The organism is Type-D symbiont of Plautia stali (genome assembly GCF_001485335.1).
Taxonomy (GTDB): Bacteria; Pseudomonadota; Gammaproteobacteria; order Enterobacterales; family Enterobacteriaceae; genus Pantoea; species Pantoea vagans_C.
Window position 1 is genome coordinate 57,672 of the sequence record NZ_BBOC01000004.1, and the last position, 57,671, is coordinate 115,342.

A 57,671-nucleotide genomic window follows, 5' to 3' on the forward strand; every position below is an offset into this window, starting at 1 on the left:
GATCACTGTCACCAGCAACAGCCACCAGAAACCGGGCTGGATGACGCTGGAGAGCAAAATGAGCAGGAATAGAGAGGGCATACCGGACCAGACTTCAATCAGACGCTGCCCCACTAAATCAACGCGGCCGCCGAAGTAACCCTGCACCGCACCGACCACAATGCCAATCACACTGGAAAACAGCGTCAGCAGAATACCGAATAGCAAGGATACGCGTGTACCGTAGAGCAGACGTGCCAGCACATCACCGCCGTTGGCATCGGTGCCGAGCCAGTTCTGTTTCGATGGCGGAGAAGGGAAGGGCACATCGGTGGCGAAATTGATGGTGCTGTCACTAAAGCGAATCGGCGCCCACAGTGCCCAACCCTGGCGGTCAATCCGCTGCTTGAGCCAGGGGTCTTGATAATCTGCGGGCGTCGCAAACTCACCGCCAAAATCACTTTCACTGTAGTTAAACAGCAGTGGCATATACCAGCGCTGCTGATAGTGCACGATCAAAGGTTTGTCGTTGGCCAGTAACTCCGCACCCAGCGACAGCACGAAAATCACCAGAAAAATCCACAACGACCAGTAGCCACGGCGGTTGTGACGAAAGCTCTGCCAGCGCTGTTGGTTAATAAGCGATATGGCCATCAGCGTCCCTCAAAATCGATGCGCGGATCGACCAGCGTGTAAGTCAGATCGCTGAGAATATTCATCAGCAACCCAATCAGCGTAAAGATATACAAGGTGCCAAACATCACCGGATAGTCGCGCTGAATGGTGGCGTCGTAGCCCAGCAGACCTAATCCATTCAGCGAGAACATCACCTCAATCAGCACGGAACTGGTGAAAAACATGCTGATAAAGGTGGCGGGAAAACCAGCAATCACTAACAGCATGGCGTTGCGGAAGACGTGTCCATACAAAATGCGTTTCTCATCCACTCCTTTCGCTCGTGCTGTCACAACATATTGCTTGCGGATCTCATCGAGGAAGGAGTTTTTGGTCAACATGGTCAGCGTGGCAAAGCCACCAATCACCGTTGCCAATACTGGCAGCGTGATGTGCCACAGATAATCACCGACTTTACCGTACCAGGGCAGGGTATCGAATTGGGGTGACGTCAGGCCACGCAGCGGGAACCAGTCTAAATAGCTGCCACCGGCAAACAGCACAATCAGCATGATGCCAAACAGGAAGGCGGGAATGGAGTAGCCAATGATAATGAAGGTGCTGCTCCAGATGTCGAAAGCGCTGCCGTTGCGCACCGCTTTTTTGATGCCAAGCGGGATAGACACCAGATAGATGATCAGTGTGCTCCACAGACCGAGGCTGATGGAAACCGGCAAACTCTCTTTGATCAGTTGCAGCACCGAAGCACTGCGGAACAGGCTGTCGCCGAAATCAAAACGCAGGTAATTCCACAGCATCTCGCCGTAGCGCTGCAGCAGGGGTTTATCAAAGCCGTAGCGATGTTTGATTTCCGCGATCACTTCAGGATCGAGCCCGCGCGCGCCGCGATATTGGCTGTCGCCGGGGTTATCTCGCACTAATGCACCACGCCCGCCGCTGTCGGCACCGCCGGAGGCGGAAAACCCAGTTCTGTGACCAAACTGCGCGTTGGCCAGCGCCTGGTCAACTGGACCGCCTGGCGCAATCTGCACGATAAAAAAGTTCAGGGTGATGATCGCCCATAGCGTGGGGATTATCAGCAGTAACCTGCGTAGGAAATAGGAACCCAAACCGCTCTCCTCAGCGTCTGTCGGCCGGCAACTGTGCGGCTTTGTTCACGTCATACCACCAGTTTTCCAGCCCGGTGGCATAGGCAGGCTTGATTTCAGGACGCGAAAACTTGTCCCAGTATGCCAGCCTCTGCTCGGCGTTGTACCACATTGGGATCATATAAGCATTCCACAGCAAAATGCGATCCAGCGCCTGACCGAGGGGTAACAGGGCTTTTTCATCCCCCTGATGTGCCACAATCTGTTTAATAAAGTGGTCGATCAGCGGATCCTGCACCCGCGCGGTGTTCCATGAGGATTTGATAAAATCGGACTGCCATAAATATTGTAAATCTGTTGAGGGCCACGGCATCGCCTGATAAGCCGACGGGATCATATCGTAATCCCCTTCACGTAAACGGCGCAGAAACTGTGAGCTGTCTACCTGACGCAGTGTCATTTGAATACCAAGGCGTGCGAGGCTGTGCTGGAAAGGCAGAGCCCAGTCATTATTGGGGCCGCTGCGCATCAGCAGTTCAAAGCGGAAGGGCTGACCGGTTTTATCATTCACCAGTTGTTGGTTTTTAATCTGCCATCCCGCTTGTTTCAATAGGTCCACGGCTTTCAGCAGGTTGCCGCGATCAAATCCACTGCCATCCGATTTCGGGGGGGCGTACTCACCGTCAAACACTTCAGGCGGCAACTGGGCTTTGTATGGGGCGAGCAGGATCAGTTGCTCTGCTTTCGGATAGCCTACCGCCGCATACTCGGTGTTTTGGAAGTAACTGCTGGTGCGCTTATAAGCGCCATAAAACAGCGCCTTGTTCATCCATTCAAAATCAAATGCCAGCGTCAGCGCCTGGCGGACGCGGCGATCGGCAAACAACGGCTTCTCATTGTTAAACGCCAGCCAGCGGGTATCCGTGGCGGCTGTATTCGGTGTGGTTGATTTAACAATGGCATGGTTCTCGAAATTACGACCACGATACTGCGTGGCCCATTTTTTTGCCGAACCTTCCTCACGCAGATCGTAGGCACCCGCTTTGAAGGCTTCAAATGCCACATTGTCATCGAGGTAGTAGTCATAGCGTAAAGTATCAAAATTGAAGCGCCCGCGGTTAACCGGCAAATTGGCGGCCCAATAATTCTTCACTCGGCTGTATTCGATGAACTGGCCAGACTTATAGGCAGTGATGCGGTAAGGCCCACTCGCGAGCGGCGGATAGCCAATCGGCTCATTGAATTTTTTATTCTGCCAGAATTTCTCAGGTAACACGGGGAGCGTCAGCCAGTTTAAAATCAGGTCTTTGTCGGGCTTGGCCATATCAATACGCACCGTCAAACGGTTCAGTGCTTTCACCTCTACTCCGCGAAATGCAATGCGGAATTGCGGCACGCCTTCGGTCATAAACTTCTGGAAAGTAAAGGCGACGTCCTGTGCGGTAATCGGACTGCCATCCTGAAAGCGTGCATGCGGATTGATTGAGACTTCCATCCAGTGGTAATCACTGGGATAGCGCGCGGATTCGGCGATCAGGGGGTAGAAGCTGCCCGGTTCATCATCAGCAGTGGTGAACAGCCCATCATACAGCGTGTCGGTACCCGCTCCCGGATTCCCACGTGAGGCGTAGCGGTTGAAGTTATCGTAAGTGCCCACCACGGCCAGCGTCATCTTTCCGCCTTTCGGTGCAGCAGGATTGACGTAATCGTAATGACTGAAATTCACCGCATACTTCGGCTCGCCCAGCTTGGCAAAGGCATAACTCTCATTGATGGTTTCAGCATGCAGTGGCGCAATGGCTATACAAACCAGCAACGCTGTGACAAGACGCAGCAGCATAAGTGGGGCGCTCTCCTCTGGTGTTCCGCACTGTATGGTAGCAGTTTCGTGACGATGGCGTGACGTTAACCCAACGCAGCCTGTTGCTGATAGTAACTGATCAGGTTTTCCGGGCGTAGCGGGCGGCTAAACAGATACCCTTGCAAATGCGTCACCCCGCGATTGACCAGCCACGCGGCTTGATCGCCGGTTTCAACCCCTTCAGCCACGGTTTTCAGATTGAGTTTTTTCGCCAGCAGCAACACCGCATCCAGCACCGGTGATGTCACCGTTTCGGTGCCAATACTTTGCACAAAACCGCGATCGATCTTCAGGTAGTCAAACGGGTATCTTTCCAGATAGATCAATGCGCTGTGGCCGGTACCGAAGTCATCAATGGCTATCTTGATGTCATGCTCATGCAGCCAGGCAAAGATTTCTCCTGCGTTCTTTTCGCCCACCATCGTGCGTTCCGTGATTTCAAACACATACTTGAAGTGGTCAGCGGGCATCTCCGCAATCCACTCCTGTACGTGCTGGCGGAAACTGTCTGAGGCGAGATGCAAAGGGGAAAGGTTTAAACTCAAGCGCGTGCCACGCGGCAACTGTTGGCTTAAAAATCGGGCATCACGCGCGACCAGTTTAAACAGATGCTGGGTGAGGGGAATAATCAGGTTTTGTGCTTCGGCATTACTGATAAAGGCATCGGGTGGGATCATTCCTTCAGTGGGATGTGTCCAGCGCAGCAGCGCTTCGACCCCGTAAGGTTGGCCGTCGTGGGCGGTCACCAGGGGCTGATATTCCACATGAAACTGTCCGCGTTTAATCCCTTGCATAATCTCTTTACCGGGACGCTGATAGAGTGTCAGCAGCATCCAACTGGCACCGATCATAAACAGCGTGGCCAGTAGCCCGGTCAGCAGAATCAGATGATAGTCACGTTGCGCCAGGGTGCTGCCATAGACCACAAAGCGCATGTCATTATTTTTAAATCGCATTTCAGCCAGAGCAGGGGGGAGATCGCTGACGTTCACCACCTGGTTTTTACCGCTGAGCAGCGCTTTGTTGCCAATCACCAGCGCCATTCCGGTGATCTCTGGGTGGTAAGACGCCATAAGTTGATAAGGCGTCAGACTAATATTCATGGTGGCGAGAATGCCAGTTTCCGCTGAACCTGGACTTTTCATCCACAATGCCAGTGCCGGTTTGGTCGGCAGCAATGGCGTGCCTGGCATCAGTTTTATGTCGCGGTCGCGTTCCAGCTCAGAGTCTGGAGAAATATCATTAGCAGGCAGCAGGAAAGCACCAGTGGCAGAGGAGCAATAGGCATTGCTGTCGCGCACCAGCAATATGGCGCGAATGTTGCCGGCAAAAGCAGCACGGGAGGTGAGTTCACGGCTGACGCTGCTGCAGGATAATTGGGTGTACTGTTGTAAGGGATACAGGGTATCGACCAGGGTTGACATCACCTGTTGTAAATCGTCGCGGCTATGAATCAGCAACTGTTCATGTTGTTGTACGCGTTTTTGCCAGGTTAGCGTCAGCAGAACCGTCACAAACAACAAAAAGAACACGCCGCCGATAATCGCACTACTCCAGGCGATACGGCGCGAATAGGTTGCATGACGTTTTAACGTCCCCGACAGTGGCATGGAGTGCATTCCCCTTTGTGGTGCCATTTTTATTATGTACATCGTGCACTACTGCTCGCTGGTGTCTGGCGTTGAGCGCTGCGTATTCACGGCGTTGTGCACCAGGCTGGAACGCAAACTGCTTCGGCCAGTAAGCAAACGAGAATATAACGAGGTCGCGCGAAAAGTCTCGTTATATTTTTGATTCTCAATTACTTTTTATCTATTGGATTTGAGTTAAGAAACTGCAGGCGAAAAAAAACGCTGCCGTGGCAGCGTTTTCTGATTCTCTGGCTGAGAGGATCTTCAAAAGGATACGTTAGCTCGGGTTTTTAGCTAAAACCCGACGTGCTTCGCGATAACGCGTTTTCCAGTAACTGTCGTTTAAACTGGAGATCATCACACCACTGCTGGTGGACGCGTGTACGAAGTTGTCATTGCCGAGATAGATGCCAACATGACGACCCGTCGAACCTGCGCGGAACATGACTAAGTCACCCGGACGCAGTTTGCTGCGTGAAATTTCTTTACCGGTATCCTGCTGCTCGGATGTCGAGCGTGGCAAATCTAAACCAAACTGCTCGCGAAAGGTGCGCTGAACAAAAGCAGAACAATCAATGCCGCGTTTGGTGTCGCCGCCTAAGCGATAACGTACACCTTTCCAGTCACTGTACTGTTCCATGATGCGGGACTTAACGTCCACGTTCTGCACCATTTGTTCAAATTCGTCCTGAGACGCTTGAAGTAAAAAACCATTCTGGTTGTTAACTTCATGATTCTCGTTATTCGCGTTCTGACCGTTATGCGTACTGCTACATGCCGATAAAAGTGTTGCTAATGCTACTGCGGGAAGGATCCGCCTGAGGTATCTCAGTATTGGTTGAGACTTGACCATTATACGTGTGTTCCTTTGATGTCCTTACGACACAATGTCGTCAGCCAGATGACAAAACGGGTTCGAGATTAATAAGTACGACCGCTTAAGACAATTCCTTAATTACTAAAATGTGTTAATGAACACATTTTTGTTTCATAAGGCACCGAATTTTATGCTGCACTCTCACTAATCGGATTTGAGGTTAACCGATTACAGACCGCGTGGCGAGTGCTTTTATATAAATTTTTATAGGTTTTATTGATGTGAAATCAATTCGTAACACAATGGCTACTTTATCATCAACTGGTAGCGAATTAGCGACCAATAAGCGGTGTTATAAGGGGGTAATTCTGGCGCTAAGGCCGATTTTGAGAGGGTTCTGTCTGGACAGCTTAGGAAAAGGGCTATTGTTATCAATTTTTCATCATAATGTTTTCTTTTAATAGAAAAAGCTTAGCGTGCTAATAATGAATTTCAGAATTCGATAAGCGCGGATGATCGACTTTTATGATTATTGTCATCCGCGCTTAACAATTATGTGCGTGGCTTATATTTCCCTGGCAGGGTGCGATTGAGCCAATTCACCAGTTTGTCGCTGGCGGGCGTTAATAACCACCAAGGCAATCCCACCAGAACTACGGACAGTGATCCCACCGCAACATCGGTAAACCAGTGCGCGCCCGCCATGATGCGTGGCAGGCCAAATATCACCACAATCAGCAATGCCACCAGAAAGGCGCGGAAACCAAAATAGCGCCACATAAAGCAGGCGAAAATAATCAGCATCATGCCGTGGTCACCCGGGAAACTGGCGCTTGAGGCATCTTTGGCCGGAATACCGGTCAGTTCGCTCACGCGATGGACATTTTCAAAGAACAGCGTCGGGCTGACATGCTGTACCGGAATCAGGTGACCTAACTGATTCAACACCACCGCCGTCAGTAGCATGGTGATGCCGATGGCCAGCATACGACGCTGACCCTGCGGGGTTTCACGACGCCAGAACCACAGATACAGCAGACCCATGGCCAGCAGCGAAACCGCGTCAAAACCGCGGAAGTTGGTGATCGCCACCAGCAGTGCAAAACCGTGGTGCACCACCATCTGATCGTTGAAGCCAAAGAAGATCGCTTTATCGACACCAAACCAAAATCCGTGGTCTGGCGGCAGATACCAGGAAAAGAACAACATCAAACCCAATGCATTGAGCAGCAGGATGGTGATTAGACGAGATGCGCGCATAAAAAATAGACTCAAAATGAAAAATAACGGGGCAACCTAACGCAGCTATTTTAAACGAATCTTCAACAAAGCGGTTTGCAAAAGGTTCCAGTCAACGGATTGATGATGGATTAACTCAATGCGGCTGTCCGGTGGCGTCGTCGTGCGGGTCTCCATAAAGAAGTCCTCACCCTGGCGATTGATGTTCACCAGACCATCGGCGGTACGCAACACGCCCTTAACCCGATCGACCGGTGCATGCCGCGCCCACTCTAGCGCGGGGATGGTATCGAATACGGTATCAGCATCAAAAATCCAGCCGCAGGCTGCGTATCCTTGGCCTTCATTAAGCGCGCGTCGCCAGCGTGCAGACCCTTCCAGCTTCAGTGCCGCAAGCCCCTGAGGACGAGAAGAGTGCTGGTGATGTACCGCTTCGGGAACCGCACGATCCGCCAATCCAGGCTGGCACAACAGCGCGGGGTCGATATGGCCCCAGGCAGATTCCACTAACTGACGATCACCCAGATTCTGCTGTTGCCATGTGGCTAAACGCTGGCGATCTTCATCGCTCCAGCGATCGCTTTTGTTGGCAATAACGATATCAGCAGCGGTCAGCTGATCGCGGAAATTTTCATTTTCGACCACGCGTTGATCGGCCAACTGGCGCGGGTCAAGCAGAGTGAGGGTTGCATCAACCTGAATCCAGGGTTGATAGACTGCTGCACGTAGCATATCGAGCAACTGTTTGGGATGGCCAAGACCGGTGGGTTCAATAATGAGGCGGTCGGGTTTGGTCTGCTTCAACAGCATATTAAGCCCAACCTGTAACGGCAGACCGTTGACGCAGCACATACATCCGCCGGGGATCTCTTTCAGCGTGGCGCCCCGATCGGCAAGCAGCGCGCCATCAATGCCGATCTCGCCAAACTCGTTAACCAGGATCGCCCAATTTTCGTTGGCTGGTTTGTTGGCAAGTAGATGGAGCAGCGTAGTGGTTTTACCGCTGCCGAGAAATCCGGTTATTACGTTAACGCGCGTCATGACAAACTCCCTATTCAGGCGCGCGGACAACACATCCGGCGCGCACCCCGTTGTTATACTATAACAACCTTCGGCGGCCGGATAAAATCGTGCGGTTAGTCCGCGCGACTCATATAGCGGCGTTCAGCAATATGGATACGAATGCGATCGCCATTGCTCAAATACTCAGGCACCTGAATGGACAATCCGGTGCTCATGCCTGCGGGTTTGGTACGTGCACTGGCAGATGCGCCCTTGATGCCCGGCGAGGTATCGACAATTTCCATATCCACGGTTTGCGGCAGTTCCAGCGCCAGCACCTGACCTTCCATGGTTAATACCTGAATGCCCGGAATGCCGCCTTCTGGAATGAACAGCAGCTCTTCTTCAATCTGCTCTTTCTTGAAGATGTAAGGTGTGTAGTCTTCATCATCCATAAACACATATTCGTCACCGTCTATATAGGAGAAGGTAACGGCGCGACGGCTAAGTTGGATGGCATCGATAATATCGTCGCCTTTAAAACGCTCTTCCACTTTCAGGCCAGTGCGCACATCGGTAAAACGCATCTTATACAGGGTTGCCGCACCGCGTGCGCTGGGGCTCTGCACATCAATGTCTTTCACCAGCAACAGTTTGCCGTTCCAGGTGACAGCCATCCCTTTTTTGATTTCATTTGCCTTTGGCATGGTGTGTGACTCGCTTAATGAAGGTTAATGCGCGCCACGTTACTCGCGCCGTGAAAAACAGGCAAGTGAGGCAGCGTAAAATTGTTGTCTGTGCATAGCATTCCCCGTGCTGGGCTGGTATTGTCGCGGCGAAATCCTTGCAGGAGCGCATGATGTTTTGTCGTGACCAGTGCGGTGCCTGTTGCACAGCCCCTTCCATCTCTTCCCCCATTCCCGGAATGCCGCACGGCAAGCCGGCCAATACCCGTTGCGTTCAGCTTGACGACAATCAACGTTGCAAGATATTTGGCTCTCCGTTGCGCCCAGCAGTCTGTGTCGGATTACAACCCAGCGCTGAAATGTGCGGCAGCAGCCGTGATGCGGCGATGACGTTCCTGCTGAAGCTGGAAGCCGATACCGCTCCCTGAGTCGTTGCTGACGCTTTGCTGAAGAACTGGCCTAAACTGACTGTTGCGTTACAGCAAAAACGTCAGCTTTCAGGGTATGAAAAATCCGAAATCCAAACTGAAGTGTGCGGAACATCAAAAATCTGCTACGCCGATTGCGCATTTTCTTGCCTGCCTGACGTTGCTGTACCATATTCCCTGAAACGTTTCAGCGTTGTCGTCGCGGCTAAGTCCGCAGCGCGCAGCGTATTTTTTCGCCATTAAGCTGAACCGATTCAGTTTCAGCAAGCGAGGAGAAATATGTTCCAGCTCGAAGTTCAGGCCATTCATACCGGTGCGCAGGCACAAAATAAAGAAGAGGCAATCCGCCAGGTTGCAGCTGCGTTAACCGCGGCAGGCAATGTGTCGGAAGGCTACGTTAACGGCATGCTGGCGCGCGAACAGCAGACCACCACGTTTCTGGGCAATGGCATCGCGATCCCCCATGGCACCACCGATACGCGTGATCTGGTGCTGAAAACGGGCGTACAGGTCTACCAATTCCCGCAAGGTGTGGATTGGGGCGACGGCCAGACGGCCTATGTTGCCATTGGTATCGCCGCAAAATCAGATGAACATCTTGCGCTGCTGCGTCAGCTCACCCACGTTTTAAGTGATGACAGCATTGCTGAGCAGTTGAAAACCGCCTCAGCAGAAGATTTGCGTGCATTGCTGATGGGCGAGAAGCAGGCGGCTGAATTCAAATTCGACACTTCGCTGATTGCGGTAGATATCGCAGCCAGTGACCTCATTACCCTACAGGCGCTGAACGCAGGGCGTCTACAGGCCGCAGGCGCGGTAGAAGCATCGTTCGTGGCTGATGTGGTATCCCGTACACCGCTCAGTCTCGGCCAGGGGATTTGGTTAAGCGACAGTACTCACGGCAACCTCAACAGTGCCGTTGCGGTGAGCCGTACGGCCACGCCATTTGTTCATCAGGGTGAGAACGTCGCACTGTTAGTGACGGTTGCCGCCAGCGATGAACGCCCGCTGGAGGTGCTCGGCTACCTGAGCAACCTGCTGCTGAACAACAAAGCTGAACGCCTGCTGAAAGCAGATGCGGCAGGCATTCTGGCACTCCTGACCAGTGAGGTGGACGAGACAGCAGACCTGCTGACTGCCGAATTCACCATTCGTAACGAGCACGGACTGCATGCGCGTCCAGGCACGGCGTTGGTCACCGTTATCAAACAGTTCAACAGCGATATCACCGTCACCAACCTTGATGGCAGCGGCAAACCGGCTAACGGACGCAGCCTGATGAAAGTGGTGGCGCTGGGCGTGAAGAAAGGTCATCGCCTGCGCTTTACCGCCAGCGGTGAAGACGCACAGCAAGCCTTAAACGCCATTGAAGAAGCCATTAATGCAGGCTTGGGCGAGGGGGTTGCATGAGCCGTCGTGTTGCCACAATCACGCTTAACCCAGCCTACGATCTGGTGGGTTACACGCCAGAAATCGAGCGTGGTGAAGTTAACCTGGTGAAAACCACCGGCCTGCATGCTGCAGGTAAAGGCATTAACGTTGCCAAAGTGCTGAAAGATCTCGGTATCGACGTCACGGTTGGTGGATTCCTCGGTAAAGAGAATCAGGATGGTTTCCAGCAATTATTCAGCGAGCTGGGCATCGCCAACCGTTTCCAGGTGGTGCAGGGCCGTACCCGTATCAACGTGAAGCTGACAGAAAAAGACGGTGAAGTCACTGACCTGAATTTCTCTGGCTTTAATGTCACAGCGCAGGACTGGGATCGCTTCACCGCAGATTCACTCACCTGGCTGGGGCAGTTTGACATGGTGTGCGTCAGCGGCAGCTTGCCTGCGGGCGTGGCACCAGAAGCGTTTACTAAATGGATGAGCGACCTGCGCACCCTGTGCCCGTGCATCATCTTTGACAGCAGCCGTGAAGCGTTGGTGGCCGGCCTGAAAGCCGCGCCGTGGTTGGTGAAACCGAACCGCCGTGAGCTGGAAATCTGGGCCGATCGCAAACTGCCAACCCTGCAGGACGTGATCGAAGCTGCTCATGAACTGCGTGAGCAGGGCATTGCCCATGTGGTGATTTCCCTTGGTGCGGAAGGTGCACTATGGGTGAACGCCTCTGGCGAATGGATCGCCAAACCGCCAGCCTGTGAAGTGGTCAGCACCGTAGGCGCGGGTGATTCGATGGTCGGCGGTCTGATTTACGGCCTGCTGATGCGCGAATCCAGCGAGCATACGCTGCGCCTTGCCACCGCCGTGGCCGCGATGGCGGTTAGCCAGAGCAACGTTGGCGTTACCGACCGTACCCAGTTGGCCGCGATGATGGCGCGTGTCGACTTACAACCCGTTAACTAACAGCAGGAGAGCGATAATGAAAACGCTGCTGATAAAAGATTCTTCACTGGGACTGGCATCAGGACATTTGGCTTTAGAACGCCTGCGGGCTGCCGCTGCTCAGGCGGACCTGACCCAGACCGACAACGTGGCCGACGCTGAGCTGGTGCTGGTAGCTGGCCAAAATGTGCCAAATGATGCAGGGCTGGCGGGTAAAACTGTGGCCCTGGTGGATGTCCAGCAGGCGCTGCGTGATCCGCTGGCGGCAATCAATCAGGCCAAGGCGAGCGCGCAGGTATGGCAATCGGCGGCTGTGACAACTGCACCGACAACCGTGCAGAGCAGCGGGCAGAAACGCATCGTTGCTGTTACCGCTTGCCCAACCGGCGTGGCGCATACCTTTATGGCCGCAGAGGCGATTCAGGCCGAAGCCACCAAACGTGGCTGGTGGGTGAAAGTGGAAACCCGCGGTTCTGTCGGTGCAGGCAATGCCATTACACCGGAAGAAGTGGCCGCGGCCGATCTGGTGATCGTAGCAGCCGATATTGACGTTGATCTGGCGAAATTCGCCGGTAAGCCGATGTATCGCACCTCGACCAGCCTGGCATTGAAAAAGACCGCGCAAGAACTGGATAAAGCGCAAGCTGAAGCCAAAACCTATCAGCCGAGCGGCAATCAGGCGGCGAGTACGCAGAGTGACAGCAAAGAGAAAGCCGGTGCCTATCGTCACCTGTTGACGGGCGTGTCTTACATGCTGCCAATGGTCGTCGCGGGCGGCTTGAGCATTGCGCTCTCCTTTGCCTTTGGTATCACGGCGTTTAAAGAGCAGGGCACGTTAGCCGCAGCCTTGATGCAAATCGGTGGCGGCAGCGCGTTTGCGTTGATGGTGCCAGTGCTGGCGGGCTTTATTGCTTTCTCGATTGCGGACCGTCCTGGTCTGACGCCGGGTTTGATTGGCGGTATGATCGCCACCAGCATTAACGCGGGTTTCCTTGGTGGTATTATTGCCGGTTTCATCGCCGGTTATGCTGCGAAGATGCTAAGCAGTAAGGTCAAACTGCCACAGAGTATGGAAGCGCTGAAACCGATCTTGATCATCCCGCTGGTCGCGAGTTTGATCACCGGCTTACTGATGATCTACGTGGTGGGCAAACCGGTTGCGGGTATCATGAGCGGCCTGACCCACTGGCTGGCAAACATGGGCACCGCCAACGCGGTTCTGCTCGGCGCTATTCTCGGTGGCATGATGTGTACCGATATGGGCGGTCCGGTGAACAAAGTGGCTTACGCCTTTGGTGTTGGTCTGCTGAGTTCGCAAACCTATGCACCGATGGCAGCGATTATGGCGGCCGGTATGGTGCCACCGCTGGCGATGGGCCTGGCGACGATTGTTGCACGTCGTAAGTTCAACAAAGGTCAGCAGGAAGGCGGAAAAGCGGCACTGGTACTCGGCTTGTGCTTCATCTCAGAAGGTGCGATTCCGTTTGCCGCCCGTGACCCAATGCGTGTACTGCCGTGCTGCATCGTGGGTGGCGCAGTGACAGGTGCGATTTCCATGGCGATTGGCGCGAAACTGATGGCACCTCACGGTGGTCTGTTCGTGCTGCTGATTCCGGGGGCGATTACGCCGGTGCTGGGTTACCTGATGGCAATCATCATCGGTACCGCCGTGGCGGGCCTCGGCTACGCAGTGCTGAAACGTCCAGAAGAAGAGCTGGCGAAAGCGGCTTAATCTTAAAACCAGGTACATCATTTAGCGGCGCATTTATTGCGCCGCTATCATTTTAACCCTGCTGTTCCGACTTCAACCACGCAATCTCATCTTTCCAGATATCCGGATTAATGGTTTCCAGAATCATCGGAATGCCGTCGAAACGCTTATCCTTCATCAGCCAGCTAAAGACTGTCTTGCCTATGTTGCCTTCACCCAAACTGTGGTGACGGTCGACCCGGCTGCCGAGCGTGCTTTTGGCATCATTCAGGTGCATGCCACGCAGATACTGGAAGCCGACAATGCGCTCAAACTCGGCAAAGGTCGCCACACAATCCTCTTCGGTACGCAGGTCGTAACCCCCGGCGAAGGCATGGCAGGTGTCGATACAGACACCGACACGCGACTTATCTTCTACGTGCTCAATAATGGCGGCGAGATGTTCAAAGCGGAAGCCAAGGTTGCTTCCCTGACCGGCAGTATTCTCGATCACCGCCACCACATTGTTTGTCTTATCCAGCGCGATATTGATCGACTCGGCGATGCGCTTCAGGCAGGCATCTTCTTCAATCTGTTGCAAATGGCTGCCGGGATGGAAATTCAGCAGCGTCAGCCCAAGTTGCTCCGCGCGCTGCATCTCATCCAGGAACGCATCCCGGGATTTCTCCAGCGCATCCATCACCGGATGGCCGAGGTTAATCAGATAGCTGTCATGCGGCAGAATCTGCGCTGAGGTAAAGTGATACTGCTCACAGGCCGTTTTGAAGGCATCGATGACTTCACCTGACAGCGGCGCGGCTTTCCATTGGCGCTGGTTCTTGGTGAACAGCGCAAAGGCTGTGGCTTCGAGTTCATGGGCACGGATAACTGCCTGGTCTACGCCGCCTGATGCACTGACGTGTGCGCCGATATATTTCATGCCGCTCTCCTGGTTGGGCGATTGCTGCTGCAAAGGGAACATCATAGCGGATGCAATAGCGCCGTGACATCTTGCATTGGCCCCTGACAGAAAAACGGCACAATGAAACACCTACCAAAATTGGCAGGTGCAAGATTTTGCAAGTTAACTATAGTTTCACAAATCAGTTTTTTTAACTATAACTATGAAAACAGCCTATAGAAGTACCTTTGATACCGCTTTACAGCATGAAAACCTCAATGTTATCCATAAAATAACTTTAGGTAAGCGCAAAGATATTACCCTCTTTTATAATGGAAACGGCACCGTCGGATTCACCCTGGCCGTTCCCGAAACCGATAACTCACTGGTGCATTTTTACCGCTATGGCGTGAATCACAGTGAGCCGAAAAAGTTATATCGCTCGGAATGCCTCTACTCACGTCGAGAAAACTTCGGCTATCAAGACTGGCTCATCCGTACCATCACCGATGAATTCACCGCCTGCGACACCGCTCTGGAAGAGTTGATTGGCATGAAATCCTAGTCGCCCTGCAATCTGGCTGGTTTAAACGTAAAATTGGTAATATATTTATCACCAACCAGAATAAGTAATAAGGGACGATGGGATGTTCATGCGCTTGCGCCGCTGGGCACGGCTGATCAAACGTGATGTGTTAACACTGTGGTTTGCCTGCCGCGACCCGCGTACGCCATGGTGGTTCAAGCTGATGGCGTTTGGCATTGTGGCGTATGCACTCAGCCCTATCGACCTCATCCCTGATTTCATTCCCATCATCGGTCTACTGGATGACGCCATCATTGTCCCGCTTGGCGTCATTATCCTGCTGCGCTTATTACCACGTGAAATCCGCATTAGCAGTGCGGAGCGAGCGGAGGTGCAGCGCGCGCGCGGCAAGAAAATCGTCAGTTGGGCCGGATTCGGCCTGACGGTGCTGATCTGGCTGGCGGTGGTGGTTTATCTTGTGAAGCGATACGCAATGTGAGGAGGGCGCATGCACATTACACTGCGTCAGATTGAAGTCTTTACAGAAGTGCTGAAAAGCGGTTCGACCACCCAGGCGTCACAGGTATTGTCATTGTCGCAGTCAGCCGTCAGTGCGGCGCTGGCCGATCTTGAAAATCAGCTTGGCGTGCAGCTCTTTGATCGCGTCGGTAAACGATTGGTCCTGAACGAGCATGGCCGTCTGCTTTACCCGCGGGCGGTCGGGTTACTGGAGCAGGCCGGTGAGATCGAGCAACTGTTTAAAGAAGACAATGGCGCGATTCGTTTGTTTGCCAGCAGCACCATCGGCAATTATCTGTTGCCGGGGATGATCGCCGCCTATCGCCGCGATTTTCCCACCTTGCCGCTGGAACTCAGCGTAGGTAACAGCCAGGACGCCATCAATGCCGTAGCGGATTTTCGCGTGGATATCGGCCTGATCGAAGGGCCATGTCACGAGCCGGACATCGTCAGTGAAGCCTGGCTCGAAGATGAACTGGTGGTATTTGCGGCCCCGGATGCCGAGATTCTTCAGCAGCCGATCACTCTGGAAACCCTGGCCGCAGCGCCATGGATCTTGCGTGAACGGGGGTCAGGAACCCGTGAAATTGTTGATTACTTGCTGCTGTCCCATCTGCCACACTTTCAACTCGGTATGGAACTGGGTAACTCTGAGGCGATTAAACATGCGGTGCGTCACGGCATGGGCATCAGTTGTTTATCGCGTCGCGTGATCAGTGATTTGCTGGACGCGGGCACCTTAGTGGAAGTAGTTGTGCCCTTGCCACGCCTGACGCGCACGCTGTATCGCATCCATCATCGGCAGAAACATCTGTCGAAAGCATTGAGTCGTTTTCTCTCATATTGCCGCGAGTGATCGCGGCCTGCTGAACGTGGCTGGCTAATAATTTCGCGACGATTATGAAGGTAACTAATAACCCGACGTGAATGCTATACAGCTTGGGGTTAGCTGCTACAATCGCGCCTTATTTTTATCCAGCATAGCGTTTACACATGCATAATGACTCAAAAACAACACAACAACCTGGATTGCGCCGTGAATTAAAAGCGCGTCATCTCACCATGATCGCCATTGGCGGTTCCATCGGTACCGGCCTGTTTGTCGCCTCGGGTGCCACCATCTCTCAGGCCGGTCCCGGCGGCGCGTTGCTCTCCTACGCGCTCATCGGCCTGATGGTTTACTTCCTGATGACCAGCCTCGGTGAACTGGCGGCGTTTATGCCGGTTTCAGGCTCTTTCGCCACCTACGGCTCTAAATACGTTGAAGAAGGTTTTGGCTTCGCGCTGGGCTGGAACTACTGGTACAACTGGGCAGTGACCATTGCCGTGGATTTGGTGGCCTCGCAGTTAGTGATGAACTACTGGTTCCCGGATACACCCGGCTGGATCTGGAGCGCACTGTTCCTCGGCCTGATGTTCCTGCTTAACTACATCTCAGTTAAAGGCTTCGGCGAAGCGGAATATTGGTTCTCGTTAATCAAAGTCGCGACCGTGATCATCTTTATCGTGGTTGGCGTACTGATGATCGTGGGCATTATGCGCGGTGCAGAAAATGCCGGCTGGCACAACTGGACCGTAGGCGATGCGCCTTTCGCTGGCGGCTTTGCCGCGATGATTGGCGTGGCGATGATCGTCGGTTTCTCGTTCCAGGGAACCGAACTGATTGGTATTGCGGCGGGTGAGTCGCAGGACCCGGCGAAAAATATCCCTCGCGCGGTGCGTCAGGTGTTCTGGCGTATTCTGTTGTTCTATATCTTCGCGATTCTCATCATCAGCCTGATTCTGCCGTATACCGATCCGAAGTTGCTGCATAACGATGTGACTGACATCGCCATCAGCCCGTTTACTTTGGTGTTCCAGAATGCCGGATTGCTGTCAGCTGCGGCAGTGATGAACGCGGTTATTCTGACGGCCGTACTGTCAGCCGGTAACTCCGGGATGTATGCCTCAACGCGCATGCTGTTTAACCTGGCGCAAGAAGGTAAGGCCCCCCGCATCTTTGCCAAACTGTCTAAAGGCGGCGTGCCGCGTAACGCGCTGATTGCGACCACTGTGGTGGCGGGGCTGTGTTTCCTCAGCTCGAAGTTCGGTAATCAGGAAGTCTATTTGTGGTTGCTGAATACCTCGGGTATGACCGGTTTTATCGCCTGGTTAGGGATTGCCATTAGCCACTATCGTTTCCGTCGTGGCTATGTGGCACAGGGGCATAACCTTGCCGATCTGCCGTATCGCTCAGGTTTCTTCCCGCTCGGCCCGATTTTTGCCTTCGTGCTGTGTTTGATCATCACGCTGGGGCAGAACTATCAGGCATTTTTGGCAGATCGTATCGACTGGTACGGCGTGGCAGCCACCTACATCGGCATTCCATTGTTCCTGCTGATTTGGTTGGGTTACAAGCTGGCACGCGGCTCACGTTTCGTGAAGTACAGCGAAATGGAATTCCCAACGTTTAAAGAGTGATGTTTTAAACGCGCGATAAATCGCGCCGCTACTTTCGTGTGCAACCAGCTGTAGCGGCGCGATTCATCGCGCAATCTCACCAGCGCAAATCCTTTTTCGTGTGTAACCAGCTGTAGCGGCGCGATTCATCGCGCATTCTCACCCGCACAAATCCTTTTGGGCTTTGTAACACAGTTATAATTGATAATTATTATCACCTGCACTATTGTGGCTGCCGTTATGATTTCGACAAGAAACAGGTAGAACAATGCAGACCACGGACTCCGCGCTGCTGGCCGATAATGGCCATCAAACCGATACCATGACGCGTTATCGTCAGGTATTGCGACAGCGCCTGATGCTGATTGGTGTACTGGTGCTGGCGATACTGGCTTCAGTCATCCTTGATTTCACCCTTGGCCCGGCCGGGCTCTCCCTTGATACCTTATGGCAAACGCTGACGCACCCCAATGCGGTAGATGCGGGCACGCGCGTCATCGTCTGGGACATTCGCTTGCCGTATGCCTTAATGGCGGTGGTGGTTGGCTTCTCATTGGGCCTGGCGGGCGCAGAGATGCAAACCATCCTGAACAACCCGCTGGCGAGCCCCTTTACCCTTGGCGTCTCTTCTGCAGCGGCCTTCGGCGCGGCGTTGGCAATCATTCTGGGTATCGGTATTCCCGGTGTGCCGGATCAGTGGTTTATCTCCGCCAATGCCTTTGTTTTCGCGCTGTTTGCGGCGTTAATGCTGGATGGCGTGACGCGCTGGACCAAAGTGTCTACTTCGGGCGTGGTGCTGTTTGGTATCGCTCTGGTGTTCACCTTCAATGCGCTGGTTTCCATGATGCAGTTCATCGCCAGTGAAGATACCCTGCAAGGCCTGGTGTTCTGGACCATGGGCAGCCTGGCGCGTGCTTCCTGGGAAAAACTCGGTGTGTTGACCGCTGCGTTTGCCATTTTGATTCCGTTCTCGATGCTCAGCAGTTGGAAACTCACCGCGCTGCGCCTCGGCGAAGATCGCGCGGTCAGTTTTGGTATTGATGTGCGCCGTTTGCGTCTCGCCACCTTACTGCGTATCAGTATCCTTTCTGCTTTAGCCGTGGCTTTTGTCGGACCGATTGGTTTTATCGGTCTGGTGGCGCCGCATATTGCGCGCATGATGTTTGGTGAAGATCACCGCTATTACCTGCCAGCCAGTGCACTGGTCGGGGCATTAGTCTTGTCGCTGGCTTCGGTAGCGTCTAAGAACCTGATCCCAGGCGTGATCATTCCTGTCGGCATCGTCACCTCGCTGGTCGGTGTGCCGTTCTTCCTGAGTATTATTCTGCGTCATCGGGGGACGGTGTAATGGAACAAGGATTACGTCTCAGCCATTTCTACGCCGGTTATCCGAAGCGGAAAGTCATTGAAGACCTCAATGTACCCGAACTGCCGCGCGGCAAAATCACCGTGCTGCTTGGTCCTAATGGTTGTGGTAAGTCGACGCTGTTGCGCGCATTGGCGGGCTTAAGCAAAGGGCAGGGCGAACTGTGGCTAAATGGCGAAGAGTTGATGTCGCAGCCGTTTGCACGTCGTGCACAGCGCGTGGTGTATCTGCCGCAGAGTCTACCAGCCGGCGTGCACCTGCATGTGCTGGAATCGATTATCGTGGCGCAGCGTGCGTCCGGCGGGTTACACAGCGCCTCCAGCGAAGCGGAGATCATGCATCTGCTGGAACAGCTGGGGATCTCGCATCTGGCGATGCGCTATCTCGATCAGCTCTCCGGTGGGCAAAAGCAACTGGTGGGCCTGGCGCAATCGCTGATTCGTCGCCCGGAACTGCTATTGCTAGATGAACCCTTGAGTGCGCTCGATTTAAACTATCAGTTCCACGTCATGGACTTAGTGCGTCGCGAAACGCGCCTGCGCAATATCGTCACTGTAGTGGTGGTGCATGATATTAACATCGCGCTGCGTCATGCCGATCATGCTTTGATGTTGAAAGATGGCGGATTGCTGGCGGACGGTGAGCCGTCACAGGTGATCACGCCAGAAACACTGGCACAGGTATATGGTGTGCGCGGCCGTATAGAGCACTGCTCGCAAGGTATGCCGCAAGTGATGATTGATGGGCTGGTGGCGGAGTCTCTGGTCTAAGACGTTGCACCGGTAGGGGGCTGCTATTAGGCCGCCTGAATTCAGGAGCGTGCGTGGGCACGCTCCTGAAGGCATTACACCAACAAATGCTTCGCGTGGAAGCGCAGGTGGTCTTCAACAAAGCTGGCAATGAAGAAGTAGCTGTGGTCGTAACCCGGCTGCACACGCAGTTCCAGCGGGAAACCTTGCTCACGTGCCACAGCTTCCAGGCGATCCGGGCGCAACTGGTCCGCGAGGAACTGATCGCTATCCCCTTGGTCGATTAAGATCGGCAAACGCTGTTCTACTTCACGCATCAACAGGCAGCTATCCCATTCGCGCCAGGTCTGGTGATCCTCACCCAAATAGGCGCTGAACGCTTTTTGTCCCCATGGCACTTCCGTAGGGTTAACTATGGGCGCAAACGCCGATGCCGAAGCAAAACGTCCACCGAGACGCAGCGCCAGTACCAGCGCGCCATGTCCTCCCATCGAGTGTCCCATCACCGATTGACGATCGCTGAGCTTGAAGTTATCGGCGACCAGCTCAGGTAACTCCGCACTGAGATAATCAAACATGCGATAGTGCGCAGCCCAAGGCTGCTGCGTGGCATTCAGGTAGAAGCCCGCGCCCTGGCCGAGATCGTAACCGCTGTCGTTGGCGACCTCGTCACCGCGTGGGCTGGTGTCCGGCATAATCAGCACCAGACCCAGCTCAGCGGCAACGCGCTGCGCACCGGCTTTGGTGGTGAAATTCTCGTCAGTGCAGGTCAGCCCCGCGAGAAACCACACCACTGGCGGTGGCGCATCATCCTGCGGCGGTGGCAAGAAGATGCTAAAGGTCATCGGGCAGTTCAACACGGCTGACTGATGACGCCAGCGCTGCTGCCAGCCGCCAAAAATGCGGTGCTCTTCCAACAGTTCCAAAGTGGATGGCATAACGTCTCCTGATTACTTGTTGAAATGCACCACCGAACGAATAGATTTCCCTTCATGCATCAGGTCAAAGGCGTCGTTAATCTCTTCCAGCGGCATGGTGTGCGTGATGAAGTCATTCAATGCAAACTTACCATCAAGGTAATCCTGCACGATGCCAGGCAGCTGGGTGCGGCCTTTCACGCCACCAAACGCCGAACCACGCCATACGCGACCGGTCACTAACTGGAATGGACGGGTTGAAATCTCTTCACCCGCACCGGCCACGCCGATAATCACGGATTCGCCCCAACCTTTGTGACAGCATTCGAGTGCCGAACGCATCACGTTGACGTTACCGATACATTCAAAGGAGAAATCCACGCCGCCATCGGTCAGCTCAACAATCACATCCTGAATCGGCTTATCGTAGTCTTTCGGGTTAATCAGATCGGTGGCACCCAGTTTGCGCGCCAGATCGAATTTGCTGGTGTTCAGGTCAATACCGATGATGCGACCGGCTTTCGCCATTTTCGCGCCGATGATCGCGGACAAACCGATGCCGCCTAAGCCGAAGATCGCGACGGTATCGCCTTCTTTCACTTTGGCGGTATTCATCACCGCGCCCATGCCGGTGGTGACACCGCAACCCAGCAGGCATACTTCTTCCAGTGGCGCTTCTTTGCTGATTTTTGCCAGAGAGATTTCAGGTACCACAGTGTACTCAGAGAAGGTTGACGTCCCCATGTAGTGGAAGATCGGCTGACCGTCTTTAAAGAAGCGGGTAGTGCCGTCAGGCATCAGACCCTTACCTTGCGTCGAGCGAATCGCCTGACACAGGTTGGTTTTGCCTGAGAGACAGAACTTACATTTGCCACACTCTGGCGTGTAAAGCGGGATCACGTGATCGCCGACCGCCACGCTGGTGACGCCTTCGCCCACGGCTTCCACCACACCGCCGCCTTCGTGACCGAGGATCGCCGGGAACACGCCTTCAGGATCCTTGCCTGACAGGGTGTAAGCATCGGTGTGGCATACGCCAGTCGCCACGATGCGCACCAGCACTTCGCCTTTTTGCGGTGGCATCAGATCCACTTCTTCAATTTTCAGCGGTTCGCCAGCTGCCCAGGCAACGGCGGCACGGGTTTTAATCATGTTCATGCGATCTTTCTTCCTATGAGTGTCGTGATTCAAAATTAATAAAACTCACTCAGCGGTCTGCAGCGGATGCAGCAATTCGTCGTTGAGCGGGCGGTCGTCAAACATTTCAATAATCAGATACTTCAGCGCTTCGACGTTCGGCGTGAAGGCATCGCGGCGCCACATCAGCCAGGTGGCGGTGTCGCGATACGCGGGTGGCAAGATATGTTCCTGCACGCGTGCGCGCGCTGGCATTTGCGCCAGTACCGACGCGGGGATCATCGCTACGCCGCCGCCAGCCGCTACGCAGGCCACCATGGCGTGATAGGACTGAATCTCCATCACGCTATTCGGTGAAGTCTGGCTCTCGCGATACCAGGACTCCAGTTTGGTGCGGTAGGAGCAGCTATTGCCAAAAGCAAACAGCGTGTCGTTCTGCGTGTCACGCGCGTTCTGAATCGGTCCGTGATCGAGACTGGTGATCAGCACCATTTCTTCGCGGAAGGCAATGCAGCCATTGAGGTCATCATGGGTAGCTGGACCATCCACTAATGCGGCTGCCAGCGTGCCAGCGCGCACTTTATCGATGATATCGCCCGAAGTACCGGTCACCAGCGATAGCGCCACCGTGGGAAATCGTTGATGATAGGCCGCCAGCAGAGCGGGCAAGCGCGTGGCTGCCGTACTTTCCATAGAACCGAAAGCAAAGTTTCCACCCGGTTCTCCGGCGCGCGCCATATTCAGCGCCTCATCACTCAGACTCAGAATGCGCTGGGCGTAGTTAAGAAAATTGTGCCCCATTGGCGACAGGCGGATACGTTGTTTCTCACGGATAAACAGGTCAACGCCAATCTCTTCTTCCAACTGGCGCAGACGTGTTGTGAGATTTGAGGGCACGCGATGCAGTAATTCTGCGGCGCGTGCCAGCGAACCGGTCTCGGCCACAGAACAGAACATGCGGAGTTGTACTAAATCCATATTCTCTTCTCGTAAACAACTTGGTTAATATTATTCACTTTTCGTGAGTGTAAACGTCATGCATGCTGCTGACAAGTGTAAAAAGATCATCAACTGAGGTCAGAATGGCGTTTCGTGTCGCGCTTAGCGCGTTTTTAAGTTTAGTGGTTGCGATGGGTATTGGGCGGTTTGCATTCACGCCGCAGGTGCCGTTAATGATCCAGGATCATCAACTGACCCTGACCAGCGCCAGTCTGGTGGCGGCGCTCAACTATCTGGGATATCTGTTTGGCTCTTTTGATGCCATGCGCGCGCGTCTACGCGTCGAGTGGCGTTTGCAGGCGGGTGTTTGGGGGGCGGTGATTCTGACGCTGCTCTCTGCCTGTGTCAGCGGCCCCTGGCTGCACGGCCTGATCCGCTTCCTGATAGGCTGTGCCAGCGGTTGGGCGATGGTGCTGGTTGCCGCATGGAGCAACGAACAACTGTTGCATCATGGGCGATCAGGCCTTTCGGCTGCAGTGTTTGCCGGGCCTGGCACCGGCATCTTTATCAGCGGTATGTTGGCCGTTGCGCTGCATGCCAGTGGCGCGAGTGCCACCTTTGCGTGGGCCGCTTACGGTCTGCTGGCGCTGCTGTTGATTGCCGCTATTGCCCGCTTCCTGCCGCGCACCGGTCAGTTACATCGCCCCGATCAGGCACCTGCACCCTTGGTACTGAATGGCAATCTGAAGCGTCTGGTATTGAGCTATAGCCTGGCGGGATTTGGCTACATTTTGCCCGCGACCTTCCTTTCGCAAATGACGGCAGCCCGCTTCCCGGATAGCGCATTAGCGCAATTTGTCTGGCCTGTGTTTGGTGGCGCGGCGGTCATCGGTATCGTGCTGGGCATTCTGACGCGGCGTTGGGGCAGTAGCCATGTACGCCTTGCACTCGTGCTGTGGGCGCAGGCGCTGGGCGTCATCGCCACCATCGTGATGCCCGGCCTGAACGGCTTATTAATCGGTGCTTTGTTGGTGGGCGGCGGCTTCCTGTGTGTGGTGCAGCTTGCACTGCAATATGGTCGGGAACTGGCACCGCATCATGCGCGCTATCTGGCAGGATTACTGACCACCGGTTACGCGGTCGGGCAGTTGGGCGGGCCGCTACTCTCCTGGATTTCCAGCCTGTTGTGGCATCGACTCGACCCGGCATTATGGGTGGCCGGAGCAGGTCTAATCGTGGCTGGCCTGCTGGTGTTACGTCGTTCGACACCATGAAAAGCTTTCATCTCCAATCGGATTGATTGCTGGATTAAGCGCGCGTTGTGTTTCACAATACGCGCTCAGAAATTCCCCCGCAGGCTAAGACCTGCGGGCGCATCACCTGCCGGAGAAAGAGTACGATGAGCACCTTAAGTCAGGAAGCCGCCCTGGTTCACGAAGCGCTGTTGGCGCGTGGTCTGGAAACGCCTTTACGCGCCCCGGTGCGCGAGATGGATGACGAAGCCCGTAAGCGTGAAATCGCCGGTCACATGACCCAAATCATGCAGCTGTTGAATCTGGATCTGGAAGACGACAGTCTGATGGAGACCCCGCATCGCATCGCTAAGATGTATGTGGATGAAATTTTCTCAGGGCTGGATTACGCCAATTTCCCGAAAATCACCGTCATCGAAAATAAGATGAAGGTCGATGAAATGGTCACCGTGCGCGACATTACCCTGACCAGTACCTGTGAACACCATTTCGTGATCATTGATGGTAAAGCCACCGTTGCTTATATCCCGAAAGAGAAGGTGATTGGTCTGTCGAAAATCAACCGTATTGTGCAGTTCTTTGCTCAGCGTCCGCAGGTGCAAGAGCGCCTGACTCAACAGGTGCTGGTGGCGCTGCAAACTCTGCTGGGTACCAACAATGTCGCGGTTTCTATTGATGCGGTGCACTACTGTGTGAAAGCGCGCGGCGTGAAAGATGCCACCAGCGCCACCACCACCACATCACTGGGGGGCTTGTTCAAGTCCAGCCAGAACACGCGTCAGGAGTTCTTGCGCGCGGTACGTCACAGCTAATTCCTTTGGGCGGCACATTGCCGCCCGTTTTCACCTCTCTTCAGGGCACTCGATGCAACGCTATCTCGCGCTGGATTTCATTCGTGGTTGCGCCATTCTCGGCATTCTGCTGCTCAATATCGTCGGTTTTGGCTTGCCCTCGGCGGCTTATCTCAACCCGGCGTGGCGGGGGAGTCTCTCGCTGTCTGATGCCTGGACATGGGCGATCATGGATGGCCTGGCGCAGCTGAAATTTCTGACGCTGTTTGCTGTGCTGTTTGGTGCGGGCCTCTCGTTGCAAATACCGCGTGGCAGTCGCTGGATATCGGCGCGCCTGTCATTGTTGGTTTTGCTGGGGTTCATTCATGCCATCTTCTTCTGGGAAGGCGACATCCTGCTCGACTATGGTCTGATCGGGCTGATTATCTGGCGTATGCTGCGCGAAGTTCCCTCGGATAAGGCGCTGTTGCAGACGGGGACGCTACTCTATCTGATGGGATGCGGCGTGCTTTTGGTGTTTTGGGGCATCTCCGGCACTGAGCCGGGCCGTTCGTGGTTACCGGGTGCCGCAGATATCGAGTACGAAAGCTACTGGAAGCTGATCGGTGGATGGGAAGCGGTGCAAAATCGCTTTGATCACCTCTCTTCCAGCCTGATGGCCCTCGCGGCACAGTATGGCTGGCAATTGGCGGGATTGATGTTGATTGGCGCCGCGTTAATGCGCAGCGGTTGGCTGAAAGGGGAGTTTAGCGTTCAGCATTATCGCCGTTCGGCCGCGTTGTTGCTAACCATTGGCTGGCTTATCGCTATTCCCGGCATTGTGGCGCAGTGGCTGCTGAATTGGGAATTTCGCTGGAGTGGTTTCTTACTGCAACTGCCGCGCGATCTCGCCAGCCCGTTTGTCAGCCTCGGTTATGCCGCGCTGTGCTTTGGGTTCTGGCCGCAAATCGGTCATACGCGAATCAGTCATGCAATTCAGTGTGTCGGCCGCATGGCGCTGAGCAATTACCTGTTACAGACCCTGATCTGCACCACCTTATTCTATCGCTTTAACCTGTTCCTGAAATTCGATCGCTTACACCTGCTGGCGCTGGTGCCTGCGGTATGGCTGGTCAATATCCTGTTCTCGGTGTTGTGGTTACGCTATTTCCCTCAGGGACCAATGGAGTGGATATGGCGCAAGCTAACGCGACTCGCGGCATGAAAACCCGAGAATTATCCCCGCATCAGATAATGACGTTCATCACAAAGGTTGCAGATTTGTATGTAACCGTTTTCATCCGTGTGACGTAATTCACGCAGCGGAACAAAATGCCCTGACAGAATAGCGCCGTTACGCGCCAGTCGCGCATTTTCTTCCTCTGTGGAACAGCTGCATGATAACGATCCGAGATGTCGCCCGTCAGGCCGGTGTGTCAGTAGCCACCGTGTCGCGTGTGCTCAATAACAGCAGTGCAGTCACCCCCGATACCCGTGAAGCTGTGCTTCAGGCCGTGGAATCACTGGGATATCGCCCCAACGCCAACGCGCAAGCCTTAGCCACTCAAGTCAGCGACACCATCGGTGTCGTGGTGATGGATGTCTCCGACCCTTTCTTTGGCGCGCTGGTCAAAGCGGTAGATACCGTGGCACAGCGTGTGCACAAACACGTGTTAATTAGCAACTCCTGGCATCAGGAAGAGAAAGAGCGCCATGCCATTGAAGTGTTAATCCGCCAGCGCTGTAACGCCTTAGTGGTGCACGCGAAAACGCTTTCAGACGCAGAATTGACCGGTTTTATGGATCAGGTTCCGGGTATGGTATTGATAAACCGAACTATTCCCGGCTATGAGCACCGCTGTGTCTGCCTGGATAATGTCACCGGATCGCTGATGGCAACGCGCATGTTGTTACAACAGGGGCATCAACGCATCGGTTATCTCAGCTCCAGCCATCCCATCGAAGACGTGACACAGCGGCGCGAAGGCTGGCTGCAGGCCTTGTCAGAGCAGGGGATTCGTCCGCAGGAGTCATGGATTGCCCAAGGTGAACCCGACATGCAAGGCGGGGAAGCGGCTATGGTTGAGTTACTGGGCCGTAACCTGCATTTAACCGCCGTATTTTCTTACTGTGACGGCATGGCGGCGGGGGCACTGACTGCATTAAAAGACAATGGCATTCAGGTGCCGCAGCACTTTTCGGTGATTGGTTTTGATGATATTCCCATCTCGCGCTATACCGATCCGCAACTGACCACGGTTCGCTATCCTATTGTTTCTATGGCAAAACTTGCGACTGAGCTGGCGTTGAAAGGTGCTGCCGGAGAGCTGGATCCTGAGTCCACCCACTGCTTTATGCCTACGGTGGTTCGTCGCCATTCAGTTGCCCAGCGGCAAATTGTGGAGTCGGTCACTAATTCGGGCGATAGCGCAGTGTAACCGTTTCCAATCTGTGATTACATTCACAGTTAATTAACATGGCGCTCACTATGATGGCAGCGTCTTACCGGACTGAAACATCATGTAACGCCGGGTTTTCCTTCTCCGGTCAGGTTTCAGTAGCCGATTGAAATAGTTCACAACACTCTTCAGGAAGCGTTTACGTACAGGGAAGTCAGGATTGCGATGGTGGCCCGGCTTTGCGTTACGCGTCCGCCCCATAAATGAGTTTGAACCGACTGCGTTGGTTGCCCGCAGGCAGCACAGCGCGATGATATGCCCTACATAAAAACCGGAGATACCATGAATAAGAAGGTTTTCACGCTCACAGCACTGGTTGCCAGCATGATGTTTGGTGCAACTGCGCACGCCGCCGATACCCGCATTGGCGTGACCATTTATAAATACGATGACAACTTTATGTCTATGGTTCGCAAGGACATCGACAGCGAAGCCAAAAAACTGGGTGGCATTCAGTTGCTGATGAATGACTCGCAGAACAGCCAGTCTACCCAGAACGACCAGATTGACGTGTTGATGGCCAAAGGCGTGAAAGCGCTGGCTATCAACTTGGTTGACCCTGCAGCTGCGGCTGTAGTGATCGACAAAGCGAAAGCCAACGACGTGCCAGTGGTGTTCTTCAACAAAGAACCTAACGCTAAAGTGCTGGCCAGCTATCCAAAAGCCTACTACGTGGGCACCGATTCTAAAGAGTCTGGCATCATCCAGGCGAAGCTGATCGAGAAACACTGGAAAGCGACACCAGCCTGGGATCTGAACAAAGATGGCCAGATTCAATTTGCGTTGCTGAAAGGCGAACCAGGCCACCCAGATGCCGAAGCACGTACTAAATACGTGATCGAGACGCTGAACACCGATGGTCTGAAAACGCAGCAGCTGGCGATGGATACCGCGATGTGGGACACCGCACAGGCGAAAGACAAAGTTGATGCGTGGCTGTCTGGCCCGAACGGCAACAAAATTGAAGTGATCATCGCTAACAACGATGCGATGGCAATGGGTGCGGTTGAAGCGCTGAAAGCCCACAACAAAACCAACATTCCGGTGTTTGGTGTGGATGCCCTGCCAGAAGCTCTGGCGTTGGTGAAATCTGGCGCGATGGCCGGTACCGTACTGAACGATGCTGAAAACCAGGCGAAAGCCACCATTGATATCGCGAAGAACCTGGCCGATGGCAAAGAGCCAACTGCGGGTACTAACTTCAAGATGGAAAACAAAATTGTACGTGTTCCTTACGTACCAGTAGATAAAGAAAACCTGTCTCAGTTTGTGAAGTAATCCGTCCTGGGCGCGGTAGGTTTGCCGCGCCTTATTGCATCTGACCCACGTTTTATTTAGCCAGGTAAATTATGGCCAGTGAGAATCCGACCACACAGCGTGAATATCTGCTGGAGATGACGAATGTCTCGAAATCATTTCCAGGGGTGAAAGCCTTAGATAATGTGAATTTAAAAGTGCGGCCGCACTCTGTCCATGCCTTAATGGGCGAAAACGGCGCCGGGAAATCCACATTATTAAAATGCCTGTTTGGGATTTATAAAAAGGATACGGGGAGCATCCTGTTTCAGGGTGAAGAAATTGATTACAAGAGTTCCAAAGAAGCGCTGGAAAACGGCGTCTCAATGGTGCATCAGGAATTAAACCTGGTATTACAACGCAACGTGATGGATAACATGTGGCTTGGCCGCTATCCGCGCAAAGGTGTGTTTGTCGATCAGGATAAAATGTATCGCGATACCAAAGCGATCTTTGACGAATTAGATATTGATATCGATCCGCGCGATAAAGTCGCCAATCTGTCTGTTTCACAAATGCAGATGATTGAAATTGCCAAGGCATTCTCCTATGACGCGAAAATCGTCATCATGGATGAGCCAACGTCGTCGCTGACCGAAAAAGAAGTTAACCACTTATTTACGATTATCCGTAAGCTGAAAGATCGCGGCTGCGGCATTGTGTATATCTCGCACAAAATGGAAGAGATTTTCCAACTGTGCGATGAGATTACCATCTTACGTGATGGGCAGTGGATCGCCACCCAGCCGCTGGAAGGGCTGGACATGGATAAGATCATCGCCATGATGGTGGGTCGTTCACTGAACCAGCGTTTTCCGGACAAAACCAACGTGCCGGGGGAAACCATTCTTGAGGTGCGTCATTTAACCTCACTGCGCCAGCCGTCGATTCGCGATATCTCCTTCGACCTGCGCAAAGGTGAGATTTTGGGGATTGCGGGGCTGGTCGGCGCGAAACGTACCGATATCGTGGAAACCTTGTTTGGTATTCGAGAGAAGTCGGGCGGCACGATTAAGCTGCACGGCAAAGCGATTAATAATCACAGCGCCAATGAAGCCATTAACCATGGTTTTGCGCTGGTGACGGAAGAGCGCCGCTCAACCGGTATTTATGCATATCTTGATATTGGCTTTAACTCGCTTATTTCCAATATTAAAAAGTATAAATCCAGTATGGGGCTGCTTGATAACAAACGGATGAAAAGTGATACCCAATGGGTGATTGATTCGATGCGTGTTAAAACGCCGGGTCATCATACGCAAATTGGTTCGCTTTCCGGTGGTAACCAACAGAAGGTCATCATTGGTCGCTGGTTATTAACTCAGCCGGAAATTTTGATGCTTGATGAGCCGACGCGCGGTATTGACGTTGGGGCGAAATTCGAAATTTACCAGCTTATTTCAGAATTGGCGAAGAAAGAGAAAGGCATCATTATTATCTCTTCTGAAATGCCAGAGTTGTTGGGCATTACCGACCGTATTTTAGTGATGAGTAATGGCCTGGTAGCGGGCATTGTCGAGACCAAAACGACCTCGCAGAATGAAATCCTGCGTTTAGCGTCATTACACCTTTAATGAAGCAAGGGCTTTAACATGAAAGCGACTACTAAAAAGAATGCGCTAACCTGGTTAAAAGAGGGCGGCATTTACGTTGTCCTGTTGGTACTGCTGGCGATTATTATTTTCCAGGATCCGACATTTTTAAGTTTAATGAACCTGAGTAACATTCTGACCCAATCCTCAGTGCGTATTATTATTGCGCTGGGCGTGGCCGGATTGATTGTTACGCAGGGTACCGATCTGTCAGCGGGCCGTCAGGTTGGCCTGGCCGCGGTAGTGGCCGCCACGTTGCTGCAATCGATGGACAACGCCAACAAGGTATTCCCACATCTGGATACCGTTCCGATTCCACTGGTTATTCTGACCGTGTGCATCATCGGGGGGGTGATTGGCCTGGTGAACGGCGTGATCATTGCTTACCTGAAGGTGACGCCGTTTATCACCACACTGGGCACCATGATCATCGTTTACGGTATTAACTCGCTGTACTACGACTTTGTGGGCGCTTCACCGGTTGCCGGTTTTGATTCAGGTTTCTCCAACTTCGCACAGGGCTTCTTGCGCTTTGGGGACTTTAAGCTGTCGTTCATCACCTTCTACGCGATTATCGCTATCATCTTCGTGTGGATTTTGTGGAACAAAACGCGCTTCGGTAAGAACATCTTTGCTATCGGCGGCAACCCGGAAGCAGCACGTGTTTCTGGCGTTAACGTCCCGTTAAACCTGATTCTGGTGTATGCCCTGTCCGGTGTGTTCTATGCCTTCGGCGGGATGTTGGAAGCGGGCCGTATCGGCAGCGCCACCAACAACCTCGGCTTTATGTATGAACTGGATGCGATCGCGGCCTGTGTGGTCGGCGGCGTGTCGTTTGCCGGTGGTGTGGGCACGGTGGCTGGCGTGGTGACCGGTGTGATCATCTTTACCGTAATCAACTACGGCTTGACCTATATCGGCGTTAACCCTTACTGGCAGTACATCATCAAGGGCGGCATCATTATCTTCGCGGTAGCACTGGATTCACTGAAGTACGCACGTAAAAAATAAGACCGACACACAGCAACATCACAGCAAAAGGCCGCGAACATCGCGGCCTTTTTTTACCTTCACTGAATCAGCACGTTCACTTCTGCAACTTCTCTTCCAGATCCAGAAGTTGCTCAGGCGTCACCGCTGGATAACTCTGCGCATCTTCTGGCACTTCATGCACGGCTGGAATCGGCACCAGCGGCCCGAGGAAGCGTGGCTCACGTTTCATCAGGTACAAATCTGCCAGCGCCCCTAAACGTGCCCCGACCTCGCGGAAACGCACTGACAGCATATTTTTAGGTGACGGGACGGCATAACACTGCGCCTGAATACCCAGGTGCTGGGCAATAAACAGCGCGCGCTCGCAGTGGAAGCGCTGAGTAATAATGATGAAGTCGTTGGTATCGAACACTTTGCGCGTGCGCACGATCGAATCCAGCGTACGGAAGCCGGCATAATCCAGCACGATATCCGAGGGATCGACACCCGCTTTTATCAGATCGCGGCGCATGGTCATCGGTTCGTTATAGCTTTGCTGCGCATTATCACCGCTCAACAGCAGATAGTTCACCTTGCCACTGTTATAGGCGTTAAGCGCACCTTGAATGCGATAGAGATAATACTGATTAATCACACCGGTGCGGTAATACTTGGCGGTACCTAAGACCACACCGACCTGACGATGCGGCAAAGAGGTGACATCTTCGTAAATAAAGGGAGCGGTTTTCCAGCTGATCCAGCGATCCAGGCCGAGCGCGGTCGCCACCATCAATAAGATGATGAAAAACAGACCAAAGAAAACGCGTTTAATCATGCGCGTAAGCACTCGGTTGGTGAAAAATCGGATGGCTATACCCAAAATAATTCGAGTTGCAGGAAGGCGGCAAGTGCATGAATCCTCAGGAGCTTACTGAAGTAAGTGACTGAGGTAAATGCATGTAGCCAACGCGCCTGCAACTTGAAGTATGAAGGGTATAAAGGCTACTTGAGGCGGGGACAGTAAGCAAGTTAACGCCGATTGGCTGGTGTTTTTTTAAGCGCAGCCGGTACTGATTTCCCGGCTGCGCTGCCTTATCAGATCGAGGTACGGCGATAGTGACGATACTGCGGCAGCCAGAAGTTGTTATTCACGGCTTTTGACAGCACATCTTCTGACGTCACCACAGCCACACCGGCCAGTTGCGCCGCTTTGCCCACTTCCATGGCGATCAGTTTTGACACGCCCTGAATGTGTTTAAGCTCTGGCAGTACTGGACCTTCACCGTCATTCACCAGCGGTGAGCAGTCAGCCAGTGCACGACTGGCGGTCATCAGCATGGAGTCGGTGATGCGTGTTGCACCCGCCGCAATCACGCCCAAACCAATGCCAGGGAAAATATAGGAGTTGTTACACTGGGCAATCGGATAGGTTTTGCCTTTCCAGGTCACCGGCGCAAAGGGGCTGCCCGTGGCGACCAGCGCTTCGCCATCGGTCCAGGCGATGATATCTGCCGGGGTGGCTTCGACACGAGAGGTCGGGTTAGACAACGGCATCACAATTGGACGCTTGGTGTGCTTGTGCATCTCACGGATGATCTCCTCCGTGAACAGCCCCGGCTGGCCAGATACGCCGATTAAGATATCCGGCTTGGCGTTGCGCACCACATCCAGCAGCGAAATCGAATCGCTGGTCACATCCCAATCCTGCAGATTGTCGCTCTTCTGCACCAGTTTGCTCTGGAAATCGAGCAGGTTTGGTAGTTTGTCGGTCAGCAGGCCAAAGCGATCCACCATCATCACGCGTGAACGGGCTTCGTCGTCGCTGAGTCCTTCAGACTTCATCTGCGCAATGATCTGCTCGGCGATACCACAGCCGGCGGAACCTGCACCGAGGAACACCACTTTCTGCTCACACAGGCGGCTACCGGCTGCACGGCTGGCGGCGATCAAGGTGCCCACGGTAACGGCAGCGGTGCCTTGAATGTCATCATTAAAGCAGCAAACTTCATCGCGATAGCGTTCCAGCAGCGGCATGGCATTTTTCTGCGCGAAGTCTTCAAACTGCAACAGCACGTTCGGCCAGCGGCGTTTTACCGCCTGGATGAACTCATCAACAAAGGCTTCGTACTCTTCGCCGGTGATGCGCGGATGACGCCAGCCCATATACAACGGGTCGTTCAGCAACTGCTGGTTATTGGTACCGACATCCAGCACCACAGGCAGGGTGTAGGCCGGGCTGATCCCACCACAGGCGGTATACAGTGACAGCTTACCGATGGGAATGCCCATGCCGCCGATACCCAGGTCACCCAGACCCAGAATACGTTCGCCATCGGTGACCACAATCACTTTTACGTTCTGCTTAGTGGCGTTCTGCAGCATGTCTTCAATGCGGTCGCGGTTGTTATACGAGATGAAAACACCGCGTGCGCGACGATAGATTTCTGAGAAGTGTTCACAGGCCGCGCCGACTGTTGGGGTGTAGATAATCGGCATCATCTCTTCCAGATGATTGTCGAGCAGACGGTAGAACAGGGTTTCGTTGGTGTCCTGGATGTTACGCAGATAGACGTGCTTGTCGTTATTGTTTTTGAAATCCAGGAACTGACGCCAGGCGCGTTCGGCCTGCTCTTCGATGGTTTCAACGGCTTCAGGGAGTAGGCCGTTGAGGTTGAATTCGTTACGTTCTTCCAGGGTGAATGCGCTGCCTTTATTCAGCAGCGGAAATTCCAGCAGGATCGGACCCGCATAAGGAATATACAGCGGGCGTTTACTTTCGTAGTCGAGTTCCATGCAGTGTTTGCTCCGGTTGCAGTGTTTTCTGACGCTCACGGGAAAAGGTAACGCCAGTCCTGTTCAATGTGAAGTGGATCTGGCGCCCGATCCTATGAGTTTTCCTGCAGATGTACAGCTTTTGTTAACAGCAGGTCACAAAAGCGGTAAAAGGATCACTAAACTGATGTTTTCGAAACTAAAGTAAGTGAGAAATCTTCACAGCCCAAGGCCGCAAGCGTCGATCGCGTGGCATCAAGTTGGCTCAATGTACTACCCTGACATTCGGCCAGTACCGCCTGTTGCACGCTATCAAGTGCTTCATTGCTCATGTTCATCATAATGAGCGCGGCCTGAAGAGGTGGCAGGCTTGGGTTAAATGCCGCATTTTCGGCATATTGACCACGGAAAATCTTGCCGCTTTGGCTGCGCAATGCAACGCCGCTAAAACTCTGGCTGTAAGGGGCGTGGCTGTGATTGGCCGCCTCAATCGCGGCTTGCTGCAGCGCATCTCCCTCGACTTTAAAGCCGTGATCGATTGGCGTCAGCAGGCGCTCGGTAATGTTTAAATCTGCCGGGCCAAAGGCATCAGGCAGATAATCACCCAGCGTGCTAATAGCTCGACCGGGTAAACTAATGCGGATAGCTGTTCCGCTATTCAGCTCATTCATAAACTGACGGCAGTGGCCGCAAGGCGTGTAGTTAACGGTGATGGCATCCAGCTTTTCTTCACCGCGCAGCCAGGCGTGGGTGATGGCGCTTTGTTCCGCATGAACGGTTTGTTGGAGCGGAGCGTGCTCAAACTCCATATTGGCACCAAAGTACCAGTGACCACTCACACCGCGCGAAATCGCCCCCACGTTAAAATTGGAGACAGTGGCGACTGCACAGCATGCTGCAATCGGCAGCAGCGCCAACGCCAGCGCATCCTCATCCAGACCGGTTTCCTGCTTCAGGTGCGCCACATCTTGCGGGCGGAGTACGCCCTGAAAATCAACCGAATCCAGCAGCGGTTGGATCGCCGCTTGTAACGAAGCGGGCAGGGCAGTAAAAGCAGCAGTAAATCGTGGATGCATGATGTGATGACCTCATAAACGCGTTAACGGCGATGCGCCGTCTGAGGGGTTATATGTGATCTATGTCGCTATGACAATGTAAGCTGATTCAGTTGTTTCAACTTTGCGAGATCTCTCGCAAAGTTTTAGCCAAACCAGTGCATCAGCAACGGAAAAAGAAACGGTGCCAGTAGCGAAGTAATGATGCCGCAAATCACTAACGCCAGAGAACTAAACGCCCCTTCCTGATAATCGATCTCCGCTGCACGTGCGGTGCCTAACGCGTGGGATGCATTGCCAATTGCTAATCCGCGTGAAGATTTGCTGCGCACGTTAAACAGATTGAGCAACATATGGCCGAACACCGCACCCAGTACCCCGGCAATCAGCACGCAGATAGCACTGATGGCGGGGATACCGTGCAGCGAGCCGGACACCGCCATGGCAATCGGCGTGGTGACCGATTTCGGCATGATGGTGGCGGCAATTTCTGGTGTTGCCCCCATCCACAGCGCGATAGCGGTGCCTGATACCATCGCGGTGATGCTACCGATAAAACACACGCTGATGATGGTTTTCCAGCGCGCGCGTATTTGATGCATCTGCTCATACAGCGGCAAGGCCAGCGCCACCACGGCCGGTTGCAACAGTTGGTTCAGGAATGCACTGCCGGCGAAATAGCGCGTGTAAGGAATATGCGTGAGCAGCAGAATGGGGATCACGATCGCCATCGCCACCAGTAATGGGTTAATGATGGAAATATTGATTTTTGCTGCCAGCTTGCGCGCTAACAGATAAGCCACCAGGGTAAGCGGTAGCGACCACCATGCGTCAGTCATGCGGCTGCTCCTGCGGACGTTGCAGACGCTCGGCGCTGATGCCGACAATCAACAGCACCAAAAACGTGCTGACAAAGCAGGAAACCACAATGGGCCCAAATTGGGCACTGAGAATATCAGTGTAACCCATTACGCCCACGCTGATGGGGACGAACAGCAGCGCCATATAGCGGATCAACAGATAGCAGCCAGGTTTGACCCACTCAACCGGCAGGATTTGCAGCGCCAGCAAGCTGAACAGCAAGAGCATGCCAATGATGCTCCCCGGAATGGTGATCGGGAGTAGGGCAGCAACACCATTTCCGGCATACAGCGCGGCATAAATAATCACAAAGGCACGCAAATAGTGCCAGCAAGCAGTTAACACGACAGGCTCCACACTAGAGGGGATACCCTTCATACTTCAAGTTGCATGTGCGTTGGCTACATGCATTCACCTCAGTCACTTACTTCAGTAAGCTCCTGAGGATTCATGCACTTGCCGCCTTCCTGAACCAGGAGTAGGCCCCATGAGGGGACTCGAAATATTTTGGGTATAGATAAAAAAGCCGCCCCGAAGGCGGCTTGTTCAATTACTTAACCTGCATACCCGGCTTCGCACCGCTATCCACTGACAGTACGAACAGGTCTGAACCGCCTGAACCTGCTGACAGCACCATGCCTTCCGACACGCCGAAACGCATCTTACGTGGGGCAAGGTTAGCGACGATAATAGTCATCTTACCGACCAGCACCGACGGATCAGGATAAGCCGCACGAATGCCGGAGAAGATCTGGCGCTTCTCGCCGCCGAGATCCAGCTCCAGGCGCAGCAGCTTGTCAGAACCTTCAACCAGCTCGGCTTTCTCGATCAGCGCGACGCGCATATCGACCTTGGCAAAATCATCAATGGTGATGGTGTCACCAATCGGTGCATCAGCCAGAGGACCGGTGACCGCAGGCTTATTCGCTGCTGCCGCGTCCTCTTTAGACGCCTCAATCAACCCTTCCACTTTCGCCATTTCGATACGACCGTACAGTGCTTTGAACGGGGCAACATCATGATTCAGCAGCGGCTGCGCAATCGCATCCCAGCTCAGTTCGCTCTGCAGGAAAGCTTCAGCACGTGCACTCAGCGATGGCAATACCGGCTTCAGCCAGGTCATCAACACGCGGAACAGGTTGATACCCATGGAGCAGATCGCTTGCAGGTCAGCATCGCGGCCTTCCTGTTTCGCCACCACCCACGGTGCCTGCTCATCAACATAGCGGTTAGCAATGTCGGCCAGCGCCATGATTTCGCGGATGGCACGGTTGTATTCGCGGCTTGCCCAGGCTTCACCGATCTTCTCGGAAGCATCAACGAAGGTCTGATACAGCGCCGGATCGGCCAGTTCGCTCGACAGTTTGCCGCCGAAGCGTTTAGTGATGAAGCCCGCATTACGTGACGCCAGGTTTACCACTTTATTGACGATATCTGCGTTCACGCGCTGCACGAAATCTTCCAGATTCAGGTCGATATCATCGATACGTGAAGAGAGTTTCGCCGCGTAGTAGTAACGCAGGCTGTCAGCATCCAGGTGTTGCAGCCAGGTGCTGGCTTTGATGAAGGTGCCGCGTGATTTGGACATCTTCGCGCCGTTCACTGTCACATAACCGTGGACAAACAGGTTGGTCGGTTTGCGGAAGTTGCTGCCTTCCAGCATCGCTGGCCAGAACAGGCTGTGGAAGTAAACGATGTCTTTACCGATGAAGTGATACAGCTCGGTAGAGGAATCTTTCTTCCAGAACTCGTCGAAATTGATATCGCCGCGCTTGTCACACAGGTTCTTAAAGGAACCCATATAACCGATTGGCGCATCCAGCCACACGTAGAAATATTTGCCCGGCGCACCTGGAATTTCAAAGCCGAAGTAAGGGGCATCACGAGAGATATCCCATTGCTGTAAGCCAGAATCGAACCACTCCTGCATCTTGTTCGCAACCTGCTCCTGCAACGCACCTGAACGGGTCCAGGTCTGCAACATCGCACTGAATGACGGCAGGTCGAAGAAGAAGTGTTCTGAATCACGCAATACCGGTGTCGCACCAGATACCACTGATTTTGGATCGATCAGCTCGGTTGGGCTGTAGGTCGCGCTGCACACTTCGCAGTTATCGCCATACTGATCCGGTGACTTACATTTCGGGCAGGTGCCTTTCACAAAACGATCGGGCAGGAACATGCCTTTCTCGGGATCGTACAGCTGTGAAATAGTGCGGTTTTTAATGAAACCGTTTTCTTTCAGGCGGCCGTAGATCAGCTCAGACAGCTGGCGGTTTTCGTCACCGTGCGTCGAATGATAGTTGTCATAGCTGATGTCGAAACCGGCGAAGTCAGTTTCATGTTCCTGCTTCATCTCTGCGATCATCTGCTCAGGCGCAACGCCAAGCTGCTGAGCTTTCAGCATGATAGGCGTGCCGTGGGCGTCGTCGGCACAGATGAAGTAAACCTGATTGCCACGCATTCGCTGGTAACGGACCCAAATGTCAGCCTGAATGTGTTCAAGCATATGACCAAGATGGATAGAGCCGTTGGCGTACGGCAGTGCGCACGTTACCAGAATTTTTTTAGCGACATGAGTCATAGTTTGCGTAGCGTTCCGTAAGAAAAAAATCGGGCTTAGATGTTAACCGAAGCACCCTCTGGCGTAAACACAACTGCACGGCATCTGATATTATTGAAGACACACCGCCGTGATTTGGCGTTATGAAAAGACAAGGAGTTGGGATGACTTCACAATCCCGGGAACATCACTCGCCCGAAGCGTTGCGTGCTGTGGTTATCGGCGTGCTGAGCGACTTTGAACATCCGACACTGCATCACAATCTGACAACCCTCAAAGCACTGCGTCATGTGGCGCTGCTGGATGGCAAACTGCATATCGAACTGGTGATGCCGTTTGCCTGGGCCAGTGCCTTTGAAGAACTGAAGGCGCAAACCAGCGCAGAATTGCTGCGTCTGACCCATGCCAGCGCGATTGACTGGCGGCTGCGTCATGACATCGCCACGCTGAAACGCGTGAAGAATCACCCTGGCGCCACCGGGGTGAAAAACATCATCGCGGTAAGCTCCGGCAAAGGGGGCGTGGGTAAATCCAGCACCGCGGTGAATATGGCGCTGGCGCTGGTGGCGGAAGGCGCACGCGTCGGGATCCTCGATGCGGATATTTACGGGCCATCCATTCCCAATATGCTCGGCACCGAGAGCCAACGTCCGACCTCGCCGGATGGTACCCATATGGCACCGATCATGGCTCATGGCCTTGCGACCAATTCGATTGGTTATCTGGTTACTGATGAAAATGCCATGGTATGGCGCGGCCCGATGGCCAGCAAAGCCTTAATGCAACTGCTCAATGAGACGATGTGGCCGGACCTCGACTATCTGATTTTAGATATGCCGCCCGGCACCGGTGATATTCAGTTAACCCTGGCGCAAAACGTACCGGTCACCGGTGCGCTGGTGGTGACCACGCCGCAGGACATCGCGCTGATTGATGCACGTAAGGGCATTGTGATGTTTGAAAAAGTCAGTGTGCCCGTGTTAGGTGTGGTGGAGAACATGAGTATTCACATCTGCAGCGAATGTGGCCACCACGAGCCGATTTTCGGCACCGGCGGTGCACAGAAACTGGCAGCGGATTACCACACGCGCTTACTGGCGCAGTTGCCGCTGCATATTAATCTGCGTGAGGATCTGGATGATGGCGAGCCAACGGTGATCCGCCGTCCAGACAGCGAGTTCACGGCACTCTATCGCCAGTTAGCCGGGCGCGTCGCCGCACAGCTTTACTGGCAGGGCGAAGTCATTCCAGCGGATATCGCCTTCCGCGCGGTTTAACCTGCTGATTTTCTGCTGGCGCGGGTCGCCAGCGGAAAATGCATCAGCACATATTTTCCCTGATCGCTCTCGCCTACCGCTTCACGCTGCCAGCCGTGTTTCAGATAAAAAGTCTGGGCCGCTTGATTCTGCATCAGACATTTCAAAGCGCCGGTTGAGGTGAAACGCTGCTGCACGTGCTCCAGCAGTGCACTTCCCACACCACGCCCCTGAAAATCAGGGTCGACATACAGGCTGTGCAGGAAGTTGTCATTATCCAGTACACCGGCAAACCCCACGCGATGACCATCGATCTCTGCAACCAACACGGTTTCGCCGAGGATCACCGCATCAAAATCCTCCAGCTGCCACTCATCGCCAGCCAGCCACGTCCAGTTGCGACGGCGCGCCGCCAAAAAGAGCGTGCGCAGAAAAGGGCGGTCGGCTTCCTCAAAAAAACGAATCTTCACGCAATTCTCCCTCAAACTTTCTCACCTCTGTAGCGGCGCGATTCATCGCGCAACCGTCAGCAACACAGCGGATTTACCCCTGCGCGATAAATCGCGCCGCTACAAATGGTAATCGCTCTTTAAAAATAGTTGTCGCACCGGAAAAAGATAAACCCTGTCAAATCAGCGGGGTTTCTGTGTAGAATGCCGCGGCAAGCCGCATGGAATCAGGCATCAGCGCTTTGATAGCTTTTGATTATCTAATTGATAACGACTGCATATTAGAAGTTGGCCCGGAAAAACTGTAACTTGCATCACATCTTTTAACGGAGGTCACCATGTCCATCATTAATACCAAAATCAAACCATTCAAAAACGCAGCGTTCAAAAACGGCGAATTCATCGATGTAACCGAGAAAGACGTTGAAGGTAAATGGAGTGTTTTCTTCTTCTACCCGGCTGACTTCACCTTCGTATGCCCTACCGAACTGGGTGACGTGGCAGACCATCACGAAGAACTGCAGAAAATGGGCGTAGACGTTTACTCCGTTTCTACTGACACGCACTTTACCCACAAAGCCTGGCACGGTTCTTCCGAAACCATCGCAAAAATCAAATACGCGATGATCGGTGACCCAACTGGCGCACTGACCCGTAACTTCGAAATCATGCGTGAAGACGAAGGTCTGGCTGACCGTGGTACCTTCATTGTTGACCCACAGGGCATCATCCAGGCTATCGAAATCACCGCTGAAGGCATTGGCCGTGACGCATCAGACCTGATCCGCAAACTGAAAGCGGCTCAGTACGTGGCTTCTCACCCAGGTGAAGTGTGCCCGGCTAAATGGAAAGAAGGCGAAGCAACACTGGCTCCATCTCTGGACCTGGTTGGCAAAATCTAAGCCACACCCAGCCATTCGATCTTTCTCAATCGGGTGCTACGGCACCCGATTTTCTTGACAGGAACTCACTATGCTCGATACCAATTTAAAAACACAGCTCAAGGCTTACCTTGAGAAATTAACGAAACCGGTTGAGTTGATTGCCACACTGGATGATGGCGCTAAATCTGCGGAGATCCGTTCTCTGCTGACCGATATCGCGAGCTTGTCAGAAAAAGTCAGCTTCCGTGAAGAGAATGATCGTCCGGTTCGTAAACCCTCTTTTCTGATCACTAACCCAGGCAGCCAGAGCGGCCCACGCTTTGCCGGTTCGCCAATGGGTCACGAATTTACTTCACTGGTCCTGGCACTGCTGCAGACCGGTGGACACCCGTCGAAAGAGTCACAGAGTCTGCTGGAGCAAGTGGTTGCTCTGGACACTGACCTGCATTTCGAAACCTATTACTCACTGTCGTGCCACAACTGTCCTGACGTGGTGCAGGCGCTGAATCTGATGGCGATCCTCAACCCGCGCATCAGCCACACCGCCATCGACGGCGGCATGTTCCAGAACGAAATCACCGAACGTAACGTGATGGGTGTGCCTGCCGTATTCCTTAACGGCACCGAGTTTGGTCAGGGCCGTTTAAGCCTGGCGGAAATCGTCGGCAAAGTGGATACCAATGCTGAGAAACGTGCAGCCGAAGAGCTGAACAAGCGTGATGCCTATGAAGTGCTGATCGTCGGCAGCGGCCCCGCGGGCGCAGCGGCAGCGATCTACTCTGCTCGTAAAGGCATCCGCACGGGCCTGATGGGCGAGCGTTTTGGCGGCCAGGTGCTCGACACGGTAGACATCGAAAACTACATCTCCGTCCAGAAAACCGAAGGCGCTAAGCTGGCTGGTTCATTGCGTGCGCACGTCGATGACTACGATGTAGACGTCATTGACACCCAGAGCGCGATTAAGCTGATTCCGGCGGCGAAAGAGGGCGGTCTGCACGCGATTGAAACCGCATCTGGCGCAGTACTGAAATCACGCAGCATCATCATCGCCACCGGCGCACGCTGGCGCAACATGGGTGTGCCGGGTGAAGAGCAGTATCGCACCAAAGGCGTCACCTACTGCCCACACTGTGACGGCCCGCTGTTTAAGGGCAAACGCACGGCGGTGATCGGCGGCGGTAACTCTGGAGTGGAAGCGGCTATCGATCTGGCTGGCCTGGTTGAGCACGTGACGCTGCTGGAATTTGCCAGCGAAATGCGTGCCGATAAAGTACTGCAGGACAAACTGCGTAGCCTGAAAAACGTCGATGTGATTCTGAATGCCCAGACCACCGAAGTGAAAGGCGACGGCAGCAAAGTGACCGGCTTGAGCTACATCGATCGTAACAACCAGACCAGCCACGAGATCGCGCTGAGCGGTATCTTTGTGCAGATTGGTTTGTTGCCAAACACCACCTTCCTCGAAGGTGCGGTGGAGCGTAACAAAATGGGCGAGATCATCATCGATGACAAGTGCGAAACCAGCCTGAAAGGCGTATTCGCCGCCGGTGACTGCACCACGGTGCCGTACAAGCAGATCATCATTGCCAGCGGTGAAGGCGCTAAAGCCTCACTCAGCGCCTTTGATTATCTGATCCGCACCCAACCGGCTGAATAAGTTTTATTGCGATAGCCACGCAGCAGCCCCGCACCTTGTGTTGCGGGGCTTTTTTTTGCCCGATGATTATCCCAGCCAGCGGCGCGCTTCAGCATCGCTAATATCACGGTAATACACTTTGTGTATTTGTTCTCCGCACCCTTTACACTGCGCTTCAATGTGCGTCGAAAAATAGTGGCGACCACCAGGAGAAATTGCCCCTTTACGGGAAATACGAATCTGATGCCAACGATGTGCGTGCGGAATAAAGCTGAATAACTTTAGGTTCATTTTCGATCCCGGAATTGGGTGGGCAGAGTCTGTCTTCAAGTCCGGAGGGGGATTAGGCCGTTTTATGGGATGTCAGGCGTTGATGCTAATCAATTAGTGGTATTGATTATCTTAATTTCCGCGTTTTTGCCTATGTAGATTAAAAAAGGAATTAATACATTAAGCGGATATATTTTCAGTTATTGATCTGGCGGGTGATGTTTATTTTATTGATGGAGGATGAATATTTTATATTTTGATGTGGCGCAATTATTCTCACTCACCGCACAAACCACAATTTACAACCTGCGCGACTGCGCTTATCCTGTCGTCGGCATGTTCTGCATGCCATGACTCGGGGTGCCCCTGTATACAGGGCTGAGATACACCCGCTGACCTGATCTGGATAATGCCAGCGTAGGGAAGTCAGATGCCTGACCGCATTCGCCTTCTTGATCGCCGGTTGGGAGCCTTATGACACACCAGCCTGAAATACTCTCCACTACGCAGCTCGCGCAATCCCTGCACTTACTGCGGCAGCAAACTCCGTTAGTGCACTGCATGACCAACGACGTAGTGCAAACCTTTACCGCTAATGTGCTGCTGGCATTACAGGCGTCTCCGGCGATGGTGACTGACCCAGAAGAGGCGGCCCAGTTTGCTGGTTTCGCGGATGCGTTGCTGATCAATGTGGGTACCTTAACCCGCGACCGCCGCGATGCGATGTTAGCCGCCGTGCAGGCCGCGCAGAAAGCAGGAACACCCTGGACGCTCGATCCGGTGGCAGTGGGTGCGTTATCACTGCGCACCGAATTCTGCCAACAGCTGCTGGGCCTGCAACCCGCCGCGATTCGTGGCAATGCTTCTGAAATCCTTGCGCTAGCCAATCAGGCGGCTGGAGGGCGTGGCGTGGATAGCGTGCATCAAGCGGATGCCGCGCTGAGCGCAGCCCAGCAACTGGCGCAGAAATATCAAACCGTTGTCGCGGTAACCGGAGAAGTTGATTACGTCACTGACGGTAAAAGCACGCTGGCGATCCCTGGTGGCAGCCCCTTGATGACGCGTGTGGTCGGCACCGGTTGTGCACTGTCTGCGGTGGTTGCTGCTTTCGCCAGCTTGCCAGGCGAGCGCCTGCAGCACATTGCAGCAGCGTGCCGCGTGATGTCGTTGGCGGGTGAGCAGGCTGCACGTCAGGTGCAGGGGCCCGGCAGTTTTGTCGCCGCTTTCCTTGACGGACTCTGGACTCTGGAGGTGGCGGCATGAAACGCATCAATGCTTTAACCATCGCTGGCACCGATCCAAGCGGTGGCGCGGGTATTCAGGCCGATCTCAAAGCCTTCTCCGCGTTGGGCGCTTACGGCACCAGTGTGATCACCGCACTGGTGGCGCAGAATACCTGTGGTGTGCAGTCGGTGTATCGTATTGAACCTGATTTTGTTGGCGCGCAGCTGGATTCGGTGCTGGACGATGTGCGTATTGATGCCGCCAAAATCGGTATGCTGTCTGAAACCGCGATTGTCGAAGTGGTAGCACAGCGGCTGAAACGGGCCAGCCTGCCATTTGTGGTGCTGGATACGGTGATGATTGCGAAAAGCGGTGATCCGCTGCTGTCACCCGATGCGGTGGCGAGCGTGCGTGAGTTACTGCTGCCGCACGTCTCATTGATCACGCCGAACCTGCCGGAAGCGGCAACGCTGCTGGGTCGCGATATGGCGCAGGATGAGAAGAGCATGCTGATGCAGGGCGATGCGCTGCTGGATCTCGGCTGCGAAGCGGTGCTGATGAAGGGCGGCCATCTGAGTGATGCCGAAAGCCCAGACTGGCTGATTACACGTGCAGGACGTCAGCGCTTCACTGCCCCGCGCGTCAATACGCGACATACCCATGGCACGGGCTGCACGCTCTCGGCGGCGCTGGCGGCGTTGCGCCCTCGTCATGATAACTGGTCAGATACGGTAGAAGAGGCCAAAGCCTGGCTGCAACAGGCGCTGCTGCATGCTGATTCACTGGAAGTCGGGAAGGGCATTGGGCCGGTGCACCATTTCCATCAATGGTGGTAGGGCGTAACGCCAGATTGCCGCTTTTTCACTGCGTATCCGTCTGAAAAATGGTGTCAGCAATTTGCCAGCCTGGCGCTTTTCGGTCCAGGCTGTTGGGGGCGAATCGGCAGGTGCCGGTTCCCATCCAGCCATTTATTCAGGAGCCAACATGACGGACATCGTACAGTTATTGGGCAAAGAAGCGGACACCCTTCTTCAACATCGCTGCATGACCATTCCAGCGGACAGCCTTTATTTACCCGGCGCGGATTATGTTGATCGTGTCATGATCGACAACAATCGTTCTCCTATCGTATTACGCAACATGCAAACGCTATACAACACCGGACGTCTGGCAGGGACCGGCTATTTGTCGATTTTGCCGGTCGACCAGGGTGTTGAACACTCTGCGGGTGCCTCATTTGCTGCTAATCCGGCCTATTTCGATCCCAGGAATATTGTTGAGCTGGCGATTGAAGCCGGCTGTAACTGTGTTGCGTCAACCTATGGCGTATTGGCATCCGTGTCGCGCCGCTATGCGCACCGCATTCCGTTTATGGTCAAGCTCAACCATAACGAGACTCTGAGTTATCCGACCCAATATGACCAGACGCTGTATGCCAGCGTAGAGCAGGCATTCAACTTGGGTGCTGTCGCCGTTGGCGCAACCATCTACTTCGGCTCTGAGCAATCACGTCGTCAGATCGAAGAGATCTCAGCGGCCTTTGAGCGCGCGCACGAACTCGGCATGGTGACGGTGCTGTGGGCGTATCTGCGTAACAATGATTTCAAGAAAGATGGCGTGGATTACCATGCCAGCGCCGATTTAACAGGCCAGGCGAACCATTTGGCCGCCACCATTGGCGCGGATATCGTGAAGCAGAAAATGGCGGAGAATAATGGCGGTTACAAGGCAGTGAACTTCGGTCATACCGACGATCGGGTTTACAGCAAACTGACCACCGAGAACCCGATCGATCTGGTGCGCTACCAACTGGCGAATTGCTATATGGGACGTGCAGGGTTGATTAACTCCGGCGGTGCTTCGGCAGGGGCCACCGACGTGGCAGAGTCTGTGCGTACGGCGGTGATTAACAAACGTGCGGGCGGAATGGGGCTGATTCTGGGTCGTAAGGCGTTTAAGAAGTCGCTGAAGGAAGGTGTGGAGTTGATTAATGCGGTGCAGGATGTCTATTTGTCGAAAGATGTGACTATCGCGTAATTAAACCTGGCTTACTGGCCATTTCGCGGGCGGGCAGTGCGCGTCCTTGGTCACATACTGATGTATGCTCCCAAGGCCTGTGCGCTGGCCGCCCCAAAACCTATGGCGCTTCAAACCACTCGCTATTGCGTTCAGCTATTGGCGTGATGGTCAAAATCATCTCTTGCAGATGGCGGCGCATGGCGCTTTCTGCGGCCTCAACGTCTTTGGCTTTCAACGCGCAATAGATATCTTCATGCTGCTGGATCAAACTTTCCGGCGGGGATACTTCACTCAGCGTCAGGAAGCGCACACGGTCCATGGTGGCTTTGATATTCTCCACCGTCTCCCATGCCAGCAGGCAGTTAATCCCTTCGGCTATCAGACGGTGAAATTCATCGTCCAGAGTTAAAAATGCCTGGCTGTCCTGGCGCTCTGCGGCTAAGCGTTGTAACTGAAGATTATGCTCCAGCGCCATCAGTCCCGTGGGGCCCATCTCCAGTGCCGCACGACGCACCACGGCGATTTCAACCGCTTCACGGATAAAGCGCCCATCCGCCACGCGCTGTGCAGAAATTTTGCGCACGAAAGTGCCACGCTGCGGCAGCACTTGAACCAGACCAGCTTCCGCCAGCTTGATAAAGGCCTCGCGCACCGGCTGGCGCGACACGTTAAAGCGCGCGGACACCTCTTTTTCCGACAGCAATGAGCCCGGATGAATGGCGCAGGTCACGATATCTTTGCGCAAATAGCGATAGATCTGCTGATTGACGGGTTCGCTGGTGGTTATGGTATAGGCAATCGACATGCAGCAATATCCGTATTACGGCTGGCGCAAGCCAGCCCGATGAGAAAGGTTCAGTCTAATCAGCACGCTGCATCTGCGCTACACATTTGTGAAGGCGCTTATGCCTGTGCCACCAAGGCATGTACAGTAGCGCGTGCACCCTGCATCGCAAGTTGCTGATAGAGTTCTGTGACGCGTGCAACAAAGGCGCTGTGGTGCAGCAGATCATCGCCGAACACGGCTTTCAGGCCAATAAGCGCTTTTACGCGTTCTGCGCCATCTTCACTGTGAGCCACAATGCTCGCCAACTGCTCTTTCAGCGGATCGCGAATCTCAATCGGCTGACCTTGCTCATCCACGCCGCTGACATAACGCATCCAGCCCGCGACACCCAGCAGCAGATAATCGCATGAGGTGCCATTACGCAGATGCCAGCGCACGCTGTCCAGCATGCGCTGCGGCAGCTTCTGAGTGCCATCGGTCGCGATTTGATAAGTGCGATGCTTAATGGCGCGATTTTCGTAACGCGCAATCAGTGAATCAGCGTAGGCCACTAAGTCTACGCCTTGCGTACGCAGCGTCGGAGCCTGATCTTGCAGCATCAACGCGCGCGCTGCCGTGCGGAAATGGGCATCGGCCATGCAATCGCTGATGTGTTCATACCCTGCCAGGAAACCGAGGTAAGCCAGGAATGAGTGGCTGCCATTCAGCATACGCAGCTTCATCTCTTCGAACGGCAGTACGTCACTGACCAGTTCCGCGCCAGCATTTTCCCAGGCAGGACGGCCACTCACGAAGTTATCTTCAATCACCCACTGGAAGAACGGCTCGGCTTCGACAGCAACAGGGTCGCTGCTGCCCAGGCGAGCTTCCAACGTGTCAAACGCGGCATCGGTCATCGCGGGCACAATGCGGTCGACCATGGTGGAAGGGAAGGTGATATGTGCGTGAGTGTACTCGGCCAGTTCAGGGCTGTGGCGTTCTGCCAGTTGCGTGATGACATTGCGAGTCACGTGGCCGTTTTCCGGCATGTTGTCACAGGACATCACGCTGAAAGGGGGAAGATGGCGGGCGCGACGGCGAATAATGGCGGCCAGAATCAGCCCCGGCAGCGAGCGCGGCTGCTCCGGATTTTCGAGGTCATGCACGATATCGGGATGATCAGGGTTGAGCTTGCCGCTCGACGGCATATAGCAATAGCCTTTCTCGGTGACGGTCATCGAGACGATGGCGACGTCAGGCTGGCTCATGGCTTCAATCACCGCATCAATACCATCCCCCTTGCCGTGCAGCGCTTGTGTCACCACGCCAATCACGCGGGTATTAAGGCTGTCATCCGCCATCTCGGTCACGGTGTAGAGTAAGTTTTGCTGACGCAGGGCCTGAATCAGTGCACCGCTGTTGAGATTGACTTCGCAGTAGCCCCAGTCACTCCCCTGCGCAGCCAGCTTATCGGTGGCGAGTGCCTGATGGGCGCGATGGAAGGCACCAAAGCCGATATGCACCATGCGAGTTTTCAACTGGCTGCGGTCATAAGCGGGGCGTTGGACGTCGGCGGGAAGGCGATCAAGCTCTAACATAGGAATTCCTTTTAGCAAACGGGGCGCTGAGCGCCCCATTATGGTCAAACTGTTAAGCGGAGACGGGTTTATCTGCGGTCTTTGGGCTGCGAATCACAAACAGCACTAACATCGCGCCAATCCCGGCAACACAGCCCGCCAGAATAAACGCACTGTCGAATTTACCGGTGTGCTGCACGATATAGCCGGTGACAATCGGGCCGACAATCCCTGACAGGCTGCCGATTAAATGGATAAAGCCACTGATACTGCCGACACGGCTTTTGTGCACCACGTCCTGAATAATCGCCCAGTAAATTGCGCCGGTGATGTAGAGGAAGAAGATGGAGATCGACATCATGATCACCGCCGAATTCACTTCTTTAATCGTACCCGCCAGCGCCACACAAATCGCCGCCGCCAGCAGTGACACGACCAACACAATCTTGCGCGATAGCAGCAATTTTCCGGTGATATTAAAGATTTTATCCGAAATCCAACCACCCAATGCCAGACCCACGAAGCCCACAATCCACGGGATCATGGTGGTGATACTCATGGATTTAATATCCAGGCCATGCGCCTGCACCAGATACGCCGGGAACCAGCTCAGGAAGAAGAACAGGATGTAGTTGTAGCAGAAGAAGGCAAATGCGGTCACCAGGATAATCGGCTGGCGCAGGTAATAGCCCATGCCGTGCGCTTTGCCTGAAGGATCGATCACATCGGCAGGCTCTTCCGCTTTCAGTTTTTCGACCAGAGCGCGCTCTTCAGGTGACACTTTTTTGCTGCGGGCCGGGTTATCTGCCGCGAAGAAGAACCACAGGCCCATCCACACCAGACCAATCACGCAGATCACCACGAACGCCGGACGCCAGCCAAATGACAGGGCCAGATAGCCGACAATCGGGCCCGCGACTGCACCACCCAGAGGGGAACCGGCACTGAGCAAGCCCATGGCGGTTGCGGCCTGTTTTTTCGGGAACCAGCCGTTGATGGCCTTGTTCGCCGAGGCGCAAATCGGACCTTCCGCCATGCCGAACAGCACGCGCAGAATCATCATCGACCAGAAGCCAGTAGCCAGCGCGGTCATGCCGCAGAACAGCGACCACATGCCGACTGCGGTGCCCAGCACGATGGTCGGGCCGAATTTATCGGTCGCCAGGCCACCAATAAAGTTAAACAGCGCATAGCCAAAGAAGAAACTCCCGAAAATCATGCCGAACTGCTCGGCGTTGATCATCAGATCTTTTTCCACCAGCGGTACAGTCAGGGACAGGGCAATACGATCGAGGTAGTTGATCATATAAACCAGGAACAACAGCAGTACGAGGGTCCAGCGTAGGTTCTTAAGCATACAAACTCCGACCTAATAGTTTTTCTAGTTTTGCCGGCGGGTACGCACCGGCATTAAGGACACCTGGTGTGAAGATTAACTCAACCCATTTGGAGAATCACTTTGCAGCAGGTACGGGGATCTTTTTCAAACAACGTCATGGCACGTTCAATCTCTGCGAGTGGGAAATAGTGCGTGACCAGTTTTTCAGGCTGAATCAGACCTTTTTCCATCCACTCAATGACCTGCGGGAAACGATTACTGTTGAGGCGCGAGGTAAACAGCGATAACTCTTTGCTGGTCAACGCTTGCTGCGTGATGCTGCAAGGCTCGCCAGAGAAGCCAAGTAGCCCGATACGTGCCGCCGGGGAGGCGAGGGCAGCAGATTCGGCCAAAATAGAAGGATGGCAGGCAGCATCGATAATCAGCGTGGGCTGAATGCCCTCCAACTGGGCTGCCAGTGGGATCTCGCTGTTATTGAATACGCGGTCAGCGCCATTTTCCTGTGCCAGTGCCAGACGCTCTGGCAGACGGTCGACCACCAGCACCTGTGCCACGCCATAAACGCCTTTCAGCACCTGAATCGCGGTCAACCCCATCGGTCCTGCGCCATAAATCAGTGCCACATCGTTTGGCTGAGGTTTCAGGAAAGCGGTGATGTTCGCGGCGATGGTAAAGGGTTCAACCATGCTGGCGAGTTTGTCTGGAATAGCGGTGGGCAGACGGAAAGCATTTTTAGCCGGGGCAACGGCAAACTCACTGAAGCCGCCATCACGATGCACACCAATCACCTGCAATTCTTTGCAGACGTTAGGGCGCCCGATGGAGCAGGGATAGCAGTGACCGCAGCTGACCACGGGATCAACGGCCACGCGCTCCCCGATGCGAGCGGCATCAACACCGTCGCCTACCGCATCAATCAGGCCAAAGAACTCATGGCCAATGACGCGCGGATATTTGGCAAACGGATTATGACCATGCCAGATATGCACATCAGAACCGCAGATGCTGGCAAACTGCACTTTGACACGCACTTCACCCGCAGCCGGTGCTGGCAGGGGACGGTCTGCTAAAACGAGTTCACCCGGTTGTTCAATTACGACACTTTTCATCATTTACTCCTGGCCGGCGCGGACGTTAAACGGTGCTGCTGGCATTAACGGGAAAGCAATGATGAAAAAATACGCTTACCAATACTACCATACAAGTCGGCGTTAAAGAGTTGTGAAGGCAGTCACAGAGCGAAGAGGTAACCAGAGGATCGGTGAGGTAAGTAAACAGGGTAAATCGCAGGCATAAAAAAAGCAGCCTTATAGGCTGCTCTTTTCAAGAATTTGGCTCCTCTGACTGGACTCGAACCAGTGACATACGGATTAACAGTCCGCCGTTCTACCGACTGAACTACAGAGGAATTGTTTGGAACGGGGCGCATAGTAACGAGCAGGCTCGGGCTTGTCAAAGCCCTTTTTCATAATTTATTCCGACTGCTGAATAAAGCGTCAATTCCTGCGCCTGAGTGGCTGCCAGAGTGCGAACTCGCACACAATCTGAGCCTCATTGTGATCCATGTCACCAATCGTATGCAAAATTACATTCTGATTTGTCGGTTTTGTCAGATACCTCGCATGTATGATCACAGATATTTCATTTCGCCGTTGTGGGCTGAAAAAGCGAAACATATATTCCAGATCAATTTCCATCCATAACGCCAGGTGCAGCATGAACAAAGTCAGAATCGGTATGATCGGCAGTGGTTACATTGGTCGTTGTCACGCAATTGCTTACGCTCAGGCACCGACGGTGTTTGCGCTGAAAGGGGAAATCGTGCGGGAAATGCTGGCGGAGGTAAACCCGGAGCTGGCAGCAAAGCAAGCCGCAACCTTTGGCTTTGCACGTTCAACGGGTGACTGGCATGAGCTGGTGCGCGACCCCAACATTGATGTAGTCGATATTTGTGCGCCTAACTTCCTGCATAAAGAGATGGCGCTGGAAGCGATTCGCCACGGTAAGCATGTCTATTCAGAGAAGCCGCTGTCACTGTCGGTGGCGGATGCCGAAGAGATGGTGCAGGCTGCCCAGAAAGCGGGCGTGAAAACCCTGGTCGGCTTTAACTATATGAAAAACCCGACCAGCCAACTGGCGCGTGAAATCATTGCGCGTGGTGAAATTGGTGACGTGGTGCACTTCTACGGTACGCATAACGAAGATTATCTGGCGCGTCCAGAAACCCCGCTGGACTGGCACTGTCAGAAAGCACTGGCCGGATTAGGGGCGTTGGGCGATCTGGCGGCGCATATTGTGAATATGGCGCACTACCTGGTGGGCGATATCGAAGAAGTCAGCGGCGATATGATGACGGTGATTAAGCAGCGTCCCGATCCCAAAGACCCTTCGCGCCAGCTGCCGGTGGAAAACGAGGACCAGGCCAGTGCGCTGTTGCGCTTTAAAAATGGCGCACACGGCGTGTTTGAAACCTCACGTATCGCCTGTGGCAGCAAAATGGGCCTGACCTATGTCGTGACCGGTACCAAAGGCACGCTGCGTTACACCCAGGAGCGCATGGCAGAGCTGGAACTGTATATCCATGATGAACCGGCAGGACGTCAGGGCTTCAAAACCATTCTTACCGGACCTGCGCACCCTGATTACGCTAACTTCTGTGTCTCAGCCGGTCACGGCATTGGCTTTAACGATCAGAAAACCGTGGAGATCCGCGATTTGATCAATGGCATTGCAGCAGGCGACCGCATGTGGCCCGATTTCGCGGAAGGCTTGCAGGTGCAGAAGGTGCTGGAAGCGGTAGCGGTGTCAGCGGCAGAACGCCGTTGGATGACGGTGTAAAAAAATGGGTCGCCATGAATGGCGACCCTACGAAAACAGAACCGAACCCTTGTAGGGTGCGCATTTATGCGCACCAGGTCACTAAGCCAGTAGCGGACACTGTGGTGGCAATCGGCAGCTCAACGCGCCGGGCATCACCTCAATCTCGAACTCGCTGCCGGTCAGCGGTTCACCATCCAGATTAAAGGTCATCTCGTGCGGTGAGCGGATAGTTAATGACTGCAACTGCGCGGTGGTGATATTCGGATTCTCATCATTACGCGTCAGCGAATGCAGCAGAGTCGGTAGCAACTCCTGCGCGGTGACGATGCTGAGATTCAGTTGCCCATCATTGATCAGCGCCTCCGGGCACAGCTTCTGCCCACCGCCTGCCTGACGGCCATTACCGATGCCAATCACCAGCGCATCACCTTGCCAGTTAAAGCCAGGACCGCTGATCTCACAGCTGTCGGGTTTCAACGCATCGACTCGCATCAAACCGTGAATAAAGTAGGAGACGCCGCCCAGCGCAGATTTCAGCTTTTCCGGGGTTTCGGTGGTAATGCGTGTGCCGAAACCCCCGGTCGCCATATTGATGAAGTAGCGATCGCCATTGACGCGGGCTAAATCAATCGCGCTGGCTTTGCCTAACACAGCAAGACGCAGCGCCGGTTCCATTTCGGGCGGAATGCCGACGCTGGTGGCAAAATCATTGGCGGTACCCAACGGCAAAATGCCCAGTGCGGGACGTTTTTCAGCGTCGATGGCGGCCAGAGCCGTGGCAATTTCATTGATGGTGCCATCGCCACCGCCCGCCACCACGGTTTCAGCCTGCAAATCTACCGCTTCTTGAACATAACGGTCGCCGTCACCTTTTTCCCAGGTGACACGCACCGCCAGATTGAAACCTTCATCTCGCAGCGTATTCACCGCCGCGCGCAAATCTTCATTACCAGCGCCTTTACCATTGAGGATCAGCAGGGTGAGCGGTTTGTTTTGCATAATCAGTTCCTTGAGGCGAAAAACGATGCAGTGGTTATAGCATAGCTGGGCGGGGAACTTTATCGGCGGGCGACGAAAAAAGAAAACCCGCACGGGGGAGCCGGGCGGGTGAATGAGGTGGTTCCTGGTACTACCTGCTGTTTATTGTTACTCGTTAGCAGCAGGCGGGATTCTAAAGCGAGGCGCAGCGGCGGTCTGTGATCCTGTTCTAACTTCGCTGCATTCTTTTCATTATGTGCGCTTTTTTCCGTGCGGATCGTAAGTGCTGTTGCCATCGGTGAAGTTACGCAGCAGCAGGGCAAACGACAGATCCACCGTTTCGGGGACCGGGATCCACACCCGATGACCATCCCCTGGCGCCACGTCCACCGCTGCACCTTTATCATTCTGCATGGTTTCCAGCGTACAGTTCAGGTTGCCTTCGGGTGTCATTATCTCAACCGAATCCCCCAGCAAGAACTTGTTCTTAACGGCAATTTGCGCCCAGTCACCGCGACGCTCGCCGGTAAACTCTCCGACAAACTGCTGGCGTTCTGATACTGAGAACCCTTGCTCATAGTTTTGATAACTGTCATGAGTATGGCGGCGTAAAAAACCTTCGGTATAGCCGCGATGCGCCAACCCTTCTAAAGTCTCCAGCAGCGCGGGATCAAAAGGTTTCCCCGCCGCCGCATCATCAATGGCGCGGCGATAGACTTGCGCAGTGCGCGCGCAGTAGTAAAACGATTTGGTGCGCCCTTCAATTTTCAGCGAATGCACGCCCATCTGCGTCAGGCGCTCAACGTGCGCCACCGCGCGCAGATCTTTAGAGTTCATGATGTAGGTGCCGTGCTCATCTTCAAAGGCACTCATCACCTCGCCGGGCTTCATTTTCTCTTCCAGCAGGAATACGCGGTCTGTTGTCGTGCCGATCCCGAGCGTCGGTTCCTGAACGGCAACCGGTTGATGGAAACCGACGATATTGCCGATCTCATCCTGCTTGCCTTCTTCCACTTTGTATTCCCAGCGGCAGGCGTTGGTGCAGGTGCCCTGATTGGGATCGCGTTTATTCAGATAGCCAGAGAGCAGGCAGCGCCCTGAGTAGGCCATACACAGCGCGCCGTGGACGAAGATCTCGATCTCCATTTCGGGTACCTGCTGGCGGATTTCCGCGATCTCATCCAGCGACAGTTCGCGCGACAAAATCACCCGCGTCAGCCCCATTTGTTGCCAAAACTTCACGGTCGCCCAGTTAACGGCATTGGCCTGTACTGAAAGATGAATCGGCATCTCGGGGAAGGCTTCGCGCACCAGCATGATCAGACCGGGATCGGACATAATCAATGCATCGGGCTGCATGGCCACCACCGGCGTCAGATCGCGAATAAAGGTTTTCAACTTGGCGTTGTGCGGCGCGATGTTGACGACCACATAGAATTTTTTACCGAGCTGGTGGGCTTCTTCGATGCCTTTTGCCAGCACCTCGTGGGTAAATTCGTTATTGCGTACGCGCAGGCTGTAGCGGGGTTGCCCGGCATACACCGCATCAGCGCCATAGGCAAAGGCATAGCGCATATTCTTCAGCGAACCCGCTGGAGACAGAAGTTCAGGTTTAAACATGGGGGATTTCTCACTGATGTCAGGTCAGCATACCATCACGGATGGCAGGTGCAGAGGCCGCGCTAAGCGGCCCTGCAAAAGGTGGGGAATTGTAGGCGGGCCCGCACCCTGAGTAAATTGATCTGGATCAGTGAAAAGGGCTACAGCAGGCGGCAAACATCCGCTTCCCAACGATATCCCATGCCGTACACCGCGCGAATAAACGGTTGGTCTGCATCCAGGCTCTCCAGCTTGCGCCGCAGATTTTTGATGTGGCTATCAATGGTGCGGTCGGTAACCACGCGGTAATCATCATAGAGATGGTTCAACAGCTGTTCGCGTGAAAACACTTTGCCCGGTTCCAGTGCCAGCGTCTTTAACAGGCGGAACTCAGCAGGCGTCAGCTCCAACTGCTGCTCGCGCCAGCTGGCCTGAAAGCGGCCTTCATCGATCTGCAGATGCGAGGCTAACTGCGCTTCCTCTGGTGAACGCTTCACGCGGCGCAAAATGGTTTTCACCCGTGCCACCACCTCACGCGGGCTGAAAGGCTTACAGATATAGTCATCCGCGCCAATCTCCAACCCGAGCAGACGATCAATCTCTTCAATACGCGCGGTGACCATGATGATCGGCAATTCGGAGAAGCGACGTATCTCGCGGCACAGGGTTAAGCCATCACGACCCGGCAGCATCAGATCCAGCAGCATCAAATCGGGTGGGGATTGCTGGACATAGTTAAGCGCCTCGTTGCCATCGGCAATGTGGTGCGTGCGATAGTTAGACGCCTGCAGATAATCAATCATCAGCTGCGCCAGTTTGGGTTCATCTTCAACAACAAGGATCAGGGGATCGTTATTATCCGGGCTCATAAGCTATTTCTGGTGAGGAACATACGGCAAGTTTAGCGTGATTTGCAGTCCACCTAAATCAGAGTGATCCGCAGAAATGCTGCCGCCATGTGCTTCAACAATGTTTTTACAGATAGCTAATCCCAATCCGGAGCCGCCGCTGGCGCGATTGCGCGAGTTTTCAGCACGGAAAAAACGTTCAAAAAGTTGTGCCTGATGTTCAGCATCCACGCCGGGGGCGCTGTCGGCAACGCGTAATTGCCAGTAATTATCCTGCTGCTGCAGACTGATACGTGTTTCGCCACCGGCATCGGTGTAGCGCAGGCTGTTTTCCAGCAGATTGGTGAACAGTTGCATCAGGCGATCGGGATCGCCAAAGCTCTCTGCCTTAGTAGGCAGCGCCAGATTGAGAGCTAACTCACGGCTGCGATAGCGCTCGCTAAAGCTGCCAGCCACCACTTCCAGCAAATTCACTACATCCACTGGCTGCTTGCGGTAGGCGAGGGCACCGGCATCGGAGAGGGCAAGCTGATGCAAATCGTCCACCAGTTTCGTCAAGACCACCACTTCACTTTGCAGCGAGGTAATGGCTTCCGGCGTCATTTTACGTACGCCATCCTGCATCGCTTCCAGTTCACCCCGCATAATGGCGAGCGGCGTGCGTAATTCGTGAGAGATATCCGCCATGAAGGCACGACGATTGCTCTCATTCTTCTCCAGCGAACTCGCCAGTTGGTTGAAGTCACGCGCCAGTTGTCCTATCTCATCGCTACTGCCGACTTCCACTCGCGCAGTAAATTTCCCGGCAGCCAGTTCGTGGGTGCCGTCCACCAGGCGTTTCACCGGTGCCAGTAAACCGCGCGCCAGCAGCCAGGTGACCAGTGCTGCCAGCAGCGTGGTAAGCGCGACGATCATCCAGCTGGTTTGCCGCTGCTGCTGATCAAAGTTGATATCGGTGCTGCGCGTCAGGCGCTCGGCGGGGGAGGCGATCACCCAACCCACCACTTTACCGGTGCTGGTGGTGATATTGCGCCGCGTGCCCTCCGGCGGAACCGGTGAACGTGGGCCAGACAGCACTTTGTATTGCTGATCGATGATCCAGAACTGGGTACGCCAACCGTGCGGCGGCAGCTGGTTACTGCTGCCTGGGTTTTGTTCCAGCGAGCGTAAAATGGTGAAAATTAACCGGTCATTGTTGCGTAGAAAATCCCAGTCGCCATGCTGCTCATACTGATCGGCCAGCGCATCACTCAGCAGCGTCAGGCGCTGCTCGTTGCCCTTCTTAATGTAATCGACAAAACCATGCTCAAAGCTGAGGCGTACGCCCCAGTGCATGGTGATGATCACCAGCATGCAGGTGGAAAAAATCGCCATAAACAGCTTGGCGCCAATGCCCAGTTTGACTGGCTGCTTCATGCTTTTCTCCTGCCTCTGAGATCGACGTTTTTACTGACATCTTTCGGTACGCGCCAGAACACCAGGGCGGGCAATATAATCACCAGGGCCATACTCAGATAGGTGTAAATAAAGGTTTGATGG

At 54.0% G+C, this 57,671-nt stretch carries 53 protein-coding genes, 1 tRNA gene and 1 riboswitch (2 of these 55 cut by a window edge); of the genes, 24 read left to right on the forward strand and 30 right to left on the reverse strand.

Annotation, left to right across the window (positions count from 1 at the left end):
- The 8 genes from PSSD_RS02300 to yeiP form a co-directional block, all read right to left on the reverse strand.
- Positions 1-633, reverse strand: the 5' portion of a protein-coding gene (locus PSSD_RS02300) for an ABC transporter permease (RefSeq protein ID WP_058969202.1). It extends 390 nt beyond the left edge of the window; only the first 633 of its 1,023 coding nucleotides appear in the window; its start codon is at positions 631-633; its stop codon lies beyond the left edge, outside the window.
- Positions 633-1,724 (reverse strand): microcin C ABC transporter permease YejB, encoded by a 1,092-nt coding sequence (locus PSSD_RS02305; RefSeq protein ID WP_058969205.1) that lies wholly within the window; start codon positions 1,722-1,724, stop codon positions 633-635. The genes PSSD_RS02300 and PSSD_RS02305 overlap by 1 nt, the downstream gene beginning before the upstream one ends.
- Positions 1,725-1,734: 10 nt before the next feature.
- Positions 1,735-3,543, reverse strand: a complete 1,809-nt coding sequence (locus tag PSSD_RS02310; protein ID WP_058969207.1) for an extracellular solute-binding protein — start codon at positions 3,541-3,543, stop codon at positions 1,735-1,737.
- 65 nt (positions 3,544-3,608) lie between these two features.
- Positions 3,609-5,174, reverse strand: a complete 1,566-nt coding sequence (gene pdeN, locus PSSD_RS02315; RefSeq protein ID WP_039333743.1) for a cyclic di-3',5'-guanosine monophosphate phosphodiesterase PdeN — start codon at positions 5,172-5,174, stop codon at positions 3,609-3,611.
- Positions 5,175-5,472: 298 nt separating this feature from the next.
- On the reverse strand, positions 5,473-6,048 hold the full coding sequence (gene mepS / locus PSSD_RS02320; protein WP_039333745.1) for a bifunctional murein DD-endopeptidase/murein LD-carboxypeptidase: 576 nt from the start codon (positions 6,046-6,048) through the stop codon (positions 5,473-5,475).
- A gap of 516 nt (positions 6,049-6,564) precedes the next feature.
- Positions 6,565-7,272 (reverse strand): phosphatase PAP2 family protein, encoded by a 708-nt coding sequence (locus PSSD_RS02325; RefSeq protein ID WP_058969209.1) that lies wholly within the window; start codon positions 7,270-7,272, stop codon positions 6,565-6,567.
- A gap of 45 nt (positions 7,273-7,317) precedes the next feature.
- Positions 7,318-8,292: a CobW family GTP-binding protein gene (locus tag PSSD_RS02330; protein WP_039333749.1), complete on the reverse strand. Its 975-nt coding sequence runs from the start codon at positions 8,290-8,292 to the stop codon at positions 7,318-7,320.
- Positions 8,293-8,387: 95 nt separating this feature from the next.
- The gene (gene yeiP, locus PSSD_RS02335; RefSeq protein ID WP_039333751.1) at positions 8,388-8,960 is read right to left on the reverse strand and encodes an elongation factor P-like protein YeiP; all 573 of its coding nucleotides are present in this window, start codon (positions 8,958-8,960) and stop codon (positions 8,388-8,390) included.
- 152 nt (positions 8,961-9,112) lie between these two features.
- On the opposite strand from yeiP, the gene PSSD_RS26370 reads away from it, so the two are divergent.
- The 4 genes from PSSD_RS26370 (at position 9,113) to fruA (ending at position 13,423) form a co-directional block, all read left to right on the forward strand.
- On the forward strand, positions 9,113-9,367 hold the full coding sequence (locus PSSD_RS26370; protein ID WP_072214938.1) for a YkgJ family cysteine cluster protein: 255 nt from the start codon (positions 9,113-9,115) through the stop codon (positions 9,365-9,367).
- 279 nt (positions 9,368-9,646) lie between these two features.
- Entirely contained in the window at positions 9,647-10,777 is a 1,131-nt protein-coding gene (fruB, locus tag PSSD_RS02340) for a fused PTS fructose transporter subunit IIA/HPr protein (protein WP_058969210.1), read from the forward strand.
- Positions 10,774-11,712: a 1-phosphofructokinase gene (fruK, locus tag PSSD_RS02345; protein WP_038645831.1), complete on the forward strand. Its 939-nt coding sequence runs from the start codon at positions 10,774-10,776 to the stop codon at positions 11,710-11,712. Before fruB ends, fruK begins: the two co-directional genes overlap by 4 nt.
- 16 nt (positions 11,713-11,728) lie before the next feature.
- Entirely contained in the window at positions 11,729-13,423 is a 1,695-nt protein-coding gene (gene fruA / locus PSSD_RS02350) for a PTS fructose transporter subunit IIBC (protein WP_058969212.1), read from the forward strand.
- A gap of 52 nt (positions 13,424-13,475) precedes the next feature.
- Here fruA and nfo read toward each other — a convergent pair whose 3' ends face one another.
- Entirely contained in the window at positions 13,476-14,321 is an 846-nt protein-coding gene (nfo, locus tag PSSD_RS02355) for a deoxyribonuclease IV (RefSeq protein WP_039333758.1), read from the reverse strand.
- A 184-nt stretch (positions 14,322-14,505) separates the two neighbouring features.
- Between nfo and PSSD_RS02360 the strand changes: the two genes are divergently transcribed.
- From PSSD_RS02360 to PSSD_RS02385, 6 genes are all read left to right on the forward strand, one after another.
- Positions 14,506-14,847, forward strand: coding sequence for a hypothetical protein (locus tag PSSD_RS02360; RefSeq protein ID WP_039333760.1), 342 nt, complete (start codon positions 14,506-14,508; stop codon positions 14,845-14,847).
- A gap of 82 nt (positions 14,848-14,929) precedes the next feature.
- On the forward strand, positions 14,930-15,307 hold the full coding sequence (locus PSSD_RS02365; protein ID WP_052206129.1) for a YkvA family protein: 378 nt from the start codon (positions 14,930-14,932) through the stop codon (positions 15,305-15,307).
- A 9-nt stretch (positions 15,308-15,316) separates the two neighbouring features.
- Positions 15,317-16,183, forward strand: coding sequence for a DNA-binding transcriptional regulator YeiE (yieE, locus tag PSSD_RS02370; RefSeq protein ID WP_058969214.1), 867 nt, complete (start codon positions 15,317-15,319; stop codon positions 16,181-16,183).
- 137 nt (positions 16,184-16,320) lie between these two features.
- Positions 16,321-17,787: an amino acid permease gene (locus PSSD_RS02375; protein ID WP_058969217.1), complete on the forward strand. Its 1,467-nt coding sequence runs from the start codon at positions 16,321-16,323 to the stop codon at positions 17,785-17,787.
- Positions 17,788-18,034: 247 nt separating this feature from the next.
- Positions 18,035-19,114 (forward strand): FecCD family ABC transporter permease, encoded by a 1,080-nt coding sequence (locus tag PSSD_RS02380; RefSeq protein WP_058969219.1) that lies wholly within the window; start codon positions 18,035-18,037, stop codon positions 19,112-19,114.
- Positions 19,114-19,902: an ABC transporter ATP-binding protein gene (locus tag PSSD_RS02385; RefSeq protein ID WP_039333768.1), complete on the forward strand. Its 789-nt coding sequence runs from the start codon at positions 19,114-19,116 to the stop codon at positions 19,900-19,902. The genes PSSD_RS02380 and PSSD_RS02385 overlap by 1 nt, the downstream gene beginning before the upstream one ends.
- A gap of 74 nt (positions 19,903-19,976) precedes the next feature.
- Here the strand turns inward: PSSD_RS02385 and fghA are convergent, their stop codons facing one another.
- Genes fghA through ptrR form a run of 3 tightly spaced genes read right to left on the reverse strand, consistent with a single transcriptional unit; the run spans position 19,977 to position 22,913 of the window.
- A complete protein-coding gene (gene fghA, locus PSSD_RS02390; RefSeq protein WP_058969220.1) occupies positions 19,977-20,819 on the reverse strand; it encodes an S-formylglutathione hydrolase in 843 nt (280 codons plus the stop codon).
- Positions 20,820-20,831: 12 nt separating this feature from the next.
- Positions 20,832-21,956 carry an S-(hydroxymethyl)glutathione dehydrogenase/class III alcohol dehydrogenase gene (locus tag PSSD_RS02395; protein ID WP_039333772.1) on the reverse strand — a complete coding sequence of 375 codons (1,125 nt, stop codon included), beginning with the start codon at positions 21,954-21,956 and terminating at the stop codon, positions 20,832-20,834.
- A 45-nt stretch (positions 21,957-22,001) separates the two neighbouring features.
- A complete protein-coding gene (gene ptrR, locus PSSD_RS02400) occupies positions 22,002-22,913 on the reverse strand; it encodes a putrescine utilization regulator PtrR (RefSeq protein WP_058969222.1) in 912 nt (303 codons plus the stop codon).
- 104 nt (positions 22,914-23,017) lie between these two features.
- Between ptrR and PSSD_RS02405 the strand changes: the two genes are divergently transcribed.
- The 7 genes from PSSD_RS02405 (at position 23,018) to mglC (ending at position 31,255) form a co-directional block, all read left to right on the forward strand.
- Positions 23,018-24,148 (forward strand): YbfB/YjiJ family MFS transporter, encoded by a 1,131-nt coding sequence (locus tag PSSD_RS02405; protein ID WP_058969224.1) that lies wholly within the window; start codon positions 23,018-23,020, stop codon positions 24,146-24,148.
- A gap of 125 nt (positions 24,149-24,273) precedes the next feature.
- A complete protein-coding gene (gene folE, locus PSSD_RS02410) occupies positions 24,274-24,939 on the forward strand; it encodes a GTP cyclohydrolase I FolE (RefSeq protein ID WP_039333777.1) in 666 nt (221 codons plus the stop codon).
- A gap of 52 nt (positions 24,940-24,991) precedes the next feature.
- Positions 24,992-26,122, forward strand: a complete 1,131-nt coding sequence (yeiB, locus tag PSSD_RS02415; RefSeq protein WP_058969226.1) for a DUF418 domain-containing protein YeiB — start codon at positions 24,992-24,994, stop codon at positions 26,120-26,122.
- 172 nt (positions 26,123-26,294) lie between these two features.
- Complete coding sequence (gene galS / locus PSSD_RS02420) at positions 26,295-27,335, forward strand: HTH-type transcriptional regulator GalS (protein WP_058969228.1); 1,041 nt, start codon at positions 26,295-26,297, stop codon at positions 27,333-27,335.
- A gap of 303 nt (positions 27,336-27,638) precedes the next feature.
- Complete coding sequence (gene mglB, locus PSSD_RS02425; RefSeq protein ID WP_058969229.1) at positions 27,639-28,634, forward strand: galactose/glucose ABC transporter substrate-binding protein MglB; 996 nt, start codon at positions 27,639-27,641, stop codon at positions 28,632-28,634.
- Positions 28,635-28,705: 71 nt separating this feature from the next.
- Entirely contained in the window at positions 28,706-30,226 is a 1,521-nt protein-coding gene (gene mglA / locus PSSD_RS02430) for a galactose/methyl galactoside ABC transporter ATP-binding protein MglA (protein ID WP_058969231.1), read from the forward strand.
- An 18-nt stretch (positions 30,227-30,244) separates the two neighbouring features.
- Positions 30,245-31,255, forward strand: coding sequence for a galactose/methyl galactoside ABC transporter permease MglC (mglC, locus tag PSSD_RS02435; protein ID WP_039333782.1), 1,011 nt, complete (start codon positions 30,245-30,247; stop codon positions 31,253-31,255).
- A 76-nt stretch (positions 31,256-31,331) separates the two neighbouring features.
- On the opposite strand, the gene sanA is transcribed toward mglC, so the two are convergent.
- The 6 genes from sanA to metG form a co-directional block, all read right to left on the reverse strand.
- Positions 31,332-32,051 carry an outer membrane permeability protein SanA gene (gene sanA / locus PSSD_RS02440; protein WP_039333783.1) on the reverse strand — a complete coding sequence of 240 codons (720 nt, stop codon included), beginning with the start codon at positions 32,049-32,051 and terminating at the stop codon, positions 31,332-31,334.
- A 260-nt stretch (positions 32,052-32,311) separates the two neighbouring features.
- Entirely contained in the window at positions 32,312-34,009 is a 1,698-nt protein-coding gene (locus PSSD_RS02445) for an NAD-dependent malic enzyme (protein WP_039333784.1), read from the reverse strand.
- Between the two features lie 158 nt (positions 34,010-34,167).
- Positions 34,168-35,064, reverse strand: a complete 897-nt coding sequence (gene cdd, locus PSSD_RS02450; RefSeq protein WP_058969234.1) for a cytidine deaminase — start codon at positions 35,062-35,064, stop codon at positions 34,168-34,170.
- A gap of 125 nt (positions 35,065-35,189) precedes the next feature.
- Positions 35,190-35,882: a CidB/LrgB family autolysis modulator gene (locus tag PSSD_RS02455; RefSeq protein WP_058969235.1), complete on the reverse strand. Its 693-nt coding sequence runs from the start codon at positions 35,880-35,882 to the stop codon at positions 35,190-35,192.
- Positions 35,875-36,282 (reverse strand): CidA/LrgA family protein, encoded by a 408-nt coding sequence (locus PSSD_RS02460; protein WP_058969237.1) that lies wholly within the window; start codon positions 36,280-36,282, stop codon positions 35,875-35,877. Before PSSD_RS02460 ends, PSSD_RS02455 begins: the two co-directional genes overlap by 8 nt.
- A gap of 172 nt (positions 36,283-36,454) precedes the next feature.
- Positions 36,455-38,488 carry a methionine--tRNA ligase gene (metG, locus tag PSSD_RS02465; RefSeq protein WP_039333800.1) on the reverse strand — a complete coding sequence of 678 codons (2,034 nt, stop codon included), beginning with the start codon at positions 38,486-38,488 and terminating at the stop codon, positions 36,455-36,457.
- Between the two features lie 143 nt (positions 38,489-38,631).
- Here metG and apbC point away from each other — a divergent pair, with 143 nt between their 5' ends.
- Positions 38,632-39,744, forward strand: coding sequence for an iron-sulfur cluster carrier protein ApbC (gene apbC, locus PSSD_RS02470; protein WP_039333802.1), 1,113 nt, complete (start codon positions 38,632-38,634; stop codon positions 39,742-39,744).
- Here the strand turns inward: apbC and PSSD_RS02475 are convergent.
- Positions 39,741-40,193: a GNAT family N-acetyltransferase gene (locus tag PSSD_RS02475; protein ID WP_058969239.1), complete on the reverse strand. Its 453-nt coding sequence runs from the start codon at positions 40,191-40,193 to the stop codon at positions 39,741-39,743. The genes apbC and PSSD_RS02475 overlap by 4 nt on opposite strands.
- Positions 40,194-40,510: 317 nt before the next feature.
- On the opposite strand from PSSD_RS02475, the gene ahpC reads away from it, so the two are divergent.
- Together ahpC and ahpF are read left to right on the forward strand one after the other, a co-directional pair.
- Positions 40,511-41,074, forward strand: coding sequence for an alkyl hydroperoxide reductase subunit C (ahpC, locus tag PSSD_RS02480; protein WP_039333805.1), 564 nt, complete (start codon positions 40,511-40,513; stop codon positions 41,072-41,074).
- A gap of 70 nt (positions 41,075-41,144) precedes the next feature.
- Positions 41,145-42,713: an alkyl hydroperoxide reductase subunit F gene (ahpF, locus tag PSSD_RS02485; protein ID WP_058969241.1), complete on the forward strand. Its 1,569-nt coding sequence runs from the start codon at positions 41,145-41,147 to the stop codon at positions 42,711-42,713.
- Between the two features lie 66 nt (positions 42,714-42,779).
- Here ahpF and PSSD_RS02490 read toward each other — a convergent pair whose 3' ends face one another.
- Complete coding sequence (locus PSSD_RS02490; protein WP_039333809.1) at positions 42,780-42,983, reverse strand: hypothetical protein; 204 nt, start codon at positions 42,981-42,983, stop codon at positions 42,780-42,782.
- 325 nt (positions 42,984-43,308) lie between these two features.
- Positions 43,309-43,403: riboswitch (TPP riboswitch) on the forward strand.
- A 33-nt stretch (positions 43,404-43,436) separates the two neighbouring features.
- Here PSSD_RS02490 and thiM point away from each other — a divergent pair.
- From thiM to fbaB, 3 genes are all read left to right on the forward strand, one after another.
- Positions 43,437-44,225 (forward strand): hydroxyethylthiazole kinase, encoded by a 789-nt coding sequence (gene thiM, locus PSSD_RS02495; protein WP_058969243.1) that lies wholly within the window; start codon positions 43,437-43,439, stop codon positions 44,223-44,225.
- Positions 44,222-45,022: a bifunctional hydroxymethylpyrimidine kinase/phosphomethylpyrimidine kinase gene (thiD, locus tag PSSD_RS02500; protein ID WP_039333814.1), complete on the forward strand. Its 801-nt coding sequence runs from the start codon at positions 44,222-44,224 to the stop codon at positions 45,020-45,022. Before thiM ends, thiD begins: the two co-directional genes overlap by 4 nt.
- Positions 45,023-45,170: 148 nt before the next feature.
- Positions 45,171-46,223 carry a class I fructose-bisphosphate aldolase gene (gene fbaB, locus PSSD_RS02505; RefSeq protein ID WP_039333816.1) on the forward strand — a complete coding sequence of 351 codons (1,053 nt, stop codon included), beginning with the start codon at positions 45,171-45,173 and terminating at the stop codon, positions 46,221-46,223.
- A 100-nt stretch (positions 46,224-46,323) separates the two neighbouring features.
- Here fbaB and PSSD_RS02510 read toward each other — a convergent pair whose 3' ends face one another.
- The 5 genes from PSSD_RS02510 to PSSD_RS02530 form a co-directional block, all read right to left on the reverse strand.
- Positions 46,324-47,010, reverse strand: coding sequence for a GntR family transcriptional regulator (locus tag PSSD_RS02510; RefSeq protein WP_039333818.1), 687 nt, complete (start codon positions 47,008-47,010; stop codon positions 46,324-46,326).
- Positions 47,011-47,108: 98 nt separating this feature from the next.
- Complete coding sequence (locus tag PSSD_RS02515) at positions 47,109-48,569, reverse strand: mannitol dehydrogenase family protein (protein WP_058969244.1); 1,461 nt, start codon at positions 48,567-48,569, stop codon at positions 47,109-47,111.
- A 52-nt stretch (positions 48,570-48,621) separates the two neighbouring features.
- Positions 48,622-49,905 (reverse strand): MFS transporter, encoded by a 1,284-nt coding sequence (locus PSSD_RS02520; RefSeq protein ID WP_058969247.1) that lies wholly within the window; start codon positions 49,903-49,905, stop codon positions 48,622-48,624.
- Positions 49,906-49,985: 80 nt separating this feature from the next.
- Complete coding sequence (locus PSSD_RS02525; RefSeq protein ID WP_039333824.1) at positions 49,986-50,996, reverse strand: Zn-dependent oxidoreductase; 1,011 nt, start codon at positions 50,994-50,996, stop codon at positions 49,986-49,988.
- Positions 50,997-51,219: 223 nt separating this feature from the next.
- Positions 51,220-51,295: transfer RNA gene (locus tag PSSD_RS02530), tRNA-Asn, on the reverse strand.
- Positions 51,296-51,603: 308 nt separating this feature from the next.
- On the opposite strand from PSSD_RS02530, the gene PSSD_RS02540 reads away from it, so the two are divergent.
- Entirely contained in the window at positions 51,604-52,725 is a 1,122-nt protein-coding gene (locus PSSD_RS02540; protein ID WP_058969250.1) for a Gfo/Idh/MocA family protein, read from the forward strand.
- A gap of 81 nt (positions 52,726-52,806) precedes the next feature.
- Here PSSD_RS02540 and yegS read toward each other — a convergent pair whose 3' ends face one another.
- From yegS to PSSD_RS02565, 5 genes are all read right to left on the reverse strand, one after another.
- Positions 52,807-53,706 (reverse strand): lipid kinase YegS, encoded by a 900-nt coding sequence (gene yegS, locus PSSD_RS02545; protein ID WP_058969253.1) that lies wholly within the window; start codon positions 53,704-53,706, stop codon positions 52,807-52,809.
- 231 nt (positions 53,707-53,937) lie between these two features.
- Positions 53,938-55,305 (reverse strand): prephenate-dependent tRNA uridine(34) hydroxylase TrhP, encoded by a 1,368-nt coding sequence (gene trhP, locus PSSD_RS02550; RefSeq protein ID WP_058969256.1) that lies wholly within the window; start codon positions 55,303-55,305, stop codon positions 53,938-53,940.
- A 140-nt stretch (positions 55,306-55,445) separates the two neighbouring features.
- Entirely contained in the window at positions 55,446-56,153 is a 708-nt protein-coding gene (baeR, locus tag PSSD_RS02555) for an envelope stress response regulator BaeR (RefSeq protein ID WP_039333833.1), read from the reverse strand.
- A gap of 3 nt (positions 56,154-56,156) precedes the next feature.
- Entirely contained in the window at positions 56,157-57,548 is a 1,392-nt protein-coding gene (gene baeS, locus PSSD_RS02560) for an envelope stress sensor histidine kinase BaeS (RefSeq protein WP_058969257.1), read from the reverse strand.
- On the reverse strand, positions 57,545-57,671 hold the 3' portion of the coding sequence (locus PSSD_RS02565; protein ID WP_058969259.1) for an MFS transporter. Its footprint extends 1,280 nt past the window's final position; the window shows 127 of its 1,407 coding nt (coding positions 1,281-1,407); its start codon lies beyond the right edge, outside the window; it ends in the stop codon at positions 57,545-57,547. Before PSSD_RS02565 ends, baeS begins: the two co-directional genes overlap by 4 nt.

Coding starts and splice junctions, on each gene's coding strand:
- PSSD_RS02310 (WP_058969207.1), bottom strand. CDS start 3,543: ATGCTGCTGCGTCTTGTCACAGCGTTGCTGGTTTGTATAGCCATTGCG.
- pdeN (WP_039333743.1), bottom strand. CDS start 5,174: ATGCCACTGTCGGGGACGTTAAAACGTCATGCAACCTATTCGCGCCGT.
- mepS (WP_039333745.1), bottom strand. CDS start 6,048: ATGGTCAAGTCTCAACCAATACTGAGATACCTCAGGCGGATCCTTCCC.
- PSSD_RS02325 (WP_058969209.1), bottom strand. CDS start 7,272: ATGCGCGCATCTCGTCTAATCACCATCCTGCTGCTCAATGCATTGGGT.
- PSSD_RS02330 (WP_039333749.1), bottom strand. CDS start 8,292: ATGACGCGCGTTAACGTAATAACCGGATTTCTCGGCAGCGGTAAAACC.
- yeiP (WP_039333751.1), bottom strand. CDS start 8,960: ATGCCAAAGGCAAATGAAATCAAAAAAGGGATGGCTGTCACCTGGAAC.
- PSSD_RS26370 (WP_072214938.1), top strand. CDS start 9,113: ATGTTTTGTCGTGACCAGTGCGGTGCCTGTTGCACAGCCCCTTCCATC.
- fruB (WP_058969210.1), top strand. CDS start 9,647: ATGTTCCAGCTCGAAGTTCAGGCCATTCATACCGGTGCGCAGGCACAA.
- fruK (WP_038645831.1), top strand. CDS start 10,774: ATGAGCCGTCGTGTTGCCACAATCACGCTTAACCCAGCCTACGATCTG.
- fruA (WP_058969212.1), top strand. CDS start 11,729: ATGAAAACGCTGCTGATAAAAGATTCTTCACTGGGACTGGCATCAGGA.
- nfo (WP_039333758.1), bottom strand. CDS start 14,321: ATGAAATATATCGGCGCACACGTCAGTGCATCAGGCGGCGTAGACCAG.
- PSSD_RS02360 (WP_039333760.1), top strand. CDS start 14,506: ATGAAAACAGCCTATAGAAGTACCTTTGATACCGCTTTACAGCATGAA.
- PSSD_RS02365 (WP_052206129.1), top strand. CDS start 14,930: ATGTTCATGCGCTTGCGCCGCTGGGCACGGCTGATCAAACGTGATGTG.
- yieE (WP_058969214.1), top strand. CDS start 15,317: ATGCACATTACACTGCGTCAGATTGAAGTCTTTACAGAAGTGCTGAAA.
- PSSD_RS02375 (WP_058969217.1), top strand. CDS start 16,321: ATGCATAATGACTCAAAAACAACACAACAACCTGGATTGCGCCGTGAA.
- PSSD_RS02380 (WP_058969219.1), top strand. CDS start 18,035: ATGCAGACCACGGACTCCGCGCTGCTGGCCGATAATGGCCATCAAACC.
- PSSD_RS02385 (WP_039333768.1), top strand. CDS start 19,114: ATGGAACAAGGATTACGTCTCAGCCATTTCTACGCCGGTTATCCGAAG.
- fghA (WP_058969220.1), bottom strand. CDS start 20,819: ATGCCATCCACTTTGGAACTGTTGGAAGAGCACCGCATTTTTGGCGGC.
- PSSD_RS02395 (WP_039333772.1), bottom strand. CDS start 21,956: ATGAACATGATTAAAACCCGTGCCGCCGTTGCCTGGGCAGCTGGCGAA.
- ptrR (WP_058969222.1), bottom strand. CDS start 22,913: ATGGATTTAGTACAACTCCGCATGTTCTGTTCTGTGGCCGAGACCGGT.
- PSSD_RS02405 (WP_058969224.1), top strand. CDS start 23,018: ATGGCGTTTCGTGTCGCGCTTAGCGCGTTTTTAAGTTTAGTGGTTGCG.
- folE (WP_039333777.1), top strand. CDS start 24,274: ATGAGCACCTTAAGTCAGGAAGCCGCCCTGGTTCACGAAGCGCTGTTG.
- yeiB (WP_058969226.1), top strand. CDS start 24,992: ATGCAACGCTATCTCGCGCTGGATTTCATTCGTGGTTGCGCCATTCTC.
- galS (WP_058969228.1), top strand. CDS start 26,295: ATGATAACGATCCGAGATGTCGCCCGTCAGGCCGGTGTGTCAGTAGCC.
- mglB (WP_058969229.1), top strand. CDS start 27,639: ATGAATAAGAAGGTTTTCACGCTCACAGCACTGGTTGCCAGCATGATG.
- mglA (WP_058969231.1), top strand. CDS start 28,706: ATGGCCAGTGAGAATCCGACCACACAGCGTGAATATCTGCTGGAGATG.
- mglC (WP_039333782.1), top strand. CDS start 30,245: ATGAAAGCGACTACTAAAAAGAATGCGCTAACCTGGTTAAAAGAGGGC.
- sanA (WP_039333783.1), bottom strand. CDS start 32,051: ATGATTAAACGCGTTTTCTTTGGTCTGTTTTTCATCATCTTATTGATG.
- PSSD_RS02445 (WP_039333784.1), bottom strand. CDS start 34,009: ATGGAACTCGACTACGAAAGTAAACGCCCGCTGTATATTCCTTATGCG.
- cdd (WP_058969234.1), bottom strand. CDS start 35,064: ATGCATCCACGATTTACTGCTGCTTTTACTGCCCTGCCCGCTTCGTTA.
- PSSD_RS02455 (WP_058969235.1), bottom strand. CDS start 35,882: ATGACTGACGCATGGTGGTCGCTACCGCTTACCCTGGTGGCTTATCTG.
- PSSD_RS02460 (WP_058969237.1), bottom strand. CDS start 36,282: ATGAAGGGTATCCCCTCTAGTGTGGAGCCTGTCGTGTTAACTGCTTGC.
- metG (WP_039333800.1), bottom strand. CDS start 38,488: ATGACTCATGTCGCTAAAAAAATTCTGGTAACGTGCGCACTGCCGTAC.
- apbC (WP_039333802.1), top strand. CDS start 38,632: ATGACTTCACAATCCCGGGAACATCACTCGCCCGAAGCGTTGCGTGCT.
- ahpC (WP_039333805.1), top strand. CDS start 40,511: ATGTCCATCATTAATACCAAAATCAAACCATTCAAAAACGCAGCGTTC.
- ahpF (WP_058969241.1), top strand. CDS start 41,145: ATGCTCGATACCAATTTAAAAACACAGCTCAAGGCTTACCTTGAGAAA.
- PSSD_RS02490 (WP_039333809.1), bottom strand. CDS start 42,983: ATGAACCTAAAGTTATTCAGCTTTATTCCGCACGCACATCGTTGGCAT.
- thiM (WP_058969243.1), top strand. CDS start 43,437: ATGACACACCAGCCTGAAATACTCTCCACTACGCAGCTCGCGCAATCC.
- thiD (WP_039333814.1), top strand. CDS start 44,222: ATGAAACGCATCAATGCTTTAACCATCGCTGGCACCGATCCAAGCGGT.
- fbaB (WP_039333816.1), top strand. CDS start 45,171: ATGACGGACATCGTACAGTTATTGGGCAAAGAAGCGGACACCCTTCTT.
- PSSD_RS02510 (WP_039333818.1), bottom strand. CDS start 47,010: ATGTCGATTGCCTATACCATAACCACCAGCGAACCCGTCAATCAGCAG.
- PSSD_RS02515 (WP_058969244.1), bottom strand. CDS start 48,569: ATGTTAGAGCTTGATCGCCTTCCCGCCGACGTCCAACGCCCCGCTTAT.
- PSSD_RS02520 (WP_058969247.1), bottom strand. CDS start 49,905: ATGCTTAAGAACCTACGCTGGACCCTCGTACTGCTGTTGTTCCTGGTT.
- PSSD_RS02525 (WP_039333824.1), bottom strand. CDS start 50,996: ATGAAAAGTGTCGTAATTGAACAACCGGGTGAACTCGTTTTAGCAGAC.
- PSSD_RS02540 (WP_058969250.1), top strand. CDS start 51,604: ATGAACAAAGTCAGAATCGGTATGATCGGCAGTGGTTACATTGGTCGT.
- yegS (WP_058969253.1), bottom strand. CDS start 53,706: ATGCAAAACAAACCGCTCACCCTGCTGATCCTCAATGGTAAAGGCGCT.
- trhP (WP_058969256.1), bottom strand. CDS start 55,305: ATGTTTAAACCTGAACTTCTGTCTCCAGCGGGTTCGCTGAAGAATATG.
- baeR (WP_039333833.1), bottom strand. CDS start 56,153: ATGAGCCCGGATAATAACGATCCCCTGATCCTTGTTGTTGAAGATGAA.
- baeS (WP_058969257.1), bottom strand. CDS start 57,548: ATGAAGCAGCCAGTCAAACTGGGCATTGGCGCCAAGCTGTTTATGGCG.